Genomic DNA, 57,671 nt, shown 5'->3' with positions numbered 1-57,671 from the left:
TCATTCGCCGTGCTGTCCGGAAAAATCCGGAAGCTGTCGTATGTGTAACCGGGTGTTATGCCCAGACCTCACCGGATGAGATTCTGGAAATCCCGGGTGTAGATGTGATAGTGGGGACCCAGGACCGCAAACGGATGCTTGAGTATATCGAAGAACATAAGAAAACCCGTCAGCCCGTCAATGGTGTGAAGAATATTATGAAAACACGGGTCTTTGAAGAAATGGATGTTCCGACATTTACGGACCGTACCCGTGCGTCTTTGAAAATTCAGGAAGGATGCAATAACTTCTGTACGTTCTGCATTATTCCATGGGCAAGGGGGCTCCTTCGCTCCAGAGATCCAGAAGCTGTTATTGAACAGGCCCAGAAGCTGGTGGATGCCGGATACAAAGAGATTGTCCTCACCGGTATTCATACAGCCGGATATGGTGAAGATATGAAAGACTATAACTTTGCCATGCTCCTGCAGGATCTGGATGAAAAGGTGGAAGGTTTGAAGCGGATTCGCATTTCTTCCATTGAGGCTTCTCAGGTAACGGATGAAGTGATTGATATCCTGGATCGTTCTGAAAAAATCGTCCGTCATTTGCACATCCCGCTGCAGTCCGGCTCGGATTCGGTGTTAAAACGGATGCGCCGAAAATATACAACAGAATTTTACAAAGACCGGATTGAAAAAATTCGGGAAGCACTTCCCGGTCTTGCCATTACATCCGATGTCATCGTCGGATTCCCTGGAGAAACAGAAGAAGAATTTCAGGAAACCTTTGATTTTATTAAGGAAATCGGCTTTTCTGAACTTCATGTCTTCCCGTATTCCAAACGGACCGGAACTCCAGCTGCCCGGATGAAAGACCAGATTGACGATGAAGTGAAAAATGAGCGGGTCCATAAACTGATTGAACTTTCCAATCAGCTGGCAAAAGAATATGCCTCCCGGTATGAAGGAGAAGTGCTGGAAGTCATTCCGGAAGAGCCTTATAAAGAGGAGCCGGACAGCGGCCTTTATGTAGGCTATACCGACAATTATCTGAAAGTGAAATTTCCGGCGAATGAAGACATGGCTGGTAAAATCGTCCGGGTTAAAATTACCAAAGCAGGCTATCCGTATAACGAAGGGCAGTTTGTGCGGGTTATGGATGACGTACCGGCTGATAAACAGATAGAGCTCTCTTCTTAATGGATAAACTGTCTTGAAGCATAAGCTTTAGGACAGTTTTTTTGTGTCATTGTATAATAACATCTTTAACGCTCTATTCGAGATGGGTTCGTACAAAAAGAATAGCATTTTTTTATGTGGGGTGGTATGATGAAAGAGGTACGGACAACGATCGGGAAAGGAAGATGTTAAATGACACACTCTATAGCAAGCATGATTGATCATACACAGCTGAAACCAGAAACAACGGCTGACAAAATACAGCAGATTTGTGAGGAAGCAAAAGAGTTTGGATTTGCTTCCGTCTGTGTCAATCCCCACTGGGTATCATACTGTTTTGACCGGCTGAAAGAGACACCGGTAAAAATATGTACAGTCATCGGCTTTCCCCTGGGTGCTACAACAAAGGAAGTCAAGGCCTTTGAAACAAAGCAGGCGATAGAAAATGGGGCAGAAGAAGTAGATATGGTAATCAACATTGGAGCTTTGAAAAACGGTGAAGATGATGTGGTGCAGGATGACATCAGGGCGGTAGTGGAGGCGGCCAGAGGAAAAGCCATTGTCAAAGTCATTATTGAAACCGCTCTTTTAACGGATGAGGAAAAAGTCAAAGCATGTGAACTATCGAAAGCTGCCGGAGCAGATTTTGTAAAAACCTCAACCGGATTTGCCGGCGGGGGTGCAACTGTTGAGGATGTTCGCTTAATGAGGGAAACGGTAGGCGAAGAAATGGGAGTGAAAGCATCAGGTGGAATCCGTGACCGAAAGACAGCCGAAGCGATGATCGAAGCCGGAGCAAACCGCATTGGTGCAAGCTCCGGTGTACAGATTGTAAAAGGAGAAATAGGGGAAAATACTTATTAAAGGACACAAAGCTTGACGATATAGCGCCCGGTACAGAATCCGGGCGTTTGATGTAGTTTATGACGGGTGTGACGAATATACATTTTAAAAATCCCTTTTATCCACGGTTTCCAGAAATTCCAAAGAGAAAGGCAGGGGTAATGATGAATCAACGGTTAAATGAAACAACTAAAAAGCGCTACAACCGAATTTCTTCAGTTTTTCGTATGAACCATTATGAGGATCGGTTGTAAGGCGACTGGTATTAGATCCGAATATATAGGCAATGTTGTTATGTACATGTGTCTTTAAAAAGCAGGTGATCCATTCATCGGATATAGACTTTTATATCAAATAAGCAAAAGGAATGAGCCTTCACATTCTCCGGGATGATGACCAGTTCATGATAACCGGCAAAAAGAAAAGCTGCCAGAAAAACCGTTGTAAAAGGATACATGTGTTTTTGTTTGAAGTTAGAGATAACATAAAAATAGAGAACCAAAAACAAACATACATACCATAAAAATATTGTTTTAATGAGGGTGTCTGAGTCATGATATGGTACCATGTCTCCAATCATAGCCCCCATCATTCCCCCCATCATTCCCCCCATCATTCCAGAGAGAATTCCATGAATGACAGACAAAAAACCAAACGAAATTCCGCCCAACAATCCTGCCACGGTTCCAACGATGATTCCTGAAACCGTTGACAGCAAAAGTTTGCCCTTGAGGAATACTCCCAAAAATGTTCCGAACATTAGACCAATCAGCATTCCCGCAGCCATGGAACATACCATTCCAGCCATTTCATGTAAATGTTTACGAAATCGCGTGACTAACAGAATAAATCCTGCACCTAGGAGAAGGGATAAGTAAATCGTAAGACAAAATCCAATTGTCATTTCCTAAAGCTCCTTCACCATTGACTTCATGTTATGTATATGTGTTGTCCAAAACCATCATTCATGAAATGTTTTACCATAAGAAAGGTTTTGTAGCTGAATTCTTTGGGAATATAGGAAAAAAAAGGAGGAATGTATATTCTTTTATGGAGGATGGCCATTTTTAAAAGGATCGGCAGAAGAATTCAGCCGGAAAAACCCGGGCATGATGACGTTAATTGCCCTGGCCATTGTTGTTGCTTATGTTTACAGTACTCTGTCCACATTTATTTTAGAAGGGAACAATTTTTTCTGGGAGCTGGCTACTCTGATTGATATCATGCTTCTGGGTCACTGGATTGAAATGAAGTCGATTATGGGAGCATCGAATGCACTCGAGAAGCTCGTCCAAATGATGCCATCAGAGGCCCATTTAGTGCAAAAAAATGGAGAAGTAATCGATGTTCCAGTTACAGATCTGAAAAAAGGGGATTCTGTTCTGGTCAAACCAGGGGAAAAAATACCTGTTGACGGTATGATTTTAAAAGGCCAATCGTCTGTTAATGAATCCATGCTGACCGGGGAATCTGTACCGGTTGAGAAGCAAATGGAGGATTCTGTTATCGGAGGTTCCATTAATGGGGAAGGATCACTGACCATACAGGTAGAAAAGACTGGAGAAGACAGTTATCTTTCCCAGGTAGTCACAATGGTAAAAGAGGCACAGGAATCCAAATCCCGGACACAGGATCTGTCCAACCGAGCTGCCAGATGGCTGTTTTATGTGGCACTGTCCGCTGGAATAGTTACACTGGGAATCTGGCTCATACTGGGTTATGATTTTTCCTATGCGTTAGAGCGGATGGTTACCGTAATGGTCATAGCTTGCCCACATGCATTAGGCCTCGCTGCTCCACTTGTTGTGGCCAGGTCAACAGCGATAGCAGCAAATAGAGGCCTTCTCATTCGTGATCGGGCCAGTTTTGAAAATGCAAGAAACCTGAAATTAGTGGTATATGACAAAACAGGTACTTTAACCGAAGGAAGGTTTGGGATAACTGAAATCATTACAGAAAATGGCTTTGAGGAAAATGAAGTCCTGATGTATGCCTCATCCTTAGAATCACTATCTGAACATCCCATTGCGCAGGGGATTGTTGACGAAGCGAACAATCGGAATATCACTTATTATGATCCGCAAGAATTTGAATCCATCACAGGAAAAGGGCTTGAAGGAATGGTGAGAGGAAAACGTGTAAGAGTGGTTAGCCCCGGATTTATGAAAGAAAACGGCATCACGTTTCATGAGGAAATGTATCAAACGTTATCCAGGCAGGGGAAAACAGTGGTGTTTGTTCTTATAGATAACCAGCTTGCAGCTATGATTGCCCTTGCGGATCAGATTCGTGAAACCGCAAAACGTGCCATTTCCCGCCTGAAAGAGATGGGGATAGAATCCATGATGCTTACAGGCGACAACAGACAAGTGGCCCACTGGGTTGCGGAACAGCTTCAAATGAATCAGGTCATTGCAGAAGTTCTCCCCCATGAAAAAGCGGATGTGATTAAAAAAACCAAAACAGAACATCGACAAATCGCCATGACGGGTGATGGTGTAAATGATGCACCGGCACTGGCCAATGCAGATTTAGGAATTGCCATCGGAGCTGGAACCGATGTGGCAATGGAGACGGCAGATGTGGTGCTGGTGAGAAACAATCCAGAAGATGTCGTATCGATTATTGATCTGTTAAGAAAGACTTACCGGAAGATGGTTCAGAACTTGTAGTGGGCAGCCGGATATAACATCATTGCTATTCCCCTGGCGGCAGGCATTTTGTTTCCGGCTGGTCTGGTTCTCAGCCCTGCAGTAGGTGCGGTCCTCATGTCACTCAGTACCGTTATTGTTGCCATCAATGCACAGTTGCTGAAAGAATAGAAGGAAAATCCCGTGTGAATGCAAGTCGCTGCTGTATTTACCCGGGAATTTTGCATTTATGCTATTCTACAGGCTAATATAATATGATTGATTGGCTGATGAGCCACTCATCCACCTTTTTGTCGTAAGCAATCGTTACATTATCAAATGTATTCATTTCTCTGTACGGTTCCGGACAGGATACATCCATATTATGAACCGGGCAAAAGGTTGTACAAAAGGAAGAAATAAAAAGCTAATGGCTCCGTTAAAAAGGACAGCGGCATGGGCCAGTTGTCTTCCTGGTATCTCCGACAGGTGCATGACAAACTCTGAAAATGTAGAAATAAATGGGATAAAACAGATAACCCCTGTAATATTTACCCATACATGGGCAAGGGCCGCGCGCTTTCCCTCAATTCCCCCACGAATGGAGGCTAAGAGAGCTGTAACACATGTTCCGATATTCGCTCCCAAAAGCATGATAATCGCTGTACTTAATGGGAGAATACCTTCATTCATAAAACTCATTAAAATGCCGGTAAAGGCGCTGGAAGATTGAATCACAGCCGTGATTAATGTTCCAAATAGGATGCTGAATAGGGACGAATCCCTGATGTTATCGATATAGTGCTGAAAAGCCGGTGTTTCCTGAATAGGCTGAGCCAGATTCTCGAACCCAAATAAAGCTGTAAAAATCGTTCCCAGTCCGAATAATATACAGCCTGCAGCAAAAAACTTTTGTTTATGGGCAAACAAGAGAACTGTACCAGTCATTAATAACAGCCACATCAGCCAGACATTTGAGAGTGACAGAAGCTCTCCTGTGACCGTTGTGCCAAGGTTGGCGCCCAGGATAATCCCAATGGAACTGGAGAAGGATAAGATCCCTGCTCCTGTTAATGTAACAGTTAGTACCATGGTTGTGGAACTGCTCTGGAGAATGCCAGTTGCCAGCACACCAATGACGAAACCTTTCATAGGGCTGGATGTATACTTCTTCAGCAAGGTTTTCATTCGATTGTAGGAAAGCTGCTGAACACCAATTTTTAATATGGTTAAGCCGAACAGAAACAGGGTAAGAAAAGTAATAAAGGCAGAAAAGAGATTGTCCATTCGTTTTTCACCTCATTACATTCTATGGAACCACTGGACAATCATGAAAAAATTTCTTTTTTTCATGATTGATTTCATGGAATCAGGTGTTGAAAATAGGTCCTGTATAGTTGACCATGTAACATTGTTTTAATATAATATACAAAGGTTTGTATCTTTTTTTGGGATGCAGGTCAAATTGATTATGTGTTGTGTGCACTTGGAGGGAGGGAAAATAGCATGTCAAATACAACTCGCGTACGAAAAAACGAATCTCTTGAAGATGCTCTTCGTCGCTTTAGACGTGCAGTTTCTAAAAATGGCACACTTTCTGAGTACCGCAAACGTGAATATTATGAAAAGCCAAGCGTGCGCAGAAAGAAAAAATCAGAAGCTGCTAGGAAGCGTAAAAGATAAGAAGAGGGTGTATAGACGATATGGCTTTACTGGAACGTCTTAATCAGGATATGAAACAGGCTTTGAAAAATAAAGAAAAAGAGCGATTAGGCGTTATTCGCATGGTTAAGGCATCACTTCAGAACGAAGCAATCAAGCTCGGAAAGGATCAGCTTTCTGAAGACGAAGAATTGACAGTCTTATCACGCGAGTTAAAGCAAAGAAAAGAATCCCTCCAGGAATTTAAACGTGCAGGCCGCGATGATCTTGTTGACAACGTGCAGGCCGAAATAAATGTTTTAGAGACATATATGCCGGAGCAGTTATCTGATGAAGAGCTGGAATCCATTGTGCTTGAAACCATCGAGGAAACCGGGGCTCAATCCAAACAGGAGATGGGCAAGGTGATGGGTGCCATTATGCCAAAAGTAAAAGGAAAAGCAGATGGCTCAAAAGTTAACCAGATGGTTTTAAAGCATTTATCGTAGTGGAAAACCCTTGTTATGATGAGCATAGCAAGGGTTTTGTCATTAGCCGGATAATGATCAATTCGATCCTGTTCATAAAGTTATCAAGGGTTGTGCTTCCAGTTTCATCACCCGGTCCCCCGGGCTCAACCGGGGCTCAGCTGCCCTTCTTTGAACAACAATGTTAACATAATCCCACTTCTGAATTGCCCGCTTTCACCGATGCTCCCAGTTTTCAGAGGTTTGGAATATGTTTCACGTCCTTCTTTAGGAAAAATTCCTGAAACTATAGTATTCTTTCAGCCGTATACACATAATACAACAGAAGGGAGGTACCAGATTGAAAAAGGTTGTGCTTAAACAGCTCATCGTTCTACTAGGCATGATTCTATTTATATCCCCTTATATCCCAGATCATGTCTATGCTGAAGGAGCAGGACAGCAGGTGTACATCATTCCTATTGAAGAAACCGTAGAAAAAGGGATGGATGCATTTCTTCACCGTGCAGTTGAAGAAGCACTGGAAAGTGGCGCAGATTACATAATTTTTGAACTGGATACACCTGGCGGAATAGTAGATGCAGCACTGGATATTGGCGAATTACTTCGTTCCATCGAAATACCGAATGCCGTTTACATTGTCAATAAGGCTCTTTCAGCCGGTGCATATATTTCGTTAAATGCAGATGAAATTTATATGAAACCGGGAACATCCATTGGTGCAGCCGGTGTAATCACAGGAGAAGGTAATGCTGCTGATAAGAAAACTCAGTCTGCCTGGATTTCCAATATGACGGCCGCTGCCGTTGAAAATGGACGTGATCCAGTTTATGCACAGGCCATGGCTGATGAATCGATAGATCTGCCGGAGTATCGTGCTCCTGAAGGTGAATTTCTGACCCTTTATGCGGATGAGGCACTGGAGGTCGGCTATGCTGAAGGAATTGCCGAAGACCGTACAGAACTCCTGCACATGTTAGGACTGGAAGCTGCAAAAGTGGAAACGATACAGCCTACATTTGCTGAACAGCTTGCAAGATTTATAACTGATCCAGTAGTAGTTCCTATCCTCCTTTCCATCGCCAGTCTGGGGCTTGTTCTGGAATTGTACACCCCTGGTTTTGGCATACCTGGAATCATGGGGCTTTTATCGTTACTCCTCTTCTTTTACGGGCATTTGATTGCCGGATTGGCCGGATATGAATCCATCATTTTAATTATTTTAGGTTTAATCTTGGTCGTCCTGGAATTTTTTGTTCCCGGCGGCATCATGGGTATCATTGGTGCTATCCTGATTGTCATCTCCCTTCTTCTTTCCGGGGCGGATATCGGATATATGGCCTTCAGCATTGGAATTGCCTTTCTGGTATCGGTTGTGGCCTCTGTTTTATTATTTAAGACAATAGGACTTGAAAAAGGTCTTTTTCGGCATATTATTTTAAAAGACCGAACAACGACCGAAAAAGGATATGTATCCAATGCTAATCGGTTAGATCTGATCGGAAGAACCGGGGAATCCCTTACGCCGCTCAGGCCTTCAGGAACCGCAGTTTTCGATGATGAGCGGCTGGATGTGGTGTCGGAGGGGAGCTTTATCCCGGCAAATCAGCCGGTCAAAATAATCAGTGTTGAAGGATCTCGAATTGTTGTTCGAGAAATTAAATAAAACGAAAATAACAGGAGGTAGAAAAAATGGAACTTGTTGAATTGCTCCCAATACTGATAATTGGAATCATTATTATTGCCGTAGCTGTATTATTTACCTTTATTCCGGTCATGCTCTGGATCAGCGCACTCGCAGCCGGAGTGAAAATCAGCATCTTTACACTCATTGGTATGCGCCTGAGAAGGGTTGTACCAAAAATGGTCATTAACCCGTTAATCAAGGCACATAAAGCGGGTGTAGATGTGAATACGAATCAACTTGAAAGCCACTATCTTGCTGGGGGAAATGTCGATCGGGTTGTCAATGCCCTGATTGCAGCAGAGCGGGCAAATATCGAATTAAGTTTTGAGCGCTGTGCTGCGATTGACCTTGCCGGCCGGGATGTCCTTGAAGCTGTTCAAATGAGTGTGAATCCAAAAGTGATTGAAACCCCGTTTATTGCCGGTGTGGCCATGGATGGAATTGAAGTGAAAGCGAAAGCTCGTATCACAGTACGGGCCAATATCGACCGTCTTGTCGGAGGTGCGGGTGAAGACACCGTCATTGCCCGTGTTGGTGAAGGAATTGTATCTACAATCGGTAGTTCCGATGATCACAAAAAAGTTCTTGAAAATCCTGATTTAATTTCGAAAAATGTCCTGTCCAAAGGTCTGGATGCTGGAACGGCATTTGAAATCCTGTCCATCGATATTGCCGATATTGACATCGGCAAAAACATCGGTGCGATTCTGCAGACTGATCAGGCTGAAGCAGATAAAAATATCGCACAGGCCAAAGCAGAAGAACGACGCGCCATGGCGGTTGCCCAGGAACAGGAGATGCGTGCGAAAGTACAGGAAATGCAGGCTAAGGTGGTTGAAGCTGAATCTCAAGTGCCCCTTGCTATGGCCGAAGCTCTTAAAAAAGGAAATATTGGTGTGATGGACTATATGAATTACAGAAATATTATGGCGGATACGGACATGCGGGACATGATCAGCAAAATCAGCGAATTTGAAAATGAAGATAAAAACGATGACAGATAAAGCCCCTTGTAAGGAGGCGATCGGATGGAAGCGATTTTTATATTTATTGCCATCATTTGGATGGTATTAAATTTTTTCTCTAATGCTTATGGTGAAAATCAGCGCGATAAACAGCCCAAAAAAAATGTAAAACCGGTGCGGCACCAGCAGGAAACCCGAAACCCGAATCCGGAACCTGAAAGGAAGTTAGAACCTGAGGAGGCTTTTTTTAAACATCCTGAACCAGAGGATGAACCGGAAGAGAGCCGTTTTCAAGAAAAGCTGGAGCAGCTTGAACGGGATAAACAGGTGTATGATGCCCTCCCTGATTATCCATTGGTAGCCAGGTCTGTTCGTCCAGGAAAAATGGATTCCAGGGTTTCAATGCAAAAGCAGATGACCAGAAAAAGAATTGTTGAAAGCATCATTATGAGTGAAGTGCTTGGGCCTCCCCGGGCCCGTCAGCCGCTGAACAGCCAGCTGCGAAAAAAATAATGCACAGGTTCAAATTCTTTAGGAAGCGTGGAATGTTGTGATACATTCCGCGCTTTTTTCATACATATATATTCGAGAAGGGGGCCTTAGGATATGGCAAAGTGGCAGAGAAGAATGAAGCAGTGGCTCATCAATCAATTTGACATGCCAGAAGATGTGATGCATGAATTTCCGCGAATTACCACGATTGGACAAATTCATGCCTATATTGAAAATCACAGGGGCCTCGTAACTTTTTCTGATCATGAAATATTACTCAAAATGACAGGGGGATACGTGAAAGTAACCGGGGAGAAGTTTGTGCTAAAAATGATGCTTCCGGAAGAAATTTTGGTGGAAGGTCATATACACTCTGTTCAGTTCATTGAAAAGTAGGATTATGTTCAGGGAGGGAAGCCAGTGAGGATAAAACAGGGGTTGTTTTTTCAAGGATCCATCACCATTTTGATCAAAGGAAAAAAACCGGAACGTTTTTTAAATGAGTTAATGAGAGAGAATATACCGATATGGGACATCAAAAGACATGGAGAAAATGTCCTGGAAGCCACGATCTATTTTAAGCATCTTTCCGCTTTGAGAAAACTGCGGAGACAACATCGCTTTACCATATTATTTAAACATCATTACGGACTCCCTTTTCTGCTTGGTGCACTTCGGTTAAACAAGCCTGTTATCACCGGGCTCTTGATTGGCCTGATCGTCATTTTTCTTGTTTCAAATATGGTGTGGCAGGTCAAAATAATAGGGGTTACCCCGGAAATGGAATACAAAATCAAAAATCAGCTTGAAGAATATGGTTTGCAAGAAGGTGTCCTAAAATTTTCACTGGGTTCCCTGGAATATATGGAACGAAGTATTCTGAAAGATGTGGACGGTTTGTTATGGGTTGGGATTCAGGAAAAAGGTACCACATATATCGTTCAGGGAGTTGAACAGAAGGATGCGGAACCAAAGGAGCCCGAAGGTCCACAGCATTTAATAGCGGCGAAAAAGGGGACAATCCTTCAGCTGCTTGTTGAATCCGGACAACCGGTTGCAGAAGTTCATCAATATGTGGAAAAAGGCGATCTGCTTGTCTCAGGTCTTATCGGTGAAGATGAAGAGTCCAAGAAAATGGTCCAGGCAAAAGGGAAAGTCTTTGCCGAAACATGGTATCAAAGTCATATTGAAGTTCCATTAAGGGCAGAATATTTCACATTAACCGGAAATCAGGATCAAAAGTTTGGCCTTGAAGTTGGACAGGTGTCTTTTCCGATATGGGGTTTTTTTACCGACGATCAGGGAGATTCATTTAAGCAGGTCGAAAGAAAACCGGTTTACTTTCTGAAATGGAAGCTACCGCTAACCTTCGTTCAGACCACTTATTTTGAAAGAGATCATGTGATTCAAAACCGTACAGAAGAAGAAGCTGTTGAAACCGGAATCAATCAGGCACGTAAACAATTATTGAGACAGCTTGGCCATGACTCAGAAATTTTAGAGGAAAAAATTTTGCGAAAGACCCGTGAGAATGGTAAAGTAAAATTAATCTTATTTTTTAAAGTGAAAGAAAATATTGCAAAACCTCAACCAATAAATCAAGGAGAATAAAGTATGCAAGAACAACTCCAGAAGATCGATATCCAGCTGGATGACTCTTCCGAAGCTCTCGCGTTATTTGGACCAGAAGACCGACACCTGAAGCAAATTGAAGAATATTTACCGGTTCATATTGTCTCAAGGGGAGAGGATGTCCATGTTTCCGGCAGGGATTTTGACATTCAAACCGTGGAGAACGTTCTGTTTGCCCTGCTAAAACTCATCCGCAAAGGACTGACCATTACAGAACGTGACGTGATTTATGCTGTAAAACTGGCACAGTCCGGACAAATTGATCAGCTGGGTACCCTTTTTGAAGACAAAATTACGAAAAATGCCAGAGGTAAAGCCATTCGGGTGAAAACGCTCGGACAAAAAGCGTATGTAACCGCCATTAAAACCCATGATCTTGTATTTGGCATTGGTCCGGCGGGTACGGGTAAGACTTATTTAGCTGTGGTGATGGCCGTTCAAGCACTGCGGAATGGTGCCGCAAAACGGATCATTCTGACACGCCCTGCCGTAGAAGCCGGGGAAAGTCTGGGGTTTTTGCCTGGAGACTTAAAAGAGAAAGTGGATCCGTATCTACGCCCGTTATACGATGCTTTACATGATATTATGGGGGTTGAACATACGTTGCGGTTAATCGAAAGAGGCACCATCGAAATCGCTCCCCTTGCCTATATGCGAGGAAGGACACTTGATGATGCATTTGTCATTTTAGATGAAGCGCAGAACACAACATCTGAACAGATGAAAATGTTTTTAACCCGTCTTGGTTTCGGTTCTAAAATGGTGATCACCGGGGATATTACCCAGATCGATTTGCCGAAAGGACAGACATCGGGTTTAACCATCGCAGAGAAACGGTTGAATAATGTAAAAGGAATTTCCTTTTGTTATTTGTCCCAGACAGATGTCGTACGCCATCCGCTTGTCCAAAAAATTATTGATGCATATGAAGAGTAGACGGTAAGACCCCCACAGCAGGGTCTTATTTCTATATAGGACTGGCTTTCCTGAAACGGAGGGAAAGAAATGGATAAAAACAGGCTAACGATTTTCGGGAAAATATGGAGTGGAAAAAATGGATTCATCTGGGCGATTCTGTCTGTTCTGATCATTGGAGTATTTTTCTATCTGGTGGCATTTTCGAATGTGTTTCCAGAAACGTACGACCTGGAAAAGTATACGAGGGCCAATGAAACGATTCGTTCACCTATAACCATTGAAGACAAAGAGGCTACAGAAGAGCGAATTCGGAATGCAGTTCAGTCAGTGGAGGAACAGTATACCATTTCGGATGAAATCACAACGGAACGCCTGAATTATGTTCATGAAATTTTCGACGCCGCAATGAAGGTTCAGGAAAGGGATAAAGACCCGGAGGAGGATCCTGAGTCCCTTTTGTCAGATGAAGAAAAATTTGATCAGTATTTAAAAGTATTGTCTGCCGAAATTACGCAGCATGTTTCCCTGGAAAGTCTAAAGACGATTTTTTATACAGAACAGGAACAAAAAAATACAGTTAAAACCTTTCTTGTTTCATCCATTGAAAAAACGATGGAACAGGGGGTTCGCAGTGAAAATCTTAGAACAAAAGAGAATGAGTTTAAAATCAATGTTCAGTATGAAAATTTTCCGTCAGCTCTTCAGCAGGCGGTGATGGAGATCGGAGTTTTTGCCATTTCGGAGAATGCTTTTTTTGATCCGGAAAAAACCCAGGAATTAAGGGCCGAGGCAGCCAATAAAGTTGAACCGGTTATGATTCATGCAGGTGAAATGATTGTCAGGAAGGGAGAGTTTATTACAAATGAAATTTTTGACCAGCTGGCTCTCGTAGGGGTACTAAATCAGGAAAACAATATTCTGCCCTATTTGGGCCTGGCCTTTATGACCTTGATTTTAATGCTAGTGTTATTTGCAGAGTGGAACAGACAAAAACGTTGGGATAAAAATACAGTGATCATCGTGCTGTTGATTAGCCTGGGGATGATTTCGATTTTAAAAATATTCAGTCATTTTGATTCCCAGGACCGCTCCCTCTTTTATGCCGTCCCAATCGCTTCGGGAGCCATGTTGATGAAATACCTCGTAAATGGGCGGTTTGCACTCGTTCTTTCAGGAATGTTAGCTATCATGGGAGCGATTTTATTTAACTATCAGCTGGCAGGGTATATGAATGTTCAGGCAGGTATTTATTTTTTGATGTCCCAGTGGACCAGTATTTATTTGTTCAGGCAGATCACTGATAAAATAAAGATGCTGAAAGCGGGTCTTGGTATATTCATTGTAAATTTACTGGTCATGTATTCATTTATCTTTTTATCCATGGATTCCTTTATGTTGATGGAAATCATCACCATGACCATTTATGGGTTTGCATCCGCATTTCTATCGACCGTCCTTACTCTCGGAATTATTCCTTTTTTTGAGGGGAGTCTTGGAATTTTATCTGAAGGCCGGTTATGGTCTCTATCCAACCCGAACCACCCTCTGCTGAGAAAAATCCTGACAGAGGCTCCGGGCACCTATCACCACAGTGTCATGGTTGCCAATTTAAGCGAAGCAGCTTGTGAGGCTGTCGGTGCAAATGGATTACTTGCCAGAGTAGCATCGTATTATCATGATGTTGGAAAAACAAAAAGCCCGCAGTATTTTATAGAAAATCAAATGGGACAAAAAAACCCCCATGATTATTTAACACCAGAGGAAAGTGCAGAAATCATCATCCGTCATCCCTATGACGGAGTTAAGATGCTGAAAAGACACAAGCTGCCACAGGAAATCATCGACATTGCTGAACAGCATCATGGAACCACGTTGCTGAAATATTTTTATTACAAGGCGAAAGATCAAGATGACAGTGTCAAAGAAGAGGATTTCCGATATCCCGGTCCAAAACCCAAGACCAGAGAAGCGGCCATTGTCAGTTTATGTGATTCAGTGGAAGCAGCTGTACGGTCTATGAAAAAGCCGACCATGGAAAAAATTGAAGATGTCGTGCAAACCATTATCTTTGACCGTCTAAAAGATGGACAATTAGACGAATGCCCGCTCACATTCAAGGATTTAACGAAAATTAAAAAAGCGGTATGTGAAATCCTGCAAGGAACATTTCATTCTAGAATTGAATACCCTAAACCTGAGGGCAGGCAGGTTGTAAAGGAGGCCAAATGATGATTATTGATTTTCATGACGAAACCAATACAGTAACCGAAGACTACATTGACTTAATTGACCGATTAATCCGATTTGCTGCAAAAGAAGAAGGAGTTCCGGTGGAAGCCGAAATCTCTATCACGTTTGTTGATAATCGGGAAATTCAGGTCATCAATCGAAATTACAGACAAAAGGATCAGCCGACAGATGTCATCTCATTTGCCATGCAGGAACAGGGAGAAGGAGAAGTTGCAATCATTGGCGATGAAATCCCCCTATTACTAGGTGACATCGTCATTTCCATAGATAAGGCAAAGGAACAGGCTGAGGATTATGGACATAGCCTGGAACGGGAACTTGGCTTCCTGGCTGTCCATGGCTTTTTGCATTTATTAGGTTATGATCATCAGACACAAGAACAGGAACAAAAGATGTTCCAGAGACAAGAGGAAATCTTAAATGAGTTTGGACTCAAAAGATCCTAAAAAGAGGGGAATCGGATTTTCCTTTGCCTTAAAGGGGATTTTGGATGTCTTCCGGTCGGAGATGAATTTTAAAATCCACGTCATCAGTGCCGTTCTGGTCATTTTTATTGGTCTTATTACTCATTTGTCTGAGGTGGAATGGTTATTTATTCTGCTTGCCATTGCTATGGTATTCCTTGCAGAGATTCTCAATACAGCCATTGAACAGCTTGTGAATTATTTGTTTACTGATTACCACCCGGTCGCCGGAAAAGTAAAAGACATGGCAGCAGGTGCGGTATTCATTGCAAGCCTGTTTGCTCTGGCGGTTGGTCTGATCATATTTATTCCAAAAATCGTTTCGGTAATCGTTGGCCACTGATCAGCCAGGATGGTCATGATTCAGGATCATTCACTGAATCCGATTTTTGGTCGACAGCATGCAATAAGGGAATGTTTTGTAGTAAAATAGTTAAAAAAATGGCGTACAAAAATGATGTGGAGGAAGAGAAATGATTCAGCCAGATTTTCGCTCGGGTTTTATTGCCATTATCGGAAGGCCGAATGTTGGAAAATCTACATTTATGAACCAAGTCATTGGACAAAAGGTTGCGATTATGAGTGATAAACCCCAGACTACTCGGAATAAAATTCAGGGTGTATTAACAAAAGAAAAAGCCCAGTATGTGTTTATTGACACACCCGGAATTCATAAGCCGAAGCATAAACTGGGTGACTTTATGGTAAAGTCAGCTGAAAACACATTGAACGAAGTCGATCTAGTATTATTTATGGTGGATGCCGACCAAGGATACGGAGCTGGAGATCAATATATTATGGATCGTTTAAAATCAGTCAGCCAGCCTGTGTTTCTGGTTATCAATAAAATTGATCAGGTTCACCCTGACGACCTGTTAACCGTGATCGATCAGTATCGCACCAAAATGAATTTTTCTGAAATCATTCCCATTTCAGCAAAGGAAGGGCATAACATCGAACGGCTGCTGGAGGTGATGGCTGACTATTTGCCGGAGGGACCAAAATATTACCCTGACGATCAGGTAACCGATCATCCTGAGCGCTTTATCATGGGAGAGATGATTCGTGAAAAAGTATTGCATTTAACCCGGGAGGAAGTTCCACACTCGATTGCTGTTGTCATAGATTCGGTTCAGAAAAGGGAGGATCAGGACATTGTTGATGTCCAGGCTACCATCATTACCGAACGCCCGTCCCAAAAAGGGATCATCATCGGAAAACAGGGAAAGATGCTTAAAGAAATTGGGAAAAGGGCCCGTGAAGATATGGAAGCGCTTTTAGGGTCGAAAATATACCTTGAATTATGGGTAAAAGTGCAGAAAGACTGGAGAAATCGCCTGACTCAGCTGAGAGAATACGGGTACAGGGAAGGTGAGTATTAAACTATATACATGGAAAATATTTTTACTCATGAAGCGTTTGTCCCTGTTAAACATAAAAGTAAAAGCAGTTGTTTTTTCAAAGTGTATTTGAAAAAACAGAAAGGTGGGGTTCCAGTGATTGATCTTTCCTGGAAAGTTTTCAGTAAAACAGGTAATATTGAAACGTATTTGCTGATGAAAGAACTGGAGATGACTTATGAACAAACAATGAACAACCAGCCTCGCGATCAGGATCAAGTGGAGGATGGATTTAAACATATAAAGTAGGGTGAACAGGGTGTTTGAGAAATTAAATGGAATTGTCTTGAAGACAAGGGATTATGGAGAAACACATAAAATTATCACACTGTTTACAAAAGAAAGGGGAAAAATTGGCGCAATTGCAAGAGGTGCCAAAAAACCCCGAAGCAGAATGGCTGCTGTTACGCAGCCCTTTGTTTACGGTACTTATCTTGTTCAGGTCAGCAAAAATTTAGGGAATCTTCAGCAGGGAGAGATCATTGATTCTTTCCGGTATATCAGAGAAGATATTGTAAAAACGGCATATGCAGCTTACCTTTCTGAATTAACCGACCGGTTGTTAGAATCCCACAGCCCTGATGTTATGTTATGGGAGCAGCTTTTACATACGCTTGAAAGAATGTCAGATGAACCGGATGTCCTAACCATGATGTATGAATTAAAGGTGTTTGAAAGGGGAGGTTTTGCTCCTGAACTCAGTCGCTGTGTTTCATGTGGGAGCTCCCGTGGAATCCAGTCTTTTTCTGTAATCGAAGGTGGCTTTTTGTGTTCAAAATGTAACTTTCACGACCCAGATGCGATTGATCTGGACCAAAAATTAATTCAAATATTGCGTTACCTGAGATATCTAAATGTAGAACGGGTTGGCCAGATTTCCATAAAACCCGAAAACAGAAAAATGCTGCGCCGGATACTGGATGACTACTACGACCGCTATGGGGGATATCATTTGAAATCCAGAAGGTTCATCCAGCAGTTAGACAGGTTCGAATGGTAATGTATTTGTTAGGGATGTCCCGATTCAAGAAGGACATCCCTATTACTTTGTGGAAAAAATAAAATAGTATATAATAATTAATATTGGTATGACATATTGGTGATAGGGTGGTGAAACGATGGAATTAACTTCCCGCCAGGAACAGATCCTAGAGATCGTAAAAGAAAATGAACCGATTACAGGCGAAAGCATTGCAGAAAAATTAAATTTAACCCGGGCAACGTTAAGGCCTGATCTTGCGATTTTAACAATGGCAGGATTTTTGGATGCAAGGCCCAGAGTCGGCTATTTTTATACAGGACGTTCTGGATCAGAATTGTTTTCCCAAAAACTGAAGCAAATTAAAGTTAAGGATTACCAGTCCATTCCCGTTGTTGTGGATGAAAATGTCTCTGTTTATGATGCGATTTGCACCATGTTTTTAGAGGATGTAGGTACCCTGTTTGTTGTAAACGGGAAATCCGATCTGGCAGGGGTTTTGTCGAGAAAAGATTTGCTCCGGGCCAGTTTAGGCAAACAAGACCTGAATGAAGTACCTGTTCATATCATTATGACGAGAATGCCTAACATTACGATGTGCGAGAAAGATGATTTGCTGATTGAAGCAGCACAGAAATTGATTGAAAAACAAATTGACGCACTTCCTGTTGTGAAAAAAAGCGAGGAAGGTTACGAGGTCATCGGACGAATCACAAAAACAAATATGACGAGAGTGCTGGTGGAACTTGCAAGAGATGAGAGATGAGCAAATTTAAGGTGAAATGAAGGAGGAATGGGGAAGATGAAACCGATTGTTTATGTTGTTTCAGACTCAGTGGGTGAAACAGCTGAACTGGTGATGAAAGCTTCCTTGAGTCAATTCGATGATGGGAATTTTGAAATCAGAAGGATTCCTTATGTGGATGATCAAGGAACGATTCAAGAAGCCGTTCAGCTCGCTAAGGATAACAATGCCATTATCGGATTTACCCTGGTTAAGCCAGAACTTAGAAAATACATGAAAGAAGAAAGTCAAAAAAATTCGGTAAAGTCCATTGATATTATGGGGCCTATGCTTGAGGCAATGGAAGAACACTTTCAAAAACCTCCTCGATTGGAGCCGGGGTTAGTTCACAAACTAGATGAAGATTATTTTAAACGGGTGGAAGCAGTAGAATTTGCAGTGAAATATGATGACGGAAGAGATCCTCGGGGAATTATGCGTGCGGACATCATCTTAATCGGGGTATCACGGACGTCAAAAACCCCCCTTTCCCAGTATCTCGCTCATAAACGGCTAAAAGTTGCCAATGTTCCCATTGTTCCAGAAGTGGAGCCGCCAGAGGAACTGTTTGAAATTAACCCTGACAAGTGTATCGGGCTCCGAATTAATCCTGACAAATTAAATCATATACGGAAAGAGCGCTTAAAAGCACTTGGACTGGATGCAGAAGCGAATTATGCCAATATTAACCGGATTAAACAGGAGCTGGAGTTCTTCGACAGGGTGGCTGAGAAAATCGGCTGTAAAGTGATCGATGTGTCCAATAAAGCTGTAGAAGAGACAGCGAATGTGATTTTGAAATATATTCAGAAAAAACACAGGTAAAAACCTGTGTTTTTTCTGAAAAACATTAGATTTTTTAACTAAACTGTATTATAATTAATTTTTGTGAAAAAAAGTTTCTACGTTTAGTTTTATTTGGTAGAGAACAAAATAATAATATGATTTAAAACATATGAATCACTAAAGAAAGGAAGGATTCGCTCCAGTCTTGTAGAAGTAATGGATTATGACAAACATTTTTGTGGATGCAGATCAATGTCCCGTAAAAAAAGAAATATGCATGTTTACCCAAAAATATTCTTTCACACCTTTTTTTGTTACAACCTATCAGAACAATCCAGCTCACGTTGAATGCGGAAAATGGTGTCTGGTAGATCAGGGGATAGAGTCAGTGGATTATTTTATTTTAAATCAAGTTAAGCCTGGTGATTTAGTTGTCACCGATGACCTTTCCCTGGCAACCCTTCTGACCATTCGACGAGTGCAAGTCTTAACGTCAAGAGGTAGACTGATTTCAGAGAAGGATGCCGAGCACATTTTGCTTCGAAAACATTTAAGGATGAAAAATCAAAGGAAAAATGTGCGTGTTAAAGGCCCATCACCCTTCACAGGCAGAGACAGGGAAATTTTTTGTTCAGTTTTTGAAAAAATCTTGTCGACAAATGAAGGGTTTTTCTCAAGTTTCTAGAATAACTTTAAAACATGGTGATTGCATATGCCTGACCAATCAAGAGAACAATTTATTGAAGAAATCCGGGCCGCCAATGACATTGTTGACGTTGTAGGTGAATATGTACAACTAAAAAAGCAGGGACGAAATTATTTTGGACTGTGCCCGTTTCATAGCGAAAACACACCATCCTTTTCTGTATCACCTGAAAAACAAATTTTTCATTGTTTCGGCTGTGGGAAAGGCGGCAATGTGGTTACATTCGTCATGGAAATGGAAGGCATTTCATTCCGGGAAGCTATTTCCCTGCTGGCTGAAAAATCAGGGAGATCTCTGCCCGATTCCTTTCGGACAGAAAAACCATCACCGGCCAGCCAGGAAGCCCAAAACATCCTGGAAGCTCATCAGTGGCTAACTAAATTATACCATCATCTGTTAAAACATACAAAAGAAGGCAGGGAAGCGCTCCAATACCTGGAGCAGCGGGGGTTGTCAGAGGAAACCATTGATGCATTCCAGATCGGCTATGCTCCCGATGCTAAACATTTTGTGGTTTCCTTCTTAGAAAAGAAAGGATTCCATCCTCAAACGATGGTTAAAGCAGGATTATTGTCAGTGACTGACGAAAATAAGTATATCGACCGATTTCGGGGACGGGTAATTTTCCCTATCCGGAATCATCAGGGAAAAACAGTGGCTTTCAGTGCTCGAACATTATCAGATCAGAAACCAAAATATATCAATAGCCCCGAAACCGAAATTTTTCATAAAGGCAGGATGTTATTTAATTTTGATTTAGCAAGGCCACACATTCGCAAAATGTCTGAAGCTGTACTGGTTGAAGGTGCTTTTGATGCAATCGCATCTTATCAGGCGGGTGTTCAGAACGTCATTGCAACTCTGGGAACGGCCTTAACCGACTTTCAGGCATCCCTTCTGAGGAGATATGTGGATACCGTCATCATCTGTTATGACGCCGACTCAGCCGGACTGGAAGCAACGATAAAGGCGGCTTCCCTTTTAAAGAAAGTCGGTTGTTATGTAAAAATCGCCCGGATGGAGCAGGGGATGGATCCCGATGACTATATTCAGACCTATGGAAGCGAAAGTTTCCAAAAGCATGTCATTCAGGGCAATATAACCTACATGTCTTTTTACTTAAAATACTTGCGAAAGCAATTTAATCTTCAAACAGAGGCCGATCGAATAAGATATATTGAAAAAGCACTGGATCAGATTTCAACTGTCGATAAGCCTGTTGAAAGGGAACATTATGTAAAGGACCTCGCTGACGAGTTTGAACTGTCCAGAGAAACCTTACATCAGGAAATTCGCTACAGAAGAAGGAAGATGGGGAAATATAAGGATAAACAGCAGGCAGAAAGACATAATAAGAGTAATCCAATGACAAAACCGTCTGAAAAATTACTTCCTGCTTTTCATAATGCGGAGCGTTATTTGCTTGCATACATGCTGAAAGACCCAGAAATTGCTGATTTTGTTCAGGAGAAACTGGGTGGGGCATTTTTAATAAATGAACACCAGGTAATGGTTACCTATTTATATGCGTTCTATGAAGAGGATCATCGGGCTGATATTAGCCGGTTTATGGAGTATCTACCTGATGAACAGTTAAGAAACTTAACAGCCCAGATCGCTTTGTTACCTGTTTCTGATGTAACATCAAACCGGGAAATTGAAGATTATGTGAATGTCATTAAGAAAGAGAAGCACCGGAGAGAGCTTCATCAGTTAGAGATGGAGTTAAAAGAAGCAGAACGTCAGAATAATCCGGTAAAAGCAGCACAAATTGCAATGGAAGTTCTTGAGTTAAAGAAACAGTGGAAGCAAGAAAAGAACAAATAAGGTTTTTGTATCTGGAAGGAGGGGTACCCATGGCAGATAAGCCATCTCGTTCTCAAGATAAAGACGAAGAATTGACACTGGATCAGGCCAAGGAACAGCTTGTAGAACTCGGGAAGAAGCGTGGCATACTCGCTTATGAGGAAGTAGCTGACAGACTATCTCATTTTGAATTGGACTCTGACCAGATGGATGAATTTTATGAATATCTAGGAGATCAGGGCATTGAAGTTATCGGTGACAATGATGAAGATCCAAACATGCAACAAATTTCCAAGGAAGAAGAATTTGATCTCAATGATTTAAGTGTACCTCCAGGAGTGAAGATTAATGATCCCGTTCGGATGTATTTAAAAGAAATCGGCAGAGTTGATCTGTTATCTGCTGAAGAAGAGATTGAACTGGCCAAACGAATCGAACAGGGGGATGAAGAGGCTAAAAAACGTCTGGCTGAAGCCAATCTTCGTCTTGTTGTCAGTATAGCTAAACGATATGTCGGCAGAGGTATGCTGTTTTTGGACCTTATTCAGGAAGGAAATATGGGCTTAATTAAAGCCGTGGAAAAGTTTGATTATCGAAAAGGTTATAAATTCAGTACTTACGCCACTTGGTGGATTAGACAGGCTATTACCCGAGCGATTGCGGATCAGGCCCGTACGATTCGCATTCCAGTTCACATGGTTGAAACCATCAATAAATTGATTCGGGTACAGCGGCAATTGCTGCAGGATCTGGGACGTGAGCCAACACCGGAAGAAATCGCAGAAGAAATGGATTTGACCCCTGACAAAGTGAGGGAAATCCTAAAAATTGCCCAGGAACCGGTTTCACTGGAAACTCCAATTGGAGAAGAAGACGATTCTCACCTCGGCGATTTTATCGAAGATCAGGATGCTACATCGCCATCAGACCATGCTGCATATGAATTGTTGAAAGAACAGCTGGAAGATGTACTTGACACCCTGACAGACCGGGAAGAAAATGTCCTGCGTCTTCGTTTTGGTCTGGATGACGGACGCACCCGCACACTTGAGGAAGTCGGCAAAGTATTTGGCGTCACGAGAGAGCGCATCCGTCAAATTGAAGCGAAAGCTCTAAGAAAGCTTAGACATCCAAGCCGCAGTAAACGGCTGAAAGATTTTCTAGAATAAAATCCATTCATTACAGTCGTTGCCTCCGGCAACGACTGTACATTTTTGCACCTGCCGTTGAAATTAAAGGAGATTCATGCACGTTCCCTTAAAAGGGGTGATCCGCTTGTCAAGAGAAAGGAAGAAAATGATCGTAAATGAAATACTTTACTGGAAAGAAAGCCGACTTCTTCCAAGAGAGTACTGTGATTTTTTAATTGCACTGTATACAGAAGGGGATGGCATCCAGCCGAAACAGCAGTTATGGAAAAAAAGCGCTTTCTTTCTTGATATTATGCTGATTTTGCTGATGCTCCCTCTTTCATTTCTTGTCATTTATTTTACTCAATTCAGTCCGGTAATGCAAACTTTCATAATATTCTTATTTTTGCTGTTTTTATCTGTTCATATCGCCGTGTTTCGCAAAAATAATTCCATCTATTTTCACCTGGCTCTGATCATATTTCTCCTTGTTTTTTTCATACTTTCGGTGCATCTGGTGAACCTAATGACAGAAACGAATAGATTTATTCAGGGTGTTGTATTGCTGAATGTTCTGGCGTGGGTCGTACTGGGGTATTCTAAAAAGTATCATTACTTAACCGCGTCAGGAATCATTGGAGTTCTTCTGCTGGTAATCTTTTTGGTTTTATAAAGTTTTCATATTTTTGCCCTTTTCTCAGAAGCTCTTTTCAAGTAAAATAATTATAGTTTGTCATGATGATACCTGATACTTGAAACAACAGTTGATTACATAAGGAGGAAAGAGGAACCATGAAAAAGAATCCAATCGTACCATATGCGGTTATCGCCGTTTTAGGTATTCTGGCAATGGTCATTTTATCAGGTGTTGGATTAAATCAGATGGATGAAGTTCAAGACCAGGATGACAATCAGGAAGAGCAAGGCCAGGGGAATGGAGAAGGTGCAGCGGACGTAACGAACCCTGAGGAAATATTTTCCCAGATGTGTGCATCCTGCCATGGTGCTGATCTGTCAGGGGGTGCTGCCGGTCCGGCATTAACCGGGGTAGCAGACAGGCTGTCCTTAGAAGAAATTGAAGACGTGATTAATAATGGCCGTCCTGGTACAGCTATGCCAGGAGGACTCGTCAGTCCAGAACAGGCTGAAGTATTAGCAGAATGGTTATCAGAACAATAAGAACAGATTAAACGATAAAATTTTGAGCCCTTGCTATTGATTTTTAGCAAGGGTTCCTTGTTATTTCAACTACTGGTCAGGGAGATGAAAACGTTGGATCAGTTGAATCTTTCACAGCGGCTGAAGCAAATGGCCGATTCTATTCCTGAAGGGTCACGATTTGCGGATATCGGCACGGATCATGCGTATTTGCCCTGTTATGTCTGCCTGAAAGATCCTAAGGCAACTGCAATAGCGGGCGAATTGAACGATGGCCCTTACGCGGCTGCCCTACAGCAGGTAAAAGATTTAAACCTGACAGACCGTATTGATGTCCGCCAGGGAGATGGTCTTTCCATCCTTTCTCCCGGAGAAGCCGATACCGTCGTCATCGCTGGAATGGGCGGGAAGCTTATTACCAGCATTCTTGATCAAGGCCAAAAGCAATTGACTGAAACAAAACATTTAATTCTGCAGCCAAACCTGGATGCATCCGTGATCAGGGAGTGGCTGATCCATCATCAATATTCTTTAAAAGATGAGATGATTATCAATGAGGATGGATATTTTTATGAAATTCTAGCTGCTGAAAAAAATGATCGGATAACACCAGACAGTCTGACAGACCGTGAGCTGTACTTTGGGCCGATTTTGCTCAAGAAAAAGGGAGAAGTTTTCAGAGCCAAATGGAGATCCATTCTACACAAAAAATTAGCTATTTTGGAGCAAATGGAACAGGCAGCGCAGCCTGATTACGAAAAAATCAGCACCTTTCGTACACAAGCAGAATGGATAAAGGAGGTATTAAACCATGAATAAGCCGGCCACAGGCCAGGACGTTATTCGTCTTTTTGAGTCATGGGTTCCGAAGCACCTTGCTATGGAAGGGGATAAAATCGGTTTACATGTGGGGACACTGAATAAGCCTGTACATAAGGTTATGATTACCCTTGATGTGCTCGAAAACGTTGTAGATGAAGCAATTGAAAAAGAAATCGATTTAATTATCGCCCATCACCCGCTGATTTTTAAACCACTAAAGAAAATTACACCAGACGATGAAAAGGGCAGAATTGTTGAGAAGCTGATCAAACATAATATTACAGTCTATGCTGCCCATACCAATCTGGATATTGCAGAAGGCGGCGTCAATGATCTTCTGATGGACCAGCTAGGTATTGAAGATCGGGAAGTTTTAATTGAAATGGGTTCGGAAGAGCTGGTAAAGGTAGTGGTATTTGTTCCTGAAACCCATCAGGAAGAAGTAAGGGAAGCTCTGGGCAATGCCGGAGCAGGTCATATTGGCCATTACAGTCATTGTACCTTTCAAACAGAGGGACAGGGCACCTTTAAGCCCCTCGAAGGAACAAACCCGTTTATCGGTAAGCAGGGAGAACTTGAAAAAGTTGATGAAGTAAGAATGGAAACCATTGTTCCGGTAAGTATTTTGTCCAGAGTGTTAAAAGCTATGGAGGAATCCCACCCTTATGAAGAAGTGGCCTATGATCTTTACCCTTTAAAAAATGAAGGAAAAACCTATGGATTAGGAAGGATTGGCCGTTTGGAACAGCCGATATCCCTTAAGGAGTTTGCCGAACATGCTAAACAAGCGTTTAAGGTTTCGGGCTTAAGGGTTACAGGGGATTTAACCAGGCAGGTTCAAACTATTGGAGTAATCGGCGGAGACGGAAATAAATTTATTTCTCAGGCCCGTAGAAAGGGAGTAGACGTTCTCATTACTGGAGATCTCTATTATCATACAGCACACGATGCTCTGGGGATGGGACTCAGTGTCATTGACCCGGGACATCATATTGAAAAAGTGATGAAAAATGGAGTGCAAACCTACCTTTCCCGGCAGTTGTCAAAGAATGGGTATGACACGGAAGTGATGGTATCAGAAATAAATACAGATCCGTTTCAGTTTCTGTAGAGGATGGATGAATCCATGCTGGATAACCTAAAGCAGCATGGATTTTTTTATGGAACACGAATTTTACATGTTGACCAAATTGGTCAACAGGATTATAATTGACTAAACTGGTCAATGAAAATAACATCCCTAAAATGGAGGAAAGAAAAACATTGAATGATAAATTTTTCAGTCTTGAAAAAGAAAAAAAGGACAAAATCATCAACGCTGCATTGAGGGAATTTGGCATGAAAGGCTTTCACAGGGCTTCTACAAATGAAATCGTCAAGGAAGCAGAGATTTCCAAGGGCCTTCTTTTTCATTATTTTAAAAACAAAAAAACCTTATATATTTTCTTGTTTGATTATGCGGTAGAAATGATCTCCGAAAAGGTTTTTGGAGATGAACGAAACCTGGAAGAGGATATTTTTCAGCGTTTTTTGCAAATTACGATTGAAAAACTGAACCTATTTAAACAGCATCCAGATCTTTTCGATTTTTTGATGAAAGCGATGGAGGATGAGGCTATTCAGGATGAGCTCAAGAACAGAGAAATAATTGAACAGGCTTATCAAAAAGTTTTTTCCGGAATTGATTTCACCAGGTTTAAAGAAGGACTGAATATCGAAAAGGCCTTGAAAGTCATTTATTGGACATTTCAGGGGTTTGGGGAAGAGGAACAGGAAAGGCTGAAACGTGAAGGAATCAGGAATTATGATATTGATCAGGTAACACTGAAAATGAAGGAGTATATTCAGTTTCTGCGTCAGCTTTTTTACAAATGAATCATTTCCTAAAAAATATCAAAAACGTATTGGAGGGAACAGGATGAATGTGATTGAAATCAATGGGTTAACTAAATTTTACGGGAAAGCAAGGGGAATAGAGGATGTCACGTTTTCTGTCAAAGAGGGAGAAATTTTTGGCTTTATTGGACCGAACGGTGCAGGAAAATCCACTACGATTCGAACGTTGCTGTCATTAATCTATCCAACTGGCGGGAGTGCAGCCATCTTTGGCAAGGATATTATAAAAGATGCCCGGGAGATTAAAAAGGATGTAGGGTATCTTCCATCAGAAGTATTCTATTATGACAATATGAAAGTGAAGGATCTTTTGAATTATTCCGCATCATTTTATAACAAAGACTGCAGCACGAGAATCAAAGAATTAGCGGACCGCCTGGATCTGGACCTAAATAAAAAAATCGATGATCTATCCTTTGGAAATAAGAAGAAGGTAGGGATAGTGCAGGGGCTCCTCCATAGTCCGAAATTAATTATTCTTGATGAACCGACAAGCGGACTGGATCCTTTAATGCAGCAGACCTTTTTCGATCTTCTAAAGGAAGAGAATGAAAAGGGTGTAACCATTTTGTTTTCGTCTCATATTCTAAGCGAGGTTCAGCGGTTATGTGATCGGGTAGCCATTATTAAAGATGGAAAAATCGTGAAAGTTGAAAAGATCAGTACACTAAGGGAAAATAATTATAAAAAATTTCATATTGAAACAAAAACACCGATTGAACAGTCTCGCTTTAACTTTGAAGGGATTAAAGATCTCGAAACAGATGGTCACTCGATTCGTTTTCTGTTCAAAGGGGATTTGAATCCAATTATGTCAAGAATCGCTGAACTGGACATTGCGAATTTGTGGATTGAAGAGCCTGATTTAGAAGAGATATTTATGCATTACTATGAAAAGGAGGAACAGGGACATGAACATGTATAGACATGAACTCAGGGATATCTTGAAACCCACCATGATCTGGACATTTTCCATTATGGCCATTACTATTTTTTTCTTTTCCATGTATCCTACCTTTTCGAAGGAAGCAGAGAGTTTAAGAAGAATGCTGGAAGGGTTTCCGCAGGCCATATTGGAGGCTCTGAATTTTGATATTAATGCCTTTACATCGATTCTCGGGTTCTATTCTTATATTTTTGTTTATATTTCCCTGGCAGGGGCAATTCAGGCCATGATTCTTGGAACAGGAATTATTTCCAGAGAAATAAGGGAAAAAACAGCTGATTTCCTGCTGACAAAACCTGTGACACGTAAGGCCATTATGACATCAAAACTCCTCGCTGCCTTAACAGCCATTATCATAACTAATATTGGATATGTATCAGCAGCTTACCTGATGGCAGCAATCGTGGAGAGTGAGGGTTTTCAACAGGGAGTATTTTTTCTGATTTCATTGTCACTGCTGTTTATTCAACTGATTTTTCTGGCTATAGGCCTGATCACGGCTGTTATGGTTTCCCGATTGAAGTCAGTGCTGCCCGTTTCCCTGGGGACAGTGTTTGGGTTTTTTGTAATCAATATGTTTGCCAAAAGCATCGGTGATGATAAAATGGGTTATTTTACTCCATTCTATTATTTCGATTCCATGTATGTATTACAGCATAAAGCCTATGATCCTGAACTCATGATGTTAACCATCATTCTTATTATCATGATGGTCACTGGGAGTTATGTCATGTATGCAAAAAAAGACATTCATACGATTTAAGGAGGGGGACAAATGAACATAATATGGCAGGAATTAAAAACCCATCGTAAGTCTTTAATGATCTGGACTATAGGAGTCCTGGTCATGGTGTTTGCCGGGATGTCTAAATATGTAGGAATGGAAGGGGCAGGACAGTCTTTGAATGAGCTGATGGAAAATATGCCTGCAGTGATGAAAGCCATCATGGGGATACAGTCGCTCGATGTTTCAACCCCCCTTGGATTTTACAGTGTTCTCTACACGTATTTAGTCATTATGCTTACGGTTCATGCCGCCATGCTTGGTGCCACCATATTGTCTAAAGAGGAACGAGATCAAACGGCTGAATTTTTATTGACGAAACCAGTTACCAGATCGTTTATTATATCCAGTAAAATGGCTGCTGCGGTCATACAGTCGACGATTCTGAACATCGTTAGCTTTACGTCATCACTGGCTGCCGTTTACTATTTTGCCGATACCGCAGATGGGTTATGGGAGATCTGGATCTTGTCCCTGGGGCTCTGGATGCTGCAGCTATTATTTTTATCCATTGGAAGCGGTATAGCAGCTATGAAAAACAATCCGAAAAAAGCTCCTGCTATATCCGCGTCGGTTTTATTAACAGCCTTCTTTATTTCCATTATGACGGATATGGCTGAGGCGCTTCAGCCGCTAAAATATATCACTCCTTTTCAATATGTGGAAGCAGATAGGGTGATCAGCGGAAACGGAATTGAAGCCATTTATGTCATATTAAGCATTGGCATTATGCTTGTGTTAACCTGGGCCACCTACCACTTTTATAAAACCAGGGATTTAAATATATAATGAATCTAGCCAAAACAGACCTGTAAATCAGGTCTGTTTTTATTTTAAACTTAATTCGAATTTTTGTTTGACACTGGAATCTGATTTGACATCTGAATCTAATTTGCTTATGATCAAATTAGATATATATCTAAATAGAGGAGTGATCGGCTTGATTCAATTAAGTCGCCTGGTTTCATTTCTTAAAGCATTAAGTGATCCAAACCGCATAAGAATGGTGGCATTGCTTAAGGATGGCCCCCTTCATGGCCAGGCTTTAGCCAGTAAGCTTCATTTAAAGCCTCCAACGGTAACACACCATGCCAAAAAATTAAAAGATGCGGGAATCATCGTGGAGCGGAGAAATAAGAATACTATTTATTTCCATTTAAATGAAAAATCATTAGCTTTGTTAGCCCATGGCATTTTGGAGCTGGGAGGTGATCAAATGTCAAATCAAATACAGGTAAAGGATGAAGAGAAACTGGCCATCATTAAAAATTTCACAACGGTCGATGGGAAGCTCAAGCAAATTCCTGCCCAGCAAAAGAAGAAAATCATTATTCTGGCTTACTACATCCGTGGTCTTGAACACGGGAAGAAGTATCAGGAGAAAGAAATAAATGAATATATTCAACAATTTCACGAAGACTTCGCTACCATTCGGAGGGAATGGGTGATGCATCACTTTATATACCGCCAGAATAATATGTATGAATTGAACCCGAAAGAAATGTGGCCCCTCGTTTTTTAACGATAACGGATATGATGAAGAGTGTATAAGAAGGTTGATAACAGGTGCCTAACCTTTTTATACCCCTTCAGATGGCCGGTATTTTTTTGCGTATCTATTTAGATATATATCTAATTTTAAATTTATGAAAATAGGTGTTTGGAAATGGTTGGCCTATTGGCAAAAGAACGAAATTATCGCTGGCTATTTTTTTCTGGACTTGTAAATGGTATTGGGGATCGGTTTAGCCAGGTAGCGGTTTTAACGATGCTTCTGGAACTAACCGGATCTGGCCTTGCTGTGGGTGGTGCTCTTTCCATAAGAATTATTCCCTACTTGCTGTTCTCATATGCCGGGGGAGCCTTATCGGATCGGATTTCCAGAAAAGCCATGTTGATCATTACAGATTTGATTCGGATCCCCCTGGCATTATCCCTTTTACTGGTTCATGGCCCGGATGACATCTGGCTGATTTATGTCGTACTGTTTTTTCTGGCGGTTGGGGAGGCCATTTATGAACCTGCCAGAAAATCGTTTATCTTTGAAATTCTTCATGATGATAACCATATAACAAAGGTAAACATTTTGGAACAAAGCCTGCTCGGATTTGTATTAGTGTTTGGTTCCATATCGGGCGGGGTGTTTTCGTACCTGATTGGAACAAAGGCGGTTTTCGCAATAAATGGTGTATCATTTTTGGCCGGCTCCCTTTTGATTGACTTTGCAATCATTTTCCTCGTGGTTCATCACAACATCAATCGGCTGTCCCAAAAGTCTCATTAAAGTAAAAAACGGCTATATGAAAAAATCAGGGCTGTCCATTAGACTAAAATAGTCTATTGGGACAGCCCAATACAATAATAGAGAAATGTTCAAAATTCCTGGGTGTTATCAGCTTTTCTTTGCTTTTACCTTTGGAAGGATTTTTTTCCGTTCCACAGCAGATACTCGTTCCCATGTGTCTGGATTTTCAGGGTCGTACTGTTCAATAAAACGAATCACTTCTTTAGTAATAGGAGTAGGAGTGGAAGCACCTGCTGTAACGGCTACTTTGTTAACCCCTTCAAGCCATTCCAGTTTAATTTCGGTCACATCCGCAATACGATAAGCTTTTGTACCGGCAATCTCTTCAGAAACCTGGGCCAGCCGGTTGGAATTGTTACTCCGGGGATCACCGACCACAAGGGTCAAATCTGCTTCTTTAGCCTGTTCAGCCACCGCTTCCTGACGAACCTGGGTAGCCATGCAAATTTCCTTGACCATTTCAGTCTGTGGATATATTTCCTTCACCTTCTGCATGACATCATAAACATCCCACTGACTCATCGTCGTTTGATTGGTGACAAGAATTTTGTCATGATTTTGATCTATTGTTAAGTTTTCAACGTCCTCTTCTGTCTGGACAAGATGAACTTGATGCGGTGCCACTCCAATAGCACCTTCTGGTTCAGGATGTCCCTTTTTGCCGATATAAATGATTTCATAACCTTCTTTTGCTTTTTCCCGGATCAAATCGTGGGTTTTGGTTACATCCGGGCACGTAGCATCCAGTACGGTCAACCCCTTATCCCGGGCGCGCTCTTTTACCTCCGGGGATACCCCGTGTGCAGTGAAGATTACCGTACCTTCATTTATGTCTTCAAGCAGTTCCAGTCTGCTTTTTCCATCCAGTGTAATAATTCCTTCATCTTTAAATGCTTCTGTAACATGACTATTATGAACGATCATACCTAAAATATAAATAGGGCGTGGCAGGTTTGGATCCTTTGCGGCATTCTTAGCTATAACCATGGCATCCACGACACCATAGCAATACCCGCGTGGTGCAATTTTAATTACTTCCATTAACAGGTCCTCCTCTAAACAAATTGCCCAGTGCACTTTAAATTTATGGCTTATTATATTATAAAGGGTAAAGGGATATTAGACAAAAGATTTCATAAAGTGGCGTTCTGTTCCAGACTTTACTATAATGAAAATGCACGTTGTGTAAAGGAGACATGAACTATGAGCAAAAATCGTTTTCAGTCTTATGCCCTCAAGCCAGACATATTAGACATTATTCATAAACTGAAATTCAAGGAGCCGACTCCTATTCAGCAAAGGGTCATCCCTGCTGCGCTAAGGGGGGAAAGCTTAATTGGACAATCCCATACTGGTTCTGGTAAAACCCATTCCTATTTAATTCCTATCTTTAATGATCTAGAATCATCAAAGGAAGAGATTCAGTATGTCATTACGACCCCTACAAGGGAGCTTGCTGTACAGATCTATGATGAAGTCCGCAAAATGATTCAGCTTGCCGACAAAGAGAATGAATGGCGCGCGAAGCTCGTAATAGGCGGTACGGACAAACAAAAGATAGCGGAAAAATTAAAGCGTCCGCCTCAAATGATCGTAGGTACACCAGGACGAATTCTGGATCTTGTCAAAGATGAAGCCATGGATGTATTTACAGCAAGGGCTCTGGTGATGGATGAAGCGGATCTGATGATTGATCTGGATTTAATTCAGGAAGTGGATCAGATTCTTTTGCGAATGAAACCTGACATTCAGCTGATGGTTTTTTCTGCAACCATACCAGAAAAATTAAAGCCATTTTTAAAAAAGTATATGGAAAATCCCTCCTATATTTCCATCGATGATCAAGGTCCTGCTCCGGAAAAGCTGGAACATCGGCTTATACCATTGCGTCACCGAAGGGTTTCGGATCTGATCGAGGAAATTAGCGGATTAATCAATCCCTATCTCGCTCTCATTTTTGTCAATAAAAAAGATCACGCAGATGAGCTGGCGGAACAATTAATGGAACAAGGATTGGAAACGGGGGTTATTCACGGCGGCCTGTCTCCGAGGGAACGAAAAAGAATATTAAAAGAATTGAAAAATTTAAGGTATCAGTATATTGTTGCTACGGATTTAGCGGCAAGGGGAATAGATATACCAGGCGTAAGTCATGTGATCAACGCAGAGATGCCTAAAGATCCGGAATTCTATATTCATCGCGCGGGAAGAACTGCAAGGGCCGGTCTGGAAGGGACAACGATCAGCTTTTATACCGACGAAGACATTCCAGTTATACAAAAATTAGAAAAATCAGGGATAACCTTTACGAACATAGACATAAAAGACGGGGAATGGGTGCAAGCAAAGGCATGGAACCAGCGAAATACCCGTCAAAAGAAGGAAAATGAACTGGATGAAAAGGCCTGGAATATGGTGAAAAAACCAAAAAAGGTGAAACCAGGATATAAAAAGAAAATGAAGCGTCAGGCTGAAAACATCAAAAAGAAATTAAAACACAATAAAAATCGAAGGAAAAAATAACGTTTTTCAGGAGAGGAGAATGAAGTATGCTAAAAATCGGTTCCCATGTATCCATGGGCGGAAAGAAAATGCTGCTGGGTTCCAGTGAAGAAGCGGTATCCTATGGTGCCAATACATTTATGATCTATACAGGTGCACCTCAAAATACCCGAAGAAAGCCGATTGAAGAACTCAATATCGAAGCGGGTCAGGAACATATGAAAGACCATGGTATTGAAGAAATTGTGGTTCATGCACCATATATCATCAATATTGCCAATACGAAGAAGCCCGAAACCTTTAAACTGGGCGTTAATTTTTTAAGATCTGAGGTGGAGCGTACGGATGCTCTCGGTGCAAAACAGATTGTCCTACATCCTGGCGCCCATGTCGGAGCAGGAGCAGAGGCAGGGATTAAAAAAATTATTGAAGGATTAAACGAAGTTCTGGATAAGAATCAGGATGTGCAAATCGCCCTTGAGACGATGGCCGGTAAAGGTTCTGAATGCGGAAGGACTTTTGATGAGCTGGCCAAAATTATTGATGGCGTCACCCATAATGATAAATTATCCGTATGTATGGATACGTGCCATATCCATGATGCAGGATATGATGTGGTAAATGATTTTGATGGAGTATTGAAAGAGTTTGATGAGATCATTGGATTGGATCGTCTGAAAGTACTTCATATTAACGACAGCAAAAATGAACGGGGGGCTCAAAAGGACAGACATGAAAATATTGGATTTGGGAAAATTGGATTTGAGGCTCTCAGCTATGTAGTTCATCATCCTGAATTAATGCATCTGCCAAAAATTTTAGAAACCCCCTATGTGGGTACCGACAAAAAGAACAAGAAACCCCCTTACCGGCATGAAATCCATATGTTGAGGGATCAGCAGTTTAATGAACAGATGAAGGATGACATTATGGTACAATAACTACAGGCAAAACCCGGCGACAAGACCAGTTGGACTTCAGCCGGGTTTTTCATCGTCATAAGAGGTATTCCACCCCATATTGTTTTGCAAGGGATTTAAACAGCCGATAAACTTTTTGAGCTGTTTTTTTGTCTGTTACGGAAGCAATTTTTCTAAGCATTTTTAGGCGGTCCCTTTCGTTAAAAGGATCAAGCCTGGTACTTTTTAAAAAAGAAATAATATCTTCTGCCTGTTTCTTCGTAATATGAAAATCATAAGCCTCTGCATAGTACAGAAGCTCTCGAACCGAAAGATTTTGCAATTTTTGCTGAACCATCTGTTTGATAATGCTTTTTTTCATTTTGCATCTTCCCCATTTGTTTATTTTTAGTAATATATGATCGTTGAAATGGGGGATGTGAAAAGGACCAGAATAATCAGAAAATAAAAACATGTGGTATTTCTAGTGAATATTGGTTGCATTATTTTGTTACATCCATTAACATATACCCTTGAGTCAAATGACCCATTTCAGAAAGACAAAAAATGGGATTTTTGATGGATTGAGAGGTGATGGTGAAATGGATAGGTGGAGGCCTTACATCCAGTTATTTATTGTTATATCATACATTACGGCCTGTTTTTTGCTGGTTTACCATGTCTATGCTAAAAAGACAGATGATTTAATAAAAGAAAATCAGGCATTAAAAGCAGAAAAACAGTTCATTGAATCACAATATAATTACGTAAAGTCTTTGCCCACAGACTTTAAAACTTCCGACTGGTATGAATCCTTTCCTGAAATGGAAAAAATGGCTCAGAGAATGGTTGACGAAAGCGGAGGAAAATTTAAAGAGACGTGGGCGATATACTTAATCATGGAAGCAAAGCGCTTTGACATTGATCCGTTTCTAGTATACGAACTTTTGAGGGTGGAAACGGGAGGAACATTTAATCCAGAACTCGCCGGCCCGCCGACAAAATATGGCAGGGCTTACGGACTGGGACAATTTATGAAAAATACCGCTCCGTGGGTCGCTGATATGGCAGGGCTGCCATATGAGGATGAACTGCTGTTTGATCCTTATTATTCCATGCAGCTCACATTCGTTTATCTCGATTATCTTCATCAGGAATATGGAAACTGGAATGAAGCTCTAACTGCGTATCATCGCGGAATGGGTGGACTAGAAACTTATATCCAAAAGCATGGACATGCGAAGAGCTGGTATGCTGTGACGATTCAGCGAAATGCCAGTTCACACGGATCTTATGCCTTTGCCAGATAAATACGCAAGGCTGTGATGTTTGAAGCAGGAAGTTCATTACCATACCATTGAACTTCCTGTTTTTTATTCGAAAAGAATAACATTCTAGTTGTGGAACACTTTGCATTGAGCTGGCTGCAGTGCTCCTTGAACTGGTTCGGCTTTTTTAGGGCAGCTAGAAAGGTGCTTTTGCTTGTCTTACTGGATCAGCAGTCAGCTTTTTCGATATAGAACAACAAAAATATTCCATGTAATATAAATCAAGCTCCTTCACAAACTATACATACACCTCTTCAGAAAGTGAGGGACTTTGATGACAGATTATAATCGTGACAGAGAAGAGCTGGATAACCTGGACGAAAGGAATTTAAATAACCGTATAACCGTCGGCAACCAGTATTTAGGTACGGAAGGTATTGGCGATGAATACGAGCCAGATAACAGGAAAAGAGATGAAGAATTTGCTGAGGAAGCGGCGCTTTACAACCGAGAAGTAGGCCGGGCAGAACGGGCTACTGAAGAAAAGGAAACCAATATGCGAACAGAAGAAGAGGGCGGCGCCGGTTGGGGCTGGACCGCTATTTTCTTATCCTTTTTCGCCTTTTTTATCATGCCGATTATCTTAGGGGTAGCGGGTATTCTTGTCGGTTTAACCGCGAGAAGAAGAGGTGCAGAAATGCTTGGTAATATTGCGGTTGCAGCCGGAGGGATTGCTGTCGTTCTTCGGTTATTGGATTTTATGTTTTAGCAATGTCGATTGGCAGTTCTCACATTTCGGGGATGTCTTGTCAGGCGATTTAATTGCCTGCAGACATCCCCATTGTTTGGTTAAAATAAGGTTTCTGAAGGTATTAAGGTGAAAACAGCCTCCTCATCTCTTTTTCGTTCGTCCCAGCCTGTTTCCTGTTGCTTTCATTTTATACCTCTTCTTTTTGTTTTTGAGCATATTCTTCGGCTAGTTTATCCACTTCTTTTTTCAATTCTTCCACCATGGTCTCTTCTGGAACTTTTCGAATGATTTCACCATGACGGAACAATAACCCTTCTCCACGTGCACCGGCAATGCCAATATCTGCCTCCCTTGCTTCACCGGGACCGTTCACGGCACAGCCGAGAACGGCTACTTTAATAGGGGCTTTTATTTTGGAGATGTATTCCTCGACCTCATTGGCTATAGAAATTAAATCAATCTCGATTCGGCCGCAAGTAGGGCAGGAAATCAGAGTAGCCGCATTTGAAGCAAGGCCGAACGATTTTAACAGTTCTCGGGCTACTTTTACTTCTTCAACAGGGTCGGCACTGAGAGAAATCCGAATCGTATTTCCGATTCCTTTGCTTAAAATGGCTCCAAGCCCGGCAGCACTTTTAACCGTTCCGGCAAAAAGTGTTCCGGATTCGGTGATGCCGAGGTGAAGAGGGTAATCAAAAGCTTTTGCTGCTTTTTCATAAGCTTCAATAGCCAGACGAACATCAGAAGCTTTCAGAGATACTACAATATCATGGAAATCCAGCTCTTCTAAAATGTTGATATGGTATTGTGCGCTTTCAACCATCCCATCCGCTGTCGGGTAGCCGTACTTATTTAAAATCCGTTTTTCTAAAGAACCGGCATTAACCCCAATTCGTATGGGAATACCTTTTTCTTTTGCAGCTTTTACAACGGCTTCGACTTTTTCCCTTCTTCCGATATTTCCGGGGTTGATTCGAATCTTATCAGCCCCCCCTTCAATGGCTTTTAATGCCAGTTTGTAATCGAAATGAATATCTACAACGAGAGGGATGTTAATTCTTTTTTTAATTTCAGGTATCGCATCAGCCGCCCGTTCATCGGGACATGCTACACGTACAATTTGACAGCCAGCTTCCTCCAGGCGTTTGATCTCATTGACGGTGGCTTCTACATCATGTGTTTTGGTCGTGGTCATGGACTGAATCACAACTTCATTTTTTCCGCCAATGGTTACATCCCCTACTCGAACCTGTCTCGTATCTTTACGGTGGGTAATGGAAGACATACACAACGCTCCTTTTATTCCGTGAAACTTTATTTGCTTCCCATTACTGAGTAATAATGGGTTCTGTCATCTTAAAATGCTCCACTTTATACTATATCATTTTTTAAGGTCCAGCTCCATGGGAAAAAATAATCGTATTACTGCTCGTCATAAACGGGGAATAAATAGGTGTTACCATTTAAAATGGAATGAGGATCAATCCCCGGATTGAGCGACTGAAAATCTTCGATGACTTTTTCCATGGAATACATATTTAAATGGGGATTTAATTGTTCTAAAATGGATAAAACGGTATCACCGGACTGAACCTGATAAGGGACAGCCTGAAAAGACGCTTTGTCGCCATGATTATTTTTTTCTTTTTGATCCTCTTCAGTATTGGTTGGCGTCACATCGAACTCCAGCACACCCGTTGACCAATCGTATAGTAAACTTCTGACAAAGAGTAAAGCTAAGAAAACAACGAACACCTTTTTTAGGAAATGCAACAGGACCACCTCTCCAATGAAACGAATATCTCCTGAAAAGCGTATATGTATTAGACATTACATTCTGATGAATTGGGGTGACAGTATGTTTTTAGAGTCCATCACAGCAGCTTTTATACTTACTTTTTTGGGGATGCTGTTTTTAATAGGTGAATTACTGGTAAAAATGAGGGGACTTGCCGGCCTGCTTGGAATGGGTTTTATCGCACTTTATTTTTCTGCTCATCTTTCAAATACATCATTTTTTTTAATGATTACGCTTTTTCTTGTGGCCTTATCACTCATTGTCATTGATGGGAAGATCTTAAACGATGGAACTTTATCATTCATCGGTGTGGGACTGATGATTCTGGCCATTGGACTAAGCGCACCGAACTGGGTCAATGGCTTGTATGCAGTTACTGGTATCATTCTAGGAATGCTGTCCAGTTTCCTCTTTCTAAAAGTATTTCCAAAAAGAAAAATGTGGGATAAAGTAACACTCCTTGATCGTTTAACTTCCGAGAGCGGGTACAATTCCATGAATAAACAGTATCAAAGCCTGATCAATAAAAACGGAGTGGCTCTGACAGACCTGAGACCATCAGGTACCGTTCGGGTTGATGATCAGGATTACTCTGCCGTTGCCAACGGTAAATGGATTGAGAAAGGCAGTGAGATAACCGTCACCTATGTAGATGGTACAAAAATTGTAGTCGAAGAAGTCATCGATAATTTAACACCAAATTCATAATTTCTTTACCCTCCATACACATTGGGTTGTCATACTGAAATGGACTATATGGCGGAATGGAGGGTTTTTTATTGAAAATAAACATTGGACAAGAGAAAGATTTTCATCCATTGAGACACTTTTTTCGCTTATCTCCATTTAAGTTATGGCCTTCTTTATCCATGAAATGGAGGCTGTTATCCATCACGGTGTTCTTATTGGTCTGTGCCATTGCAGGGGTAGGAATTATTTCATATGACAAAGCGAAAGACACTCAGCTGACTTTAGTGGAAAATCGGTTGAATCGTGAAATCGGAGTGATGCAGGATCTGGCACAGAAAATGAAATTTGCCTATATTGGTGATGATCAACTGTTTCAAAAGGAGTTTTACAAAGGGATTGAGCAGCAAAAAAACGCATTGCTTCTGGATGAACTGTCTCCCAAAATCTTTATTGTTAGAGAAGACGAAGTAGAGATTTTTACAGACCATCAATTTGATTCGGTGAGTGTAGATCCGGGGTTAAAAGAAGAAATTTTAGCAGAAGAAACCAGGTCCTTTATTCATCAGTATAACGGACAGCCCTGGCTGTTTTCTTCAGGATACATTGCAGAACTTCAGGGATATTATGTTATAGCCATTCCTCAAGGGGATTACATTCAGACAGCAAGGGAATTGGCTCTCTTTTCCATCATGGTCGGGGCAACCAGCTTAATGATCATCGTTGTTAGTATATCGTTAATTGTATCAAAACTGACAAAGCCGCTGACAGATCTTCAATCCGAAATGAGAAAGGCGCGGAAAGGGAATTTTTCTGAGGTTAACCCAATCCATAGCCATATTCCGGAAATTCGTTCCCTGAACAATAGCTTTCACAATTTAATCTCTCAAATCCAGATGTTGTTTCAAAATATCGAAGGGGCCATCCGTCGATTGACCGGCACCAGCAATCAATTATCCTTCTCCTCAGAAGAACTAAATGAAAAACAGGTAAAAATGAAACAAGATTTGTTACGTGTCATGGATCATGCTGCCGAGTCAAAGGGAACCCTTAACCAGTATGGAGATATGGTGGAATCGATATCCAGGTTAATATACTTGCTGAATGATGTATTTTATGATATCAAGCAGCGTCAACTTCGAATGTATGAATCAGCGGAAAAAGGAAACCAGGAGATTGCATTGATTTTGTCTGCCCTTGAACAATTTTACGGGGGAATGGAAGAAATGGGAGAGAAGATGGGGAAGTTCATGGAACAGACATATCATATCAGTGAGTCACGAAAACTGATTCAAGATATTTCAGAGCAGACCAAACTCCTTGCTTTAAATGCTTCCATAGAAGCTGCACGTGCGGGAGAAAACGGAAAGGGATTCTCTGTAGTTGCTGAGCAAATCCGGAAACTTGCAGACAGATCCCATAAAGCGGCCGATGATATTCATAACAAATTAAATGATACGATTCAGATCGGCAATTATTTTTCTGATCAATTCGAGAAATTTTCCAGGGACTTACATAAACAGTTTAAGACCGTACACCATTCCAGGGAGATTTTTGATGAATTAAAACAATATATAAAGGATCTGAATATTTATGCTGAAAAATCCGAAAAAGAAATGAAACGGTCTGAAGCGGTTGTTCCGGAATTAAAAGAAGCTTTTCAGATTTTCAGTCAGGTAACTGAGGCTACGGCTCAATCAGTCAATCAATTGGTTGAAAGTGTCCATGAACAGAACGAAAAATTGCAGGAAACGGAAGAAATACGTATAGAGCTCACAGCTCTTGCACAATCTCTGGAATCCTTAATTTCAAAAACATATACTGGTGATCGATGATATGGGTGTAAAAACGCCCGGAGAAATCCGGGCGTTTTTACAAAGAAGGATACCATCAGTTTATAACTTGCTTTATTCATGGTCAATACCCGATACTTCCACTTCTCAAACCTCAACAGATGCCGTCAAAATTCTTTGGGGCCATGCAGGACAGAGGGAACTTTTGTTTTTAGCCATGTTATGAAACTGTTTTTGGAGAAGGTATAAATGAAATCGTCCGGTATAAAATCATCCCTCCTGCTGCCCAGAACAGAAGACCAGCGTATGGTATTGAAACGGAAAGATACTCAAGCCAGGCAATGACAATTGAAGGAATGGTTGCGGCATAGGCAGATAACGTCCAGATCTGCAGGTATTTCACGTTTTTCTTCAGTTTGTTTTTGAATATTAGTCCAATCACAGCCAGCAGAGAAATTTCAATAAATTTAAAACCAGTAACGAATAAATAGTTCATGGCAAAAAAGATAATCAGGATAAACCATTTCAACGATTGGATGGTTTGAATGGTATCGATGATTTGATCTTTTGACGCCTGATGTAGTCCTATCAAGGCATATGGAAACTCGAGTATGATTTTTTCGTTGGAAATGAAAAGGATCTCCCTTTGTGAAAACACAACTCCCTCGGAAAAATTGCTGCCTTCTTCCAGTTCCTGGTCCGTCACGATGAGCGTCTGATCGGAACTGGAATACGGTTCCTGCTGGTCTATCTTTAATACGCCACCTTCTATAAAAAAGTCAGGAGCATCAATAATTTTCTCAATATTCACTGACTGTAAGGCGCTGTTAGTCTGAATGGAACTGATGACCAGTAGAGGGAGGGTCGCAATCAGCATCATAAAGAAAACATAACCAATGGATCGCCCAATTTTTTGGTAGCGGAAAGCGGATACATTTTTAAAATGATAGAAGCTAAACAGAAACTGTTGAAATATGTTCCATTTCATACGATTCACATCCTTTGCAATGTTCCTTTTTCATCATAAAGGAAGCGTTCATGTTCCACAAGCACCATGGTCAAACAAAATGTTAAGGTATTGTAAATTTTGTCGAATCTACTTTACAAATCCTTAACAAATCATTAATAATGAGAAGGGTGTTTTAAACAGAACTTTGGATGAGGGGTTGAACAGATTGGAAATCGATGTTCAAAAGATGATTTTTGAATTTGTCGGCGGTCTCGGGATCTTTCTATTCGGTCTGAAGTACATGGGAGATGGACTTCAAAAATCTGCCGGAGATAAATTAAGGGATATTCTCGACCGTTTTACGACAAACCCTTTTATGGGCGTACTCGCAGGAATTATAGTTACCATATTGATCCAGAGCAGTTCAGGAACAACCGTTATAACAGTTGGACTGGTAAATGCCGGTTTTATGACGTTGAGACAAGCCATCGGGGTCATTATGGGAGCCAACATAGGTACCACTGTTACAGCGTTTATTATTGGTATTGACGTGGGAGAATTTGCTCTGCCGATCATCGCTCTCGGGGCATTGTTGATCTTTTTCTTTAAAAATAAGAAGGTTACTTATCTTGGACAAACCGTATTTGGTTTAGGGGCTTTATTTTACGGATTGGAATTAATGAGCAGTGGTATGAAGCCTCTGAGAAGTTTTGAAGCTTTTCATGAACTCACGGTAAGTATGAGTGAAATGCCGCTACTGGGTGTGCTGATAGGTACCGTATTTACGGTCATCGTTCAAAGCTCTTCAGCAACCATTGGCGTACTTCAGGGATTGTTTGGACAGGGAGCCATTTCCCTGGAGGCAGCTCTGCCAGTTTTATTTGGTGATAATATTGGAACGACAATCACCGCTGTTCTTGCTTCGATTGGGGCGAGCATTGCAGCAAAGCGGGCAGCCCTGACCCATGTGTTATTTAATATTATAGGAGCCACTTTATTTATTATATTGCTTAAACCATTTACCTGGGTCGTCGCTAACCTGCAGGACTATCTAAATTTAAATAATCAAATGACCATAGCCTTTGCACATGGAATTTTCAACGTAACCAATACATTGATTCAGTTTCCATTCATCTGGCTTCTGGCCGTTATTGTGACGAAACTAATTCCGGGGAAAGATACGGCCATTGAATATAAGCCAAAACATCTGGACCCGATTTTTATTGAACAGTCACCATCTCTTGCACTTGGACAGGCCAAGGAGGAATCTCTGCGCATGGGAGAACTGGCCATGCAGGGGCTGGAGGAGACAAGCCTATATTTAAATAATCATAATCAGAAACACGCAGAATTGTCATTGCAGCTGGAAGATGCGATTAATAACCTCGACCGCAAGATTACGGATTACTTAGTGCGCATTTCAAGTTCGTCACTTTCCAAAACAGAGAGTGCCCTTCATTCTTCTATCGTTGATATTGTCCGGGACATCGAACGGATCGGGGACCACTTCGAAAACATCGTGGAATTGATTGATTATAAAATTTCCAATAAAGTTGCCCTTACAGAACAGGCAATGAAAGATTTAAACGACATGTTTAATCTGACGATGATTACAGTCAAACAGGCGCTTAAAGCTTATGAAAGCATGAACCATGAAGAAGCATTAGCCGTGATCCAAAAAGAAGAACAGATTGACCAGATGGAACGCACGTATCGTAAAAAACATATTATTCGTCTGAATGAAGGAGTCTGTACCGGCCCTGCTGGCATTGTCTTTGTAGACATCATCAGTAATCTGGAACGAATCGGAGACCATGCCGTAAATATCGCGCAGGAAGTCATTGGGAAAGATACAGATCCGGACGTGCTAAATTCTTAATTGCCATTTTTTGAAGAGAAGATGTCCCCCTGTCAACCAATGGGCAGGGGGCGTTTCTGATTCTGCAAATACTTTAGAAAAAAACCTTGAATGATAGAAACAACCATGCTATATTACACATGTGCTGATTAAAAATAAAATAACAAAAAATATATTGACATACATTCATTTTCATGATATATTATTATTCGTCGTTCAAAGAAAAACAAAAAACCGCATGAGAAACATTGCTGATGAAGCAGGTGGATCGTGGGGACGGACAATAACAACACACATTATAAACAACGTTTTATTCCACCGTAGCTCAGTGGTAGAGCAATCGGCTGTTAACCGATTGGTCGCAGGTTCGAATCCTGCCGGTGGAGCCATCTATGGCGGTGTAGCTCAGCTGGCGAGAGCGTACGGTTCATACCCGTGAGGTCGGGGGTTCGAATCCCTCCACCGCCATTCCCTTTATACATATGCCCAACTTGATTTTCTAATATGGCGGCTGTGGCGAAGTGGTTAACGCACCGGATTGTGGCTCCGGCATTCGTGGGTTCGATTCCCACCAGTCGCCCCATATTTCATGGACCCTTAGCTCAGCTGGTTAGAGCTATCGGCTCATAACCGATCGGTCGCAGGTTCGAGTCCTGCAGGGTCCACCATTACACGGAGGAGTACCCAAGTCTGGCTGAAGGGAGCGGTCTTGAAAACCGCCAGGGGCTTCACGGCCCGCGGGGGTTCGAATCCCTCCTCCTCCGCCATACATATTTTGGCATGTCTCGGTAGCTAACCGTAAACATCCGTGAGGATCATCACCGTAGGTTCTGCGAGAAGCGGAATACTTCTTTGAAAAGCTTATCCGCTTTGAGCACAATCGGTAGAGCACGTCCGAGTAAGCTTCCAGGAAAAGGCATCAGCACACCACGCGAGCTGCTGCTTGATATGACTTACTGAGCGTGGGGTGAAGGACTGAAAATCGTGCGAGTTGTAATTAAATAGTTTTTTCTTTTATGGCTCGGTAGCTCAGTCGGTAGAGCACGTCCGAGTAAGCTTCCAGGAAAAGGCATCAGCACACCACGCGAGCTGCTGCTTGACATGACTTACTGAGCGTGGGGTGAAGGACTGAAAATCGTGTGAGTTGCAATTAAATAGTTTTTCTTTTATGGCTCGGTAGCTCAGTCGGTAGAGCAAAGGACTGAAAATCCTTGTGTCGGCGGTTCGATTCCGTCCCGAGCCACCATTATTGATCATCTCCTTTCCATAAACATCTGGCAAGCAAATTTTGCTTGCTTTTTTTATATATTGATGACCGCTAAAAGATCAATCGGCGAAAGGCATTCAAAGGATCCATTCCTTTCACCTCATTTCATCTGTCCACCTGGATTTCTTAAAATTAGAATTTTGATATGAACAGTACAATTTGAACGTTTGAAATTTCTAATGTGGGGGAATAAATAACATGGGGATAGTGAAAAATTGACGCAAAAGAGTTGAAACCTTTTTCATCCCCTGATACTCTTTAAATACAGGGAGTGGTTTTTCAAGGTATTTTTCCCTGTGATTACATATTTAAAAAGGAGGAGTTTAAAAATGGCATTCCAATTGCCTGATTTACCTTATGCATATGATGCGTTAGAGCCACACATTGACAAAGAAACCATGAATATCCACCATACGAAACATCACAATGGCTATGTTACAAAATTAAATGCCGCACTGGAAGGACACAGTGATCTTCAAAACAAATCCCTTGAAGATCTTTTAGGTCATTTAGATGCAGTTCCTGAAGAAATTCGTACGGCTGTTCGCAACAATGGCGGCGGTCATGCCAACCACAGTCTTTTCTGGACGATTATGTCTCCAAACGGAGGAGGCGAGCCAAAGGGCGAGCTTGCGGAAAAAATCAATGAAACTTTTGGCAGCTTTGATCAATTCAAAGAGGAATTTTCTAATGCCGCTGCTGGACGTTTCGGCTCCGGGTGGGCATGGCTTGTTGTAAATAACGGAAATCTTGAAGTAACAAGCACCCCAAATCAGGACAATCCCGTGATGGAAGGGAAAACACCAATTCTTGGCCTTGATGTGTGGGAGCATGCTTATTACCTTAAATATCAAAATAAACGCCCGGATTACATTGCAGCTTTCTGGAATGTTGTTAACTGGGATGAAGTCGAAAAACGTTACCAGGAAGCTAAATAACTCAGATGAACAGTCGGCCGTATGGCCGGCTTTTTTTTTCTCTATAATCCATATGAAGTCTTGATTCCTGAAATGATTCACCGAATAACAAACTCCTTCTTGCAAACAATAAAGGTGAAGAAAAGGGGTTTGTTAATCATGAAAAAAGGAATGCAGGCTGTATTAGGGAAAGTGGATATAAACCGTGATTTACTTCTTTTACTGGCCATTGGCGGACTCTATTCCCTCAGTATCTTTTTATCCAATACGTTTGTCAATATCTTTTTATGGAAGCAATCCGAAGATTATGCTTCCATAGCGCTATACAATTTGGCGATCTATATTATGCAGCCCCTGACCTTTCTTCTGGCAGGAAAATGGGCAAAAAAAATGGATCGTGTGATTGTCCTTCGCCTTGGGGTAACCGGTTTATCCCTTTTTTTTATGACTGTATTGCTGGTTGGGGAAGAGGCATCCAGGTTTAATATCACCCTTGGGGGAATTCTGGGAATTGGCTATGGTTTTTACTGGCTTGCTTATAATGTATTGACGTTTGAAATTACAGAGCCGGAAACCAGGGATTTTTTCAATGGTTTCTTCGGTCTTTTACAATCGTTTGGTGGAATGATTGGGCCAATCACGGCGGGGTATATTATTTCAAAAATGGAAAATTATACAGGGTATACTGTTATTTTTTCCATCTCATTAACCCTGTTTTTAATGGCAGTCGTCTGCAGTTTATTTATCCAGCGGAGGAAAGCGAAAGGAAATCTGACATTAAAACCGATCATCAGGGTGAGAAAAGAGAATACAAACTGGAATAAAGTGCTTCATGCCCATTTTTTTCAGGGGCTCAGGGAAGGCACATTTTTGTTTGTTATTGCCATCTGGGTGTTTTTAATCACCGACAGCGAGTTTGCACTGGGAACCTTTAATTTGATTTTCTCAGCATCTTCGTTTCTGTTTTACTATCTTGCTACCCGTATAATCAAACCGAACATGAGAAAAAAAGCGGTTTTTATCGGCGGTCTAATGCTGTATCTGTCCATTTATCTGATTCTGTTTTTTCGGTCTTATCCGGTATTGCTTGTCTATGCCGCTATCATCGGAATGGCCTATCCAATCATATATGTGCCCTATTTCTCCATTTCTTACGATGTGATTGGATCGTCCTGGAAGGCAAAGGATATGCGAATTGAATATATTGTTGTCAAGGAACAATATTTAAATGCAGGCCGTGTGATTTCCATTTTGCTATTTCTTACTGGAATTGCTGCCTTTGATCCCGATACGGTGATCCCATATATTCTGGCCATTGTAGGAGCAGGGCACCTAATGATTTATTTCTTTATTAAAGAGGTTCACTTAACGAGGATCCATCGTGATGAAAGTAAAGATGATCAGGCTATGGCCAAAAAGGAAATAACCGAAGAGAAAAATCGATAATTTTTAACATATGCCTGCAAAGATAATGGTGATATAATAGATAAAAGAGAAAGGAATTTATGCTTTTGGGAGGGGAGTTTCCCTTGAAAAAAAAGAAAAAGAAACCCCATTTGCCCTTACGGTTAAATATCCTATTTTTCATGATATTTCTGCTTTTTTCAGCCCTTATTTTACGGTTAGGGGTTGTTCAGATTCTTTATGGGGAGGATGCTCAGGAAGAGATAAATAAAAAAGTCAATCAGGTGACCAATCTTCCTGTACCCAGAGGGATCATATTTGACCGATTTGGCCGAGTTATTGTCGATAATGAGCCTTTATATTCTATTACTTACACTCCCCAGAAATATACAAAAGCAGAAGAACGGTTGGATCTGGCTGAAAAGCTGTCTGCTTATATCAAAATGTGTGAGACAAACGAACCTGAAAAAGACGAAGATGGTGTTGAAGTGTGCTCCGATCTTGTCAAGGAAAGGGACATGAAAGATTACTGGATACTAAAAAATAAAGAGAAGGCCTACAACCGCCTGTCTGCAGAAGAACGGGCCAGCATGGATGATAAAGAAGAGTATGCTGAAGTGCTCGACCGCATATCCGAAGAGGATCTTGCCGAGATCACCGATGAAGAATTAGAAGTTATCGCCATCAAACGTGAACTTGATCAGGCGTTTGCCCTCACCCCCCACATTGTGAAAAATAAAGGGGTAACTGAAGAGGAATATGCTACGGTTGCCGAACATTTAAATGAACTTCCCGGGATTAATGTAGCTGCGGACTGGAATCGAAAATATTTATTTGAAGATACACTCAAATATTATCTCGGTTCTGTCACATCCTCGGATGAGGGGATTTTGAAGGATAATATGGACTATTATTTGACCCATGGATACAGCCGGAATGACCGGGTAGGCAGAAGCGGACTTGAAGCCCAGTATGAAACCGTTTTGAGTGGAGAAAAAACCAGGATTCAGCATATAACAGATAAAGAAGGGAATTTAATTCAATCAGAGGTTCTTTATCCAGGTGAACAGGGAAAAAACTTAGTCCTGACAATAGATATGGAATACCAGCAGATGGTTGACGAGATTGTAAGAGAAGAGCTAAAAACGGCCATAGAAAAATTCCCTCAGCAAAACAAACATATGAATGATGCCATGGCTGTTGTGATGGATCCCAATACAGGTGAAATACTGGCCATATCCGGACAGCGTTACGTTCGCGGGGATGGTGTTGATGAGCCTTATTTTGAGGACCAGTCCTTCCGCGCTGTAAGTGATGCTCATCGGCCTGGATCTGCAGTGAAGGGTGCTACTGTTCTCGCCGGATACCAGTCCGGTGTCATCGATATAGGCACCCAGTTTTACGATCGCCCGATTAAAATCAAAGATACACCTGAAAAAAGTTCCTACAGGACTTTAGGAACAGTAAATGACTTAGATGCTTTGAGACTGTCATCTAACGTTTACATGTTTTTTATCGCACTCCGGATGGGAGGGGAGTATAACTACCAGCCTAACCATTCTGTATCTTTTAACCCGGATGCCTTTAAAGAAATGAGAAACTATTTTAAGCAGTTCGGCCTGGGGACAAACACGGGGATTGATCTTCCTTTTGAGTCAACGGGGTATAAAGGAAGTACCCTTAAAGCAGGTACATTGATGGACTTTGCCATTGGCCAGTATGATACCTTTACAACTCTTCAGCTTGCTCAATACGTATCTACTATTGCAAATGGGGGCTATCGGATCAAACCTCATCTGGCGAAAGAAATACGTCTTCCAGGTCATGAAAACGGTCTTGGGCCGGTCTATCAGTCTGTAACCCCTGAAGTATTGAACAAAATTGAAATGGATGACCGTTATCTTGAACGGGTACAGGAAGGATTCAGGCAGGTGTTCCAGGAACCGGGAGGGACTGCTTACTATGAATTTGCCGATGCTCCTTACAAACCGGCCGGAAAAACGGGAACAGCCCAGAATGAAATATATGAAGACGGAAAGCTGGTTGCCAAAACAGAAAATTTAACCCTTGTAGGCTATGCACCCTACGACAAACCAGAAGTTGCCTTTGCTGTTGTCGTTCCGAACACAGGTATTGTAAAGGGCCAGTATCAGGTAAATAAACAGATTGGCCGACGTATTCTCGATGCTTATTTTGAATTAAAAGAAAAACGGGCAAAAGAAGGGATTCAAGAAGTGATCAGACCGGTTTCAGAGGAAGATAATTCCGCTGAATCTTAGGATTCACAAACCATCTTCTTGTGGTTCCTGAGTGAGAATTCTGAAACTGGCTATTCATTCTTCCTCTTTCAGCAGAACCAAACTTTTAAAAAAAGTCACCTTGTATGGTGTTCGTCCGTAAACAACACCATACAGAGGTGATTTTTTTTGCACATTTGCACATTCTCTAAGAAAATGAATTCTCATTCTTCATATGGTTGAAGCCCCCTCCCCCTATATTAATCCTTTCCGCTACCAGCTCTTTTATTGATAGATTTACACAACCTTAACAATTCATTTATATGGAGTTAATAGAAAGGGTTTAGTATAAAAATTGTCAAACAATATAAAAGTTTAGGGGGAAAAAACATGAAGTCACTTAAGCGGTTTGCCATCCTTCTAGTTACCATGCTGCTTATCGGGTTTCTCGCAGCATGCGGACAGGGGGAAGATTCATCAGGAGACACAGAAGATCAAAACAGTCAGGAAGAAACAAATGCTGGAAATGACAGTGAAGAACATAACGAGGATACAAAAGAACTTTCTGGAACCATCAAACTGGCTGGATCATCTACCGTATTTCCAATTATGGAAGCTGTGACTTATGAATATCATCAAATTCAACCCAATGTACAAACACCTCTGGAAAGTGTCGGTTCCGGAGGCGGATTTAAAAAGTCCACTAAAGGTGAAATTGATTTCAGTAACGCTTCCCGACCAATCAAGCCTGAGGAACAGCAAATTGCTGAAGAAAACGGTATTCAGCTCGAGGAAATTGTCCTTGCTTATGATGGACTGACAGTTGCTGTAAGCTTGCAAAATGATTTTGTCGACAGTTTAACGGTGGAACAATTGCGGGATATTTTTCTAGCAGAACGGGGAAATACGAAGTGGTCTGATATTCATCCGGACTGGCCGGATGAACCGATAAAAATTTATGCGCCAGGCCATGATTCTGGAACCTTTGATTACTTTAATGAAGTGATTCTTGAAGAAAAAGAAATGCGTGAAGGAGAAGGGGTAACCCTTTCAGAAGATGACAACCTCCTCGTTCGGGGGATTCAGGATGACCCATATGCGATCGGATTTTTCGGATATGCTTACTACTATGCCAATCAAAATAAACTCAAAGCAGTAGCGATTGACGGAGGAGATGGCCCGGTTGAACCAAACAGTGACACCATCCAGGATGGAACGTATACACCTCTTTCCCGACCACTATTCACTTATGTGAATGTCCAGTCTCTTAAGGAAAAAGAACATGTACAGGACTTCCTGGAATTTCTCATGAACGGTTCAGCAGCTAAGGCAGCTGAACAGGTTGGCTATGTTCCTATTCCAGAAGAAGAATATCAAAAGCAGCTGGAAGAGCTGCAAAAATTATATCAATAGTCTTCTTGTCATAGCGACAGATTAGCCAGGAAAAGGTGAGGACAGCTTTACTGTTCTCACCTTGCCTTGCGATGAAAGGAGTTTTATAGAAATGGAATCAGCCGGTTCTTTAAAAAAGAAACCACTGGATGTTCAGGAAAAAATTCGCGAAAACAAAGAAAAACAAAAGATGTTCCGAAAGCTGGAAAAACTCGTGCCGGTCTTTTTGTTCTTAAGTGCAGCTTTTTCTGTTATGACAACGCTGGGGATTTTATTTACACTGCTGAAAGAAGCGGTTGGTTTTTTTAGTGTCGTTCCTGTCAAAGAATTTTTCTTCAATACAAGCTGGAAACCGTGGTCCGGCTCATTTGGGGTATTGCCTCTGATTACGGGAACATTGCTCATTACGTTCATCGCTATTTCAGTCGCATTGCCACTGGGGATAGCTGCAGCCATCTTTTTGAGCGAATATGCTAACAGTCGTGTGCGAAAGGTAATCAAACCAACTCTTGAAGTATTGGCTGGAATACCTACAGTCGTTTACGGCTTTTTTGCACTTACCTTTGTCACGCCAATTCTGGAAAAATTCATCCCTGAACTCCAGATTTTTAATGCATTAAGTGCCGGAATTGTTGTAGGAATTATGATTATCCCCATGGTTGCTTCTCTGTCGGAGGATGCGATGAATGCAGTCCCAAACAGTCTTCGTGAAGGAGCCCTGGCTATGGGTTCTACAAAGTTTGAAGTTGCCATGAAAGTGGTTTTGCCTGCAGCCTTTTCAGGAGTAGTAGCTTCAGTTGTACTGGCCATTTCACGTGCCATCGGGGAAACGATGATTGTGACCATCGCAGCCGGGCAATCACCAAACTTTACCTTTGACCCGACGATGTCGATCCAAACTTTAACAGCCTTTATTGTGCAGGGAACGTCAGGTGATACCACTTATGGATCGACCATCTATTACAGTGTCTATGCAGTGGGAATTACATTATTCGTATTTACTCTAGCTATGAATCTGCTTGCCCAGTACATCGCACGCCGTTTCAGGGAGGAATACTGATAATGAACGGATTTATGTCAAAAGAACAGTGGAAAAAACGTCTAAATCGACGCATTCTGGTAAACCGCATATTTTATATATTGTTTTTTGCAGCGACAACCATAGGTCTCATATTCCTGGCCATGCTTCTCTATCGGGTACTGACCCAGGGATTGGGCTGTCTAAATATGGATTTTATCAAAGGTTTCCCTGCTCCTTATCCGGATGAAGCGGGGATTTATGCTGGTATTGTCGGATCCATTTATTTAATTGCCATTGTAGCTCCGGTATCTCTCGTGCTCGGTGTATCAACAGCCATTTATCTTGAGGAATATGCCCCTAAAAATCGGATATCCCGTTTTATTCAGAGCAATATTCAGAATCTTGCAGGTGTGCCATCCATCGTGTTTGGATTGCTGGGTCTGACGTTCTTTGTTTACATGATGGGATTCGGATATTCTTTGCTGGCCGGAGGACTGACCATGAGTTTATTGGTGCTTCCCATTATTGTGGTTGCTGCTCAGGAAGCGATCCGGTCTGTACCAAATGAACTGAAAGAGGCCTCTTATGGAATGGGAGCTACCAAATGGCAAACGATTGTAAGAGTGGTGTTGCCGGCATCCGTTCCGGGAATTCTGACAGGTTCCATTCTTGCCCTGTCCCGGGCCATAGGCGAAACAGCTCCGTTGTTAATTGTAGGTGCAGCTGCTGCTATTTATACATTGCCCGACTCTGTTTTTGGCCCATATACAGCCATGCCGATTCAGATTTATAGCTGGATCAGTCGCCCGGGTGAAGAATGGCCGCTGGTTGCTGCAGCTGGCATTATTGTCCTGCTTGCCGTCCTGCTGTTGATGAATGCGGTAGCTGTAATCATACGGAATAAGTTTCAAAAACGTTATTAACCCCTGGATAGGAGGATGTTAGATGAATACTACACATGTTCTTAAAACGGAACAGGTAAAGCCTAATCCGAAAGAAGAAAAAAATGTATTTGAAATCGCTGGTTTAAACCTCTGGTATGGTAATGATCAGGCATTGTATGACATCAACATGAATATACCTGAAAATCAGATCACAGCCATTATTGGACCATCTGGGTGTGGAAAATCTACTTTTTTAAAAACGTTAAACCGTATGGTAGAAATGGTCCCAACCGTTAAAACATCCGGGACCATCAAATACAAGGGGACGAATATATTTGATCCAAAACGAAACGTCGAAGACTTACGAACCCACGTCGGAATGGTTTTTCAAAAACCCAATCCATTCCCTAAATCCATTTATGATAATATTGCTTATGGTCCCAGAATACACGGCATCAAAAAGAAAAAAGATCTAGATGAAATTGTGGAAAAAAGTTTGCGTGGAGCTGCCATATGGGATGAAGTCAAAGACCGACTCGACGAGAATGCTTACGGATTGTCCGGCGGGCAGCAACAGCGCCTTTGCATCGCTCGTTGTCTTGCCATCGAACCGGATGTCATCTTAATGGATGAACCAACATCAGCTCTGGATCCAATTTCTACGTTGAAAGTTGAAGAGCTTGTCCAGGAATTAAAGGAAAATTATAGTATTATTATCGTAACCCACAATATGCAGCAGGCAGCAAGGGTGTCGGATAAAACCGCTTTCTTTTTAAATGGAGAGCTCGTGGAATTTTCGGATACAAATACACTCTTTTCTAACCCTGAGGATCAGCGAACAGAAGATTATATTACCGGCAGATTTGGATAATTTATGAAATGGGGGATTGGGATGACCGTTCGAGAACATTTTCATCAGGATTTAGGTGAATTAAAAAAGCTGATTCACGAACTTGCGGAAGATACAAAGAGGGCGCTGTCAGATGCAATTGATGCCCTTTACAGCAGGGATGTGGACAGAGCTCAAGAAATCATTGACCACGATGTCAAGCTGGATAAAAAGGAACTGAATATCAATGAACAGGCCATCCTTTTAATAGCCAAACAGCAGCCATTTGCAAAGGATTTACGCCGCTTGATTATTGCTTTAAAAATATCATCCGATCTGGAACGGATGGCTGACTATGCCGTCAACATTGCAAAGTCCACCATCCGTCTTGGGAAAGATCATCCGCTGGAAGTTCATCCACAAATCCGAAAAATGGCGGATGTCGCACTGGATATGGTTAATCTGGCTATGAAAGCATTTGAACATGAAGATATATCACTGGCAAAAAAGCTCGCCGAAATGGATGATGAAGTGGATGATATGTATAGCAGTCTCATCCGTGAAATGCTGGAAGAGACGGCGACAAACCCGAGAATGATTCAGCACATCATGCAGATGGCATTCGGTGCCCGTTATATTGAAAGGTTTGCCGATCACATTACGAATATCGGAGAAAATGTTTTCTACCTTGTGAAAGGGGAAACGTATGATCTGAATGAATAATCTGGAAAAGGGTTGTCTTTCAGGCAACCCTTTTCCTTAAACAATGTAGAACAGCTTGAGGATGTTTTCATTCTTCTGGCTATGGCAGTATATGTCATATCTGGCTTGGAGCACCCCGGGCTCCTCATTCCAGTCTCTCGGAGTTTCTACGGTGAAGCAGGGCTTTCAGGACGTGACGGTTTATTTTGTGATCGTTTTCGCAATTTCCTCGAAAGTCATATCAGGTGTCAGGGTGTATTCGCCTACTTGAATGGAAGTACTATATCCATAGTCGATCAAATATTGGTTAAAGGCGTTTTGGTCATCTATAATTTTTCCCTTCAACAAACGTTCACTGACGTCACTGGATGTCATCCCGGGTTCAATCATCAGCAAAAAATGTTGGGGCTTTCCTGCTTCTTTGTCTGTATTTGCTTTCTGTTTCTCATCGGGGTTGGTCTTATTGAATGGTTCATATGTATCTTTGAGTTCCTGGTAATGTTCCCACTCCTCTCTAGCAAGGACATGAAACTCATGTTCGGACAACAATTCTTTCGCCTCTTCCGGAGTCATGGGGTTGTTGTTCGGTTTACCGTCTTTTTCCGTATGTTCACTGACCCAAACTGCCCCTATAGCCAGTACGGCTGTTAAAAGACCTAAAGCGTAGGATCGAATGATGATTTTCATTTGTAAAACTCCCTATGTACCCTTTATTTTTGATTTAAAATCGTGCGCACATCATGTTCAGAAAGCGATGTTTCCGCTGCAATTTCCTCAATGCTAAACCCTTTCTCATGCATGCTTTGTATCTGTTTAAATAGAGGGAATTTTTGGTCATCGTCTAGTGTTCCTTCTGAATCCCTCTGATGAACGAGATCTAAGGTGTCCGTTAAAAGTTCTTCTTCCAGTACTTTTATTTTGCTTTTAATCTGATAAGAATCCTGAAGAGTTGAAATAGACAATTGTTCAACTTGCTGCTCTAATTCTTGAAAGCGGTCGTTCATAAAAAAAGAAAGGATTAATAAAATTATTCCAACAGCCCCGAGGGTGATGAGGACATATAGCATCGTTGTAATCCTCCTATGTTTTTGATGAAAAAAATTGTCGATTCTAGTATATCGTATTTTTGGGTCAATATGGTAGTCAGAAATAAACAGCTGGAATAAAACTAAAACATTCTGGATAGATTTGAACGGTCGTCGAATATTGACCAAACAAACGTAGACAAATAATTGAAGAACAAGATCCGATGTTTGACATCTTCAATCATATTGTTAAAGGCAGGAACTTATATAAGATTCGCGTGGCTTTCATTCCAGTTCATACCATGATAAAGACATCAAAATGGAGCACTTCTCTGCAAAATGTACATGGATTGGATCATGGGGAACACGCGGCCAGCTTTTAATATCATCTACAGCAGAAGCCACCCGGCGCATCGCCAAAATATAAAATACCTTCATGCATACCCAATCTTGAATTTGAAGGAAATCTTTGATATTATAAATGAGTCCTAAAGGCTAGCGAAGAAGATAGAAAGAGAAACGGAGGTAAGATTCATGCGTGTTCAAGTGACGTTAGCGTGCACAGAATCTGGTGATCGCAACTATATTACAACCAAAAATAAACGTACCAATCCAGATCGTATGGAGCTTATGAAATATTGTCCCCGCTGCAAAAAACATACTCTGCATCGGGAAACGAAGTAACCTATTCAGTTTTGGGAGTCATATCTAACCCTTGCTGCACTGTGCAGCAAGGGTTTCGTTATATAAAGGTGTACATAGAAATAGAATCGGAAAAGGATGTGGATCAAATGAAGGATAAAAAAGCATTCCGGAAAGCCGGAAGGGAGATTCTGACCAATTTAACAGCCGTTGAACGGGAGGAAATCGTGGCACAAATACTTCATCATGTTCAACAAACGGAATGGTGGAAGAAGGCCAAAACGATCGGCATCACGATTTCCAGAGAATTTGAAATAGACACTCGACCGTTCATCAAGCAGGCATGGAAAGAAGGAAAGCAGGTGGCCATTCCAAAATGTTTTCCCGAAGATGATCATAAGATGGTGTTTTATCAATTTGATGACTACAGCATCCTGGAAACGGTATATTCGGGTTTGCTGGAACCGGATATTCTTCAGACCGAGCCTGTTTTAAAGGAAAGCATCAACCTCATGTTTGTGCCGGGTTTAATGTTTGATCGGAACGGATATCGAATCGGGTATGGCGGCGGATATTATGATCGGTATCTGGGGGATTTTTCTGGTACCACCATTTCACTCGCATATAGCGGACAGGTTGTCGATCATGTACCCCGCAATGATTATGATATTCCCGTTCAGCACCTGGTCACCGAAAAAGGAAAGCTCTTCTAAAACGGCTGCATAAATTACACAAAGGATACGCATTCTATGGCTAAAAAGGTGCGAAAAGGAGTGGAACCGATTGCGTTTGATGTTCTTTACAGCCACTATACTGACAGCTGTCAGTATTCTGTACCGAGTACGTTATCGCCTGCTGAAGTATATCATATCAGTTGGTGTCCTGAGAAAGGGTCTGGCTGTAATTCTTGCCAATATCCCTCAAATCAAGCGAGTGTATATGAACAACCTTTTTAAACGTGAAAACAGGGTGCCCGCAAATGAAAGCTGACGTAACCCCCTTGCTGTTACAGGCGGGGGGTTATTCATGGATAAACGATGCATCATGAAAATCTGCAAAACTGAAATCAGAGATAAGAAGGTGCGCTTTCCCTTCTTTTTCCCTCCTATTTTTATATGCTTCATGATAAGATGTTAGAAGGGAGGCAAAACATATGGTTATACACGAACAGTATTATTTCTGGAAACTCGCGGCTGATCTCATGATTCACCATGATTTTCATCTCATTCAGGTGGATGAAAAAAATCGAGAAATTTGGCTTGAAAAAGGATATGGGCGGAAAACGCATATCATACGCCTTTATCACCATACGTTTGATTGGGCTAACCATTTAAAGCGAGATATTGCCTTTGTGATCGAGCGAATGAAGCGAATTAAACAGATGCTTGTAGGACGGGATATTACGGTACAGAACGTATACATAGCGGCATTTCCTCCCGTGGATCACTGGGAAGATCTGAAAGGTAACATCCAGGTCAAAGATCAGAAAAACTTTCTTATTCAAACCTATTACCTGGATGGTGAAGCCAGACAGGAAGAAATGAACCGCTTGTATCAAAATCTTGGACTGGACGTTCCTGTTATCCAGGTGCCCCAGGAAGATATGGAAATCGAAAGACAGGTCCATGATCTTAAGCAGCAGATGATGTTCAAGCATGAACAATTTAAAAAAGAAACGTCATCCATATTTAACTACGGAAAGCCGAACGTCACGTACCTGCTTTTGACGGTGAATATTTTTATATTTTTTCTGCTGGAAACTTCAGGCGGGAGCACCAATACCCTGAACTTGATTAACTGGGGAGCGAAATACAATCCCTATATTTTAGAGGGAGAATGGTGGCGGATTCTGTCTTCCATGTTTTTGCATATTGGATTGTTACATATCATGATGAATATGTTCGCCCTGTATTATCTGGGAAACGCCGTTGAACGCATGTATGGAAGTGTTAAATTTTTCATGATCTATTTTCTGGCAGGGATTATTGGTGGTGTTGCCAGTTTTGCGACGAATGATTCGGTCGCGGCCGGTGCTTCCGGGGCCATATTTGGTCTGTTCGGTGCTCTGTTATTTTTTGGGTTGATGAATAAAAGGGTTTTTTTTCGCACGATGGGAAAAAACATCTTATTTATCATTGGGCTAAATATCATCCTGGGATTTTCGGTTCCCCAGA

Annotated in this window: 60 protein-coding genes, 6 tRNA genes and 1 pseudogene (2 of these 67 running past the window's edge); 57 read left to right on the top strand and 10 right to left on the bottom strand. The window is 41.6% G+C overall.

The features are described from left to right. A protein-coding gene (mtaB, locus tag EDD68_RS01920; RefSeq protein WP_132370522.1) for a tRNA (N(6)-L-threonylcarbamoyladenosine(37)-C(2))-methylthiotransferase MtaB crosses the window boundary here: on the top strand, positions 1–1,181 show its 3' portion. The gene continues 178 nt to the left of window position 1, outside the view; the window shows 1,181 of its 1,359 coding nt (coding positions 179–1,359); the start codon falls outside the window, past its left edge; it ends in the stop codon at positions 1,179–1,181. A 171-nt stretch (positions 1,182–1,352) separates the two neighbouring features. Continuing rightward, entirely contained in the window at positions 1,353–2,024 is a 672-nt protein-coding gene (gene deoC, locus EDD68_RS01915) for a deoxyribose-phosphate aldolase (RefSeq protein ID WP_132370521.1), read from the top strand. A gap of 307 nt (positions 2,025–2,331) precedes the next feature. Here deoC and EDD68_RS01910 read toward each other — a convergent pair whose 3' ends face one another. After that, a complete protein-coding gene (locus EDD68_RS01910; RefSeq protein ID WP_132370520.1) occupies positions 2,332–2,907 on the bottom strand; it encodes a hypothetical protein in 576 nt (191 codons plus the stop codon). A gap of 100 nt (positions 2,908–3,007) precedes the next feature. Between EDD68_RS01910 and EDD68_RS01905 the strand changes: the two are divergent. Next, positions 3,008–4,825 (top strand): annotated as a pseudogene (locus EDD68_RS01905) (copper-translocating P-type ATPase). Positions 4,826–4,978: 153 nt separating this feature from the next. On the opposite strand, the gene EDD68_RS01900 reads toward EDD68_RS01905, so the two are convergent. Next, positions 4,979–5,920 (bottom strand): Na/Pi symporter, encoded by a 942-nt coding sequence (locus EDD68_RS01900; RefSeq protein WP_132370519.1) that lies wholly within the window; start codon positions 5,918–5,920, stop codon positions 4,979–4,981. Between the two features lie 219 nt (positions 5,921–6,139). On the opposite strand from EDD68_RS01900, the gene rpsU reads away from it, so the two are divergent. From rpsU to EDD68_RS01755, 29 genes are all read left to right on the top strand, one after another. Further along, complete coding sequence (gene rpsU / locus EDD68_RS01895; RefSeq protein ID WP_132370518.1) at positions 6,140–6,316, top strand: 30S ribosomal protein S21; 177 nt, start codon at positions 6,140–6,142, stop codon at positions 6,314–6,316. Between the two features lie 20 nt (positions 6,317–6,336). Beyond that, positions 6,337–6,783: a GatB/YqeY domain-containing protein gene (locus tag EDD68_RS01890; RefSeq protein ID WP_132370517.1), complete on the top strand. Its 447-nt coding sequence runs from the start codon at positions 6,337–6,339 to the stop codon at positions 6,781–6,783. A gap of 319 nt (positions 6,784–7,102) precedes the next feature. Then, positions 7,103–8,428, top strand: coding sequence for an NfeD family protein (locus EDD68_RS01885; RefSeq protein ID WP_424399140.1), 1,326 nt, complete (start codon positions 7,103–7,105; stop codon positions 8,426–8,428). Between the two features lie 26 nt (positions 8,429–8,454). Continuing rightward, complete coding sequence (gene floA, locus EDD68_RS01880) at positions 8,455–9,453, top strand: flotillin-like protein FloA (protein WP_132370516.1); 999 nt, start codon at positions 8,455–8,457, stop codon at positions 9,451–9,453. 24 nt (positions 9,454–9,477) lie between these two features. Beyond that, complete coding sequence (locus EDD68_RS01875; RefSeq protein WP_132370515.1) at positions 9,478–9,927, top strand: hypothetical protein; 450 nt, start codon at positions 9,478–9,480, stop codon at positions 9,925–9,927. 93 nt (positions 9,928–10,020) lie between these two features. Beyond that, positions 10,021–10,302, top strand: a complete 282-nt coding sequence (gene yqfC / locus EDD68_RS01870) for a sporulation protein YqfC (protein WP_132370514.1) — start codon at positions 10,021–10,023, stop codon at positions 10,300–10,302. A 24-nt stretch (positions 10,303–10,326) separates the two neighbouring features. Continuing rightward, complete coding sequence (gene yqfD / locus EDD68_RS01865; RefSeq protein ID WP_132370513.1) at positions 10,327–11,517, top strand: sporulation protein YqfD; 1,191 nt, start codon at positions 10,327–10,329, stop codon at positions 11,515–11,517. 3 nt (positions 11,518–11,520) lie between these two features. After that, on the top strand, positions 11,521–12,474 hold the full coding sequence (locus EDD68_RS01860) for a PhoH family protein (RefSeq protein WP_132370512.1): 954 nt from the start codon (positions 11,521–11,523) through the stop codon (positions 12,472–12,474). Positions 12,475–12,543: 69 nt separating this feature from the next. Then, positions 12,544–14,685, top strand: a complete 2,142-nt coding sequence (locus tag EDD68_RS01855; RefSeq protein WP_132370511.1) for an HD family phosphohydrolase — start codon at positions 12,544–12,546, stop codon at positions 14,683–14,685. Continuing rightward, a complete protein-coding gene (ybeY, locus tag EDD68_RS01850) occupies positions 14,685–15,152 on the top strand; it encodes an rRNA maturation RNase YbeY (protein WP_132370510.1) in 468 nt (155 codons plus the stop codon). Before EDD68_RS01855 ends, ybeY begins: the two co-directional genes overlap by 1 nt. Next, positions 15,133–15,513 (top strand): diacylglycerol kinase family protein, encoded by a 381-nt coding sequence (locus EDD68_RS01845; protein ID WP_243646722.1) that lies wholly within the window; start codon positions 15,133–15,135, stop codon positions 15,511–15,513. The genes ybeY and EDD68_RS01845 overlap by 20 nt, the downstream gene beginning before the upstream one ends. Positions 15,514–15,643: 130 nt before the next feature. Further along, positions 15,644–16,552, top strand: a complete 909-nt coding sequence (gene era / locus EDD68_RS01840; protein ID WP_132370508.1) for a GTPase Era — start codon at positions 15,644–15,646, stop codon at positions 16,550–16,552. 114 nt (positions 16,553–16,666) lie between these two features. Continuing rightward, entirely contained in the window at positions 16,667–16,819 is a 153-nt protein-coding gene (locus EDD68_RS01835) for a YqzL family protein (RefSeq protein WP_132370666.1), read from the top strand. A 10-nt stretch (positions 16,820–16,829) separates the two neighbouring features. Next, positions 16,830–17,570, top strand: a complete 741-nt coding sequence (recO, locus tag EDD68_RS01830) for a DNA repair protein RecO (RefSeq protein ID WP_132370507.1) — start codon at positions 16,830–16,832, stop codon at positions 17,568–17,570. Positions 17,571–17,688: 118 nt separating this feature from the next. Beyond that, positions 17,689–18,315 carry a transcriptional regulator CcpN gene (gene ccpN / locus EDD68_RS01825; RefSeq protein WP_132370506.1) on the top strand — a complete coding sequence of 209 codons (627 nt, stop codon included), beginning with the start codon at positions 17,689–17,691 and terminating at the stop codon, positions 18,313–18,315. A gap of 36 nt (positions 18,316–18,351) precedes the next feature. Next, entirely contained in the window at positions 18,352–19,158 is an 807-nt protein-coding gene (locus tag EDD68_RS01820) for a pyruvate, water dikinase regulatory protein (RefSeq protein ID WP_424399139.1), read from the top strand. A 184-nt stretch (positions 19,159–19,342) separates the two neighbouring features. Next, positions 19,343–19,804: a DUF188 domain-containing protein gene (locus EDD68_RS01815; protein ID WP_132370504.1), complete on the top strand. Its 462-nt coding sequence runs from the start codon at positions 19,343–19,345 to the stop codon at positions 19,802–19,804. A 27-nt stretch (positions 19,805–19,831) separates the two neighbouring features. After that, positions 19,832–21,652: a DNA primase gene (dnaG, locus tag EDD68_RS01810; protein ID WP_132370503.1), complete on the top strand. Its 1,821-nt coding sequence runs from the start codon at positions 19,832–19,834 to the stop codon at positions 21,650–21,652. Positions 21,653–21,681: 29 nt separating this feature from the next. Further along, positions 21,682–22,800, top strand: coding sequence for an RNA polymerase sigma factor RpoD (gene rpoD / locus EDD68_RS01805; protein WP_132370502.1), 1,119 nt, complete (start codon positions 21,682–21,684; stop codon positions 22,798–22,800). A 127-nt stretch (positions 22,801–22,927) separates the two neighbouring features. Then, a complete protein-coding gene (locus EDD68_RS01800; protein WP_132370501.1) occupies positions 22,928–23,434 on the top strand; it encodes a hypothetical protein in 507 nt (168 codons plus the stop codon). A 119-nt stretch (positions 23,435–23,553) separates the two neighbouring features. Further along, on the top strand, positions 23,554–23,940 hold the full coding sequence (gene cccA, locus EDD68_RS01795; protein ID WP_132370500.1) for a cytochrome c550: 387 nt from the start codon (positions 23,554–23,556) through the stop codon (positions 23,938–23,940). Positions 23,941–24,033: 93 nt separating this feature from the next. Next, entirely contained in the window at positions 24,034–24,738 is a 705-nt protein-coding gene (locus EDD68_RS01790) for a tRNA (adenine(22)-N(1))-methyltransferase (protein ID WP_165902025.1), read from the top strand. Further along, on the top strand, positions 24,731–25,852 hold the full coding sequence (locus tag EDD68_RS01785; protein WP_132370496.1) for a Nif3-like dinuclear metal center hexameric protein: 1,122 nt from the start codon (positions 24,731–24,733) through the stop codon (positions 25,850–25,852). The genes EDD68_RS01790 and EDD68_RS01785 overlap by 8 nt, the downstream gene beginning before the upstream one ends. Before the next feature lie 152 nt (positions 25,853–26,004). Beyond that, on the top strand, positions 26,005–26,616 hold the full coding sequence (locus EDD68_RS01780; RefSeq protein ID WP_165902024.1) for a TetR/AcrR family transcriptional regulator: 612 nt from the start codon (positions 26,005–26,007) through the stop codon (positions 26,614–26,616). Between the two features lie 43 nt (positions 26,617–26,659). After that, complete coding sequence (locus tag EDD68_RS01775) at positions 26,660–27,562, top strand: ABC transporter ATP-binding protein (RefSeq protein WP_132370492.1); 903 nt, start codon at positions 26,660–26,662, stop codon at positions 27,560–27,562. After that, the gene (locus EDD68_RS01770) at positions 27,549–28,346 is read left to right on the top strand and encodes an ABC transporter permease subunit (protein ID WP_132370490.1); all 798 of its coding nucleotides are present in this window, start codon (positions 27,549–27,551) and stop codon (positions 28,344–28,346) included. Before EDD68_RS01775 ends, EDD68_RS01770 begins: the two co-directional genes overlap by 14 nt. Before the next feature lie 12 nt (positions 28,347–28,358). Further along, the gene (locus EDD68_RS01765) at positions 28,359–29,156 is read left to right on the top strand and encodes an ABC transporter permease subunit (protein ID WP_132370488.1); all 798 of its coding nucleotides are present in this window, start codon (positions 28,359–28,361) and stop codon (positions 29,154–29,156) included. A 154-nt stretch (positions 29,157–29,310) separates the two neighbouring features. After that, positions 29,311–29,889 (top strand): DUF2087 domain-containing protein, encoded by a 579-nt coding sequence (locus tag EDD68_RS01760; RefSeq protein WP_132370665.1) that lies wholly within the window; start codon positions 29,311–29,313, stop codon positions 29,887–29,889. 144 nt (positions 29,890–30,033) lie between these two features. After that, positions 30,034–30,651, top strand: a complete 618-nt coding sequence (locus EDD68_RS01755) for an MFS transporter (protein WP_132370486.1) — start codon at positions 30,034–30,036, stop codon at positions 30,649–30,651. Between the two features lie 108 nt (positions 30,652–30,759). Here the strand turns inward: EDD68_RS01755 and EDD68_RS01750 are convergent, their stop codons facing one another. Further along, on the bottom strand, positions 30,760–31,713 hold the full coding sequence (locus EDD68_RS01750) for a 4-hydroxy-3-methylbut-2-enyl diphosphate reductase (protein ID WP_132370484.1): 954 nt from the start codon (positions 31,711–31,713) through the stop codon (positions 30,760–30,762). A gap of 162 nt (positions 31,714–31,875) precedes the next feature. On the opposite strand from EDD68_RS01750, the gene EDD68_RS01745 reads away from it, so the two are divergent. Both EDD68_RS01745 and EDD68_RS01740 read left to right on the top strand, forming a co-directional pair. After that, positions 31,876–33,195, top strand: coding sequence for a DEAD/DEAH box helicase (locus tag EDD68_RS01745; protein ID WP_132370482.1), 1,320 nt, complete (start codon positions 31,876–31,878; stop codon positions 33,193–33,195). A gap of 26 nt (positions 33,196–33,221) precedes the next feature. Then, positions 33,222–34,115, top strand: a complete 894-nt coding sequence (locus EDD68_RS01740; protein ID WP_132370480.1) for a deoxyribonuclease IV — start codon at positions 33,222–33,224, stop codon at positions 34,113–34,115. A 55-nt stretch (positions 34,116–34,170) separates the two neighbouring features. Here EDD68_RS01740 and EDD68_RS01735 read toward each other — a convergent pair whose 3' ends face one another. Continuing rightward, a complete protein-coding gene (locus EDD68_RS01735; RefSeq protein ID WP_165902023.1) occupies positions 34,171–34,455 on the bottom strand; it encodes a DUF2624 family protein in 285 nt (94 codons plus the stop codon). A 220-nt stretch (positions 34,456–34,675) separates the two neighbouring features. On the opposite strand from EDD68_RS01735, the gene EDD68_RS01730 reads away from it, so the two are divergent. Both EDD68_RS01730 and EDD68_RS01725 read left to right on the top strand, forming a co-directional pair. Then, the gene (locus EDD68_RS01730; protein WP_132370476.1) at positions 34,676–35,383 is read left to right on the top strand and encodes a lytic transglycosylase domain-containing protein; all 708 of its coding nucleotides are present in this window, start codon (positions 34,676–34,678) and stop codon (positions 35,381–35,383) included. Positions 35,384–35,675: 292 nt separating this feature from the next. Next, positions 35,676–36,110 (top strand): DUF4190 domain-containing protein, encoded by a 435-nt coding sequence (locus tag EDD68_RS01725; RefSeq protein WP_132370474.1) that lies wholly within the window; start codon positions 35,676–35,678, stop codon positions 36,108–36,110. Between the two features lie 169 nt (positions 36,111–36,279). Here the strand turns inward: EDD68_RS01725 and ispG are convergent, their stop codons facing one another. Together ispG and EDD68_RS01715 are read right to left on the bottom strand one after the other, a co-directional pair. Further along, on the bottom strand, positions 36,280–37,377 hold the full coding sequence (gene ispG / locus EDD68_RS01720; protein ID WP_132370472.1) for a flavodoxin-dependent (E)-4-hydroxy-3-methylbut-2-enyl-diphosphate synthase: 1,098 nt from the start codon (positions 37,375–37,377) through the stop codon (positions 36,280–36,282). A 137-nt stretch (positions 37,378–37,514) separates the two neighbouring features. Continuing rightward, entirely contained in the window at positions 37,515–37,865 is a 351-nt protein-coding gene (locus EDD68_RS01715; protein WP_165902022.1) for a LysM peptidoglycan-binding domain-containing protein, read from the bottom strand. Positions 37,866–37,932: 67 nt separating this feature from the next. On the opposite strand from EDD68_RS01715, the gene EDD68_RS01710 reads away from it, so the two are divergent. Next, complete coding sequence (locus EDD68_RS01710; RefSeq protein ID WP_243646721.1) at positions 37,933–38,598, top strand: NfeD family protein; 666 nt, start codon at positions 37,933–37,935, stop codon at positions 38,596–38,598. A gap of 71 nt (positions 38,599–38,669) precedes the next feature. Further along, entirely contained in the window at positions 38,670–40,412 is a 1,743-nt protein-coding gene (locus EDD68_RS01705) for a methyl-accepting chemotaxis protein (protein ID WP_165902021.1), read from the top strand. A 178-nt stretch (positions 40,413–40,590) separates the two neighbouring features. Here EDD68_RS01705 and EDD68_RS01700 read toward each other — a convergent pair whose 3' ends face one another. After that, positions 40,591–41,358, bottom strand: a complete 768-nt coding sequence (locus EDD68_RS01700; protein WP_132370466.1) for a DUF1189 domain-containing protein — start codon at positions 41,356–41,358, stop codon at positions 40,591–40,593. A 187-nt stretch (positions 41,359–41,545) separates the two neighbouring features. Between EDD68_RS01700 and EDD68_RS01695 the strand changes: the two genes are divergently transcribed. From EDD68_RS01695 to phoU, 15 genes are all read left to right on the top strand, one after another. Continuing rightward, positions 41,546–43,198, top strand: coding sequence for a Na/Pi cotransporter family protein (locus EDD68_RS01695; protein WP_132370464.1), 1,653 nt, complete (start codon positions 41,546–41,548; stop codon positions 43,196–43,198). 293 nt (positions 43,199–43,491) lie between these two features. Then, positions 43,492–43,566 (top strand) — tRNA-Asn (locus EDD68_RS01690). A 5-nt stretch (positions 43,567–43,571) separates the two neighbouring features. Further along, positions 43,572–43,645: transfer RNA gene (locus EDD68_RS01685), tRNA-Met, on the top strand. A 39-nt stretch (positions 43,646–43,684) separates the two neighbouring features. Further along, positions 43,685–43,760: transfer RNA gene (locus EDD68_RS01680), tRNA-His, on the top strand. A gap of 8 nt (positions 43,761–43,768) precedes the next feature. Continuing rightward, positions 43,769–43,845, top strand: a tRNA-Ile gene (locus EDD68_RS01675). 6 nt (positions 43,846–43,851) lie between these two features. Next, a tRNA-Ser gene (locus EDD68_RS01670) sits at positions 43,852–43,944 on the top strand. Between the two features lie 403 nt (positions 43,945–44,347). Then, a tRNA-Phe gene (locus EDD68_RS01665) sits at positions 44,348–44,423 on the top strand. Positions 44,424–44,773: 350 nt separating this feature from the next. Beyond that, the gene (locus EDD68_RS01660; protein WP_132370462.1) at positions 44,774–45,382 is read left to right on the top strand and encodes a superoxide dismutase; all 609 of its coding nucleotides are present in this window, start codon (positions 44,774–44,776) and stop codon (positions 45,380–45,382) included. A 138-nt stretch (positions 45,383–45,520) separates the two neighbouring features. Then, positions 45,521–46,807 carry an MFS transporter gene (locus EDD68_RS01655; RefSeq protein ID WP_132370460.1) on the top strand — a complete coding sequence of 429 codons (1,287 nt, stop codon included), beginning with the start codon at positions 45,521–45,523 and terminating at the stop codon, positions 46,805–46,807. A gap of 140 nt (positions 46,808–46,947) precedes the next feature. After that, entirely contained in the window at positions 46,948–49,044 is a 2,097-nt protein-coding gene (locus EDD68_RS01650) for a peptidoglycan D,D-transpeptidase FtsI family protein (RefSeq protein WP_243646730.1), read from the top strand. 348 nt (positions 49,045–49,392) lie between these two features. Continuing rightward, positions 49,393–50,415: a PstS family phosphate ABC transporter substrate-binding protein gene (locus EDD68_RS01645; RefSeq protein ID WP_132370456.1), complete on the top strand. Its 1,023-nt coding sequence runs from the start codon at positions 49,393–49,395 to the stop codon at positions 50,413–50,415. A 91-nt stretch (positions 50,416–50,506) separates the two neighbouring features. Further along, positions 50,507–51,454, top strand: a complete 948-nt coding sequence (pstC, locus tag EDD68_RS01640) for a phosphate ABC transporter permease subunit PstC (protein WP_132370454.1) — start codon at positions 50,507–50,509, stop codon at positions 51,452–51,454. Between the two features lie 2 nt (positions 51,455–51,456). Beyond that, a complete protein-coding gene (pstA, locus tag EDD68_RS01635; protein ID WP_132370452.1) occupies positions 51,457–52,338 on the top strand; it encodes a phosphate ABC transporter permease PstA in 882 nt (293 codons plus the stop codon). A 22-nt stretch (positions 52,339–52,360) separates the two neighbouring features. Next, on the top strand, positions 52,361–53,170 hold the full coding sequence (gene pstB, locus EDD68_RS01630; protein WP_132370451.1) for a phosphate ABC transporter ATP-binding protein PstB: 810 nt from the start codon (positions 52,361–52,363) through the stop codon (positions 53,168–53,170). Between the two features lie 21 nt (positions 53,171–53,191). Then, a complete protein-coding gene (gene phoU / locus EDD68_RS01625; RefSeq protein WP_132370449.1) occupies positions 53,192–53,851 on the top strand; it encodes a phosphate signaling complex protein PhoU in 660 nt (219 codons plus the stop codon). A 180-nt stretch (positions 53,852–54,031) separates the two neighbouring features. Here the strand turns inward: phoU and EDD68_RS01620 are convergent, their stop codons facing one another. From EDD68_RS01620 to EDD68_RS15135, 3 genes are all read right to left on the bottom strand, one after another. Then, entirely contained in the window at positions 54,032–54,517 is a 486-nt protein-coding gene (locus EDD68_RS01620; RefSeq protein ID WP_132370447.1) for an endolytic transglycosylase MltG, read from the bottom strand. Positions 54,518–54,540: 23 nt separating this feature from the next. Continuing rightward, positions 54,541–54,897 carry a hypothetical protein gene (locus EDD68_RS15405; protein ID WP_207902525.1) on the bottom strand — a complete coding sequence of 119 codons (357 nt, stop codon included), beginning with the start codon at positions 54,895–54,897 and terminating at the stop codon, positions 54,541–54,543. 243 nt (positions 54,898–55,140) lie between these two features. Further along, positions 55,141–55,293 carry a hypothetical protein gene (locus tag EDD68_RS15135; RefSeq protein ID WP_165902020.1) on the bottom strand — a complete coding sequence of 51 codons (153 nt, stop codon included), beginning with the start codon at positions 55,291–55,293 and terminating at the stop codon, positions 55,141–55,143. Between the two features lie 96 nt (positions 55,294–55,389). Between EDD68_RS15135 and rpmG the strand changes: the two genes are divergently transcribed. The 4 genes from rpmG to EDD68_RS01595 all read left to right on the top strand — a co-directional run. Further along, a complete protein-coding gene (gene rpmG / locus EDD68_RS01610; RefSeq protein ID WP_132370445.1) occupies positions 55,390–55,539 on the top strand; it encodes a 50S ribosomal protein L33 in 150 nt (49 codons plus the stop codon). 107 nt (positions 55,540–55,646) lie between these two features. Beyond that, complete coding sequence (locus EDD68_RS01605) at positions 55,647–56,210, top strand: 5-formyltetrahydrofolate cyclo-ligase (protein WP_132370443.1); 564 nt, start codon at positions 55,647–55,649, stop codon at positions 56,208–56,210. 70 nt (positions 56,211–56,280) lie between these two features. Then, the gene (locus EDD68_RS01600) at positions 56,281–56,487 is read left to right on the top strand and encodes a hypothetical protein (protein ID WP_132370441.1); all 207 of its coding nucleotides are present in this window, start codon (positions 56,281–56,283) and stop codon (positions 56,485–56,487) included. A gap of 163 nt (positions 56,488–56,650) precedes the next feature. After that, positions 56,651–57,671: the 5' portion of a rhomboid family protein gene (locus EDD68_RS01595; RefSeq protein WP_132370440.1), read on the top strand. 539 nt of this gene lie beyond the right edge of the window; the window shows 1,021 of its 1,560 coding nt (coding positions 1–1,021); it begins with the start codon at positions 56,651–56,653; its stop codon lies beyond the right edge, outside the window.

The sequence above is a fragment of the Melghiribacillus thermohalophilus genome (genome assembly GCF_004342905.1).
In the GTDB taxonomy this organism is placed as follows: Bacteria; Bacillota; Bacilli; order Bacillales; family Alkalibacillaceae; genus Melghiribacillus; species Melghiribacillus thermohalophilus.
Note: the sequence above shows the minus strand (reverse complement) of the source record. Positions and strands in the feature narration are given on the sequence as shown.

Excerpts from the sequence above, each read along its gene's own strand:
- deoC (WP_132370521.1), top strand. The coding sequence starts at position 1,353 with ATGACACACTCTATAGCAAGCATGATTGATCATACACAGCTGAAACCA.
- EDD68_RS01910 (WP_132370520.1), bottom strand. The coding sequence starts at position 2,907 with ATGACAATTGGATTTTGTCTTACGATTTACTTATCCCTTCTCCTAGGT.
- EDD68_RS01900 (WP_132370519.1), bottom strand. The coding sequence starts at position 5,920 with ATGGACAATCTCTTTTCTGCCTTTATTACTTTTCTTACCCTGTTTCTG.
- rpsU (WP_132370518.1), top strand. The coding sequence starts at position 6,140 with ATGTCAAATACAACTCGCGTACGAAAAAACGAATCTCTTGAAGATGCT.
- EDD68_RS01890 (WP_132370517.1), top strand. The coding sequence starts at position 6,337 with ATGGCTTTACTGGAACGTCTTAATCAGGATATGAAACAGGCTTTGAAA.
- floA (WP_132370516.1), top strand. The coding sequence starts at position 8,455 with ATGGAACTTGTTGAATTGCTCCCAATACTGATAATTGGAATCATTATT.
- EDD68_RS01875 (WP_132370515.1), top strand. The coding sequence starts at position 9,478 with ATGGAAGCGATTTTTATATTTATTGCCATCATTTGGATGGTATTAAAT.
- yqfC (WP_132370514.1), top strand. The coding sequence starts at position 10,021 with ATGGCAAAGTGGCAGAGAAGAATGAAGCAGTGGCTCATCAATCAATTT.
- EDD68_RS01860 (WP_132370512.1), top strand. The coding sequence starts at position 11,521 with ATGCAAGAACAACTCCAGAAGATCGATATCCAGCTGGATGACTCTTCC.
- EDD68_RS01855 (WP_132370511.1), top strand. The coding sequence starts at position 12,544 with ATGGATAAAAACAGGCTAACGATTTTCGGGAAAATATGGAGTGGAAAA.
- ybeY (WP_132370510.1), top strand. The coding sequence starts at position 14,685 with ATGATTATTGATTTTCATGACGAAACCAATACAGTAACCGAAGACTAC.
- era (WP_132370508.1), top strand. The coding sequence starts at position 15,644 with ATGATTCAGCCAGATTTTCGCTCGGGTTTTATTGCCATTATCGGAAGG.
- ccpN (WP_132370506.1), top strand. The coding sequence starts at position 17,689 with ATGGAATTAACTTCCCGCCAGGAACAGATCCTAGAGATCGTAAAAGAA.
- EDD68_RS01820 (WP_424399139.1), top strand. The coding sequence starts at position 18,352 with ATGAAACCGATTGTTTATGTTGTTTCAGACTCAGTGGGTGAAACAGCT.
- EDD68_RS01815 (WP_132370504.1), top strand. The coding sequence starts at position 19,343 with ATGACAAACATTTTTGTGGATGCAGATCAATGTCCCGTAAAAAAAGAA.
- dnaG (WP_132370503.1), top strand. The coding sequence starts at position 19,832 with ATGCCTGACCAATCAAGAGAACAATTTATTGAAGAAATCCGGGCCGCC.
- rpoD (WP_132370502.1), top strand. The coding sequence starts at position 21,682 with ATGGCAGATAAGCCATCTCGTTCTCAAGATAAAGACGAAGAATTGACA.
- EDD68_RS01800 (WP_132370501.1), top strand. The coding sequence starts at position 22,928 with ATGATCGTAAATGAAATACTTTACTGGAAAGAAAGCCGACTTCTTCCA.
- cccA (WP_132370500.1), top strand. The coding sequence starts at position 23,554 with ATGAAAAAGAATCCAATCGTACCATATGCGGTTATCGCCGTTTTAGGT.
- EDD68_RS01785 (WP_132370496.1), top strand. The coding sequence starts at position 24,731 with ATGAATAAGCCGGCCACAGGCCAGGACGTTATTCGTCTTTTTGAGTCA.
- EDD68_RS01775 (WP_132370492.1), top strand. The coding sequence starts at position 26,660 with ATGAATGTGATTGAAATCAATGGGTTAACTAAATTTTACGGGAAAGCA.
- EDD68_RS01770 (WP_132370490.1), top strand. The coding sequence starts at position 27,549 with ATGAACATGTATAGACATGAACTCAGGGATATCTTGAAACCCACCATG.
- EDD68_RS01765 (WP_132370488.1), top strand. The coding sequence starts at position 28,359 with ATGAACATAATATGGCAGGAATTAAAAACCCATCGTAAGTCTTTAATG.
- EDD68_RS01755 (WP_132370486.1), top strand. The coding sequence starts at position 30,034 with ATGGTTGGCCTATTGGCAAAAGAACGAAATTATCGCTGGCTATTTTTT.
- EDD68_RS01750 (WP_132370484.1), bottom strand. The coding sequence starts at position 31,713 with ATGGAAGTAATTAAAATTGCACCACGCGGGTATTGCTATGGTGTCGTG.
- EDD68_RS01745 (WP_132370482.1), top strand. The coding sequence starts at position 31,876 with ATGAGCAAAAATCGTTTTCAGTCTTATGCCCTCAAGCCAGACATATTA.
- EDD68_RS01740 (WP_132370480.1), top strand. The coding sequence starts at position 33,222 with ATGCTAAAAATCGGTTCCCATGTATCCATGGGCGGAAAGAAAATGCTG.
- EDD68_RS01735 (WP_165902023.1), bottom strand. The coding sequence starts at position 34,455 with ATGAAAAAAAGCATTATCAAACAGATGGTTCAGCAAAAATTGCAAAAT.
- EDD68_RS01730 (WP_132370476.1), top strand. The coding sequence starts at position 34,676 with ATGGATAGGTGGAGGCCTTACATCCAGTTATTTATTGTTATATCATAC.
- EDD68_RS01725 (WP_132370474.1), top strand. The coding sequence starts at position 35,676 with ATGACAGATTATAATCGTGACAGAGAAGAGCTGGATAACCTGGACGAA.
- ispG (WP_132370472.1), bottom strand. The coding sequence starts at position 37,377 with ATGTCTTCCATTACCCACCGTAAAGATACGAGACAGGTTCGAGTAGGG.
- EDD68_RS01710 (WP_243646721.1), top strand. The coding sequence starts at position 37,933 with ATGAATTGGGGTGACAGTATGTTTTTAGAGTCCATCACAGCAGCTTTT.
- EDD68_RS01700 (WP_132370466.1), bottom strand. The coding sequence starts at position 41,358 with ATGAAATGGAACATATTTCAACAGTTTCTGTTTAGCTTCTATCATTTT.
- EDD68_RS01660 (WP_132370462.1), top strand. The coding sequence starts at position 44,774 with ATGGCATTCCAATTGCCTGATTTACCTTATGCATATGATGCGTTAGAG.
- EDD68_RS01655 (WP_132370460.1), top strand. The coding sequence starts at position 45,521 with ATGAAAAAAGGAATGCAGGCTGTATTAGGGAAAGTGGATATAAACCGT.
- EDD68_RS01650 (WP_243646730.1), top strand. The coding sequence starts at position 46,948 with ATGATATTTCTGCTTTTTTCAGCCCTTATTTTACGGTTAGGGGTTGTT.
- EDD68_RS01645 (WP_132370456.1), top strand. The coding sequence starts at position 49,393 with ATGAAGTCACTTAAGCGGTTTGCCATCCTTCTAGTTACCATGCTGCTT.
- pstC (WP_132370454.1), top strand. The coding sequence starts at position 50,507 with ATGGAATCAGCCGGTTCTTTAAAAAAGAAACCACTGGATGTTCAGGAA.
- pstA (WP_132370452.1), top strand. The coding sequence starts at position 51,457 with ATGAACGGATTTATGTCAAAAGAACAGTGGAAAAAACGTCTAAATCGA.
- pstB (WP_132370451.1), top strand. The coding sequence starts at position 52,361 with ATGAATACTACACATGTTCTTAAAACGGAACAGGTAAAGCCTAATCCG.
- phoU (WP_132370449.1), top strand. The coding sequence starts at position 53,192 with ATGACCGTTCGAGAACATTTTCATCAGGATTTAGGTGAATTAAAAAAG.
- EDD68_RS01620 (WP_132370447.1), bottom strand. The coding sequence starts at position 54,517 with ATGAAAATCATCATTCGATCCTACGCTTTAGGTCTTTTAACAGCCGTA.
- EDD68_RS15405 (WP_207902525.1), bottom strand. The coding sequence starts at position 54,897 with ATGCTATATGTCCTCATCACCCTCGGGGCTGTTGGAATAATTTTATTA.
- EDD68_RS15135 (WP_165902020.1), bottom strand. The coding sequence starts at position 55,293 with ATGAAGGTATTTTATATTTTGGCGATGCGCCGGGTGGCTTCTGCTGTA.
- rpmG (WP_132370445.1), top strand. The coding sequence starts at position 55,390 with ATGCGTGTTCAAGTGACGTTAGCGTGCACAGAATCTGGTGATCGCAAC.
- EDD68_RS01605 (WP_132370443.1), top strand. The coding sequence starts at position 55,647 with ATGAAGGATAAAAAAGCATTCCGGAAAGCCGGAAGGGAGATTCTGACC.